The organism is Streptomyces sp. NPDC087263 (assembly GCF_044744645.1).
Classification (GTDB): domain Bacteria; phylum Actinomycetota; class Actinomycetes; order Streptomycetales; family Streptomycetaceae; genus Streptomyces.
Map to the genome: position 1 here is coordinate 1097956 of NZ_JBIUYT010000001.1, position 55811 is coordinate 1153766.

At 70.6% G+C, this 55811-nt stretch carries 51 protein-coding genes (1 of these 51 running past the window's edge); 22 read left to right on the forward strand and 29 right to left on the reverse strand.

Going from position 1 to position 55811, the window contains the following annotated elements; translation table 11 throughout:
* Positions 1-117: the start of a hypothetical protein gene (locus tag ACIPC1_RS04830; RefSeq protein WP_402513208.1), read on the reverse strand. It extends 465 nt beyond the left edge of the window; 117 of the gene's 582 nt are visible here — the first part of the coding sequence; the start codon lies at positions 115-117; its stop codon lies beyond the left edge, outside the window.
* A 127-nt stretch (positions 118-244) separates the two neighbouring features.
* Between ACIPC1_RS04830 and ACIPC1_RS04835 the strand changes: the two genes are divergently transcribed.
* The gene (locus ACIPC1_RS04835; protein ID WP_402513209.1) at positions 245-1204 is read left to right on the forward strand and encodes a D-2-hydroxyacid dehydrogenase family protein; all 960 of its coding nucleotides are present in this window, start codon (positions 245-247) and stop codon (positions 1202-1204) included.
* Between the two features lie 119 nt (positions 1205-1323).
* Here ACIPC1_RS04835 and ACIPC1_RS04840 read toward each other — a convergent pair whose 3' ends face one another.
* Positions 1324-1866: a DUF2087 domain-containing protein gene (locus ACIPC1_RS04840; RefSeq protein ID WP_402513210.1), complete on the reverse strand. Its 543-nt coding sequence runs from the start codon at positions 1864-1866 to the stop codon at positions 1324-1326.
* 184 nt (positions 1867-2050) lie between these two features.
* On the opposite strand from ACIPC1_RS04840, the gene ACIPC1_RS04845 reads away from it, so the two are divergent.
* Positions 2051-2338 (forward strand): chaplin, encoded by a 288-nt coding sequence (locus ACIPC1_RS04845; RefSeq protein WP_402513212.1) that lies wholly within the window; start codon positions 2051-2053, stop codon positions 2336-2338.
* Positions 2339-2410: 72 nt separating this feature from the next.
* Here ACIPC1_RS04845 and ACIPC1_RS04850 read toward each other — a convergent pair whose 3' ends face one another.
* The 9 genes from ACIPC1_RS04850 to chpG form a co-directional block, all read right to left on the reverse strand.
* The gene (locus ACIPC1_RS04850; RefSeq protein ID WP_402513214.1) at positions 2411-3277 is read right to left on the reverse strand and encodes a tyrosinase family protein; all 867 of its coding nucleotides are present in this window, start codon (positions 3275-3277) and stop codon (positions 2411-2413) included.
* Entirely contained in the window at positions 3261-3809 is a 549-nt protein-coding gene (locus ACIPC1_RS04855) for a tyrosinase family oxidase copper chaperone (RefSeq protein ID WP_402513216.1), read from the reverse strand. The genes ACIPC1_RS04850 and ACIPC1_RS04855 overlap by 17 nt, the downstream gene beginning before the upstream one ends.
* 191 nt (positions 3810-4000) lie before the next feature.
* Entirely contained in the window at positions 4001-4519 is a 519-nt protein-coding gene (locus ACIPC1_RS04860) for a hypothetical protein (RefSeq protein WP_402513218.1), read from the reverse strand.
* Positions 4520-4621: 102 nt separating this feature from the next.
* Positions 4622-5206, reverse strand: a complete 585-nt coding sequence (locus ACIPC1_RS04865) for a vitamin K epoxide reductase family protein (RefSeq protein WP_402513220.1) — start codon at positions 5204-5206, stop codon at positions 4622-4624.
* Entirely contained in the window at positions 5206-5703 is a 498-nt protein-coding gene (locus tag ACIPC1_RS04870; protein ID WP_402513221.1) for a DUF5949 family protein, read from the reverse strand. The genes ACIPC1_RS04865 and ACIPC1_RS04870 overlap by 1 nt, the downstream gene beginning before the upstream one ends.
* 242 nt (positions 5704-5945) lie before the next feature.
* On the reverse strand, positions 5946-6140 hold the full coding sequence (locus ACIPC1_RS04875; protein WP_384374121.1) for a chaplin: 195 nt from the start codon (positions 6138-6140) through the stop codon (positions 5946-5948).
* 140 nt (positions 6141-6280) lie between these two features.
* Positions 6281-6583, reverse strand: coding sequence for a hypothetical protein (locus ACIPC1_RS04880; protein ID WP_384373685.1), 303 nt, complete (start codon positions 6581-6583; stop codon positions 6281-6283).
* Between the two features lie 233 nt (positions 6584-6816).
* Positions 6817-7605, reverse strand: coding sequence for a hypothetical protein (locus ACIPC1_RS04885; RefSeq protein WP_402513223.1), 789 nt, complete (start codon positions 7603-7605; stop codon positions 6817-6819).
* Positions 7606-7834: 229 nt separating this feature from the next.
* A complete protein-coding gene (gene chpG, locus ACIPC1_RS04890) occupies positions 7835-8074 on the reverse strand; it encodes a chaplin ChpG (protein WP_384373680.1) in 240 nt (79 codons plus the stop codon).
* A 345-nt stretch (positions 8075-8419) separates the two neighbouring features.
* Between chpG and ACIPC1_RS04895 the strand changes: the two genes are divergently transcribed.
* From ACIPC1_RS04895 to ACIPC1_RS04935, 9 genes are read left to right on the forward strand one after another with little or no spacing between them, the layout of a single operon-like run.
* Positions 8420-9514 (forward strand): DUF3344 domain-containing protein, encoded by a 1095-nt coding sequence (locus ACIPC1_RS04895; protein WP_402513225.1) that lies wholly within the window; start codon positions 8420-8422, stop codon positions 9512-9514.
* Positions 9515-9554: 40 nt separating this feature from the next.
* The gene (locus tag ACIPC1_RS04900) at positions 9555-10751 is read left to right on the forward strand and encodes a glycosyltransferase (protein ID WP_402513227.1); all 1197 of its coding nucleotides are present in this window, start codon (positions 9555-9557) and stop codon (positions 10749-10751) included.
* A complete protein-coding gene (locus ACIPC1_RS04905) occupies positions 10748-12193 on the forward strand; it encodes an exopolysaccharide biosynthesis polyprenyl glycosylphosphotransferase (protein WP_402513228.1) in 1446 nt (481 codons plus the stop codon). The genes ACIPC1_RS04900 and ACIPC1_RS04905 overlap by 4 nt, the downstream gene beginning before the upstream one ends.
* A gap of 16 nt (positions 12194-12209) precedes the next feature.
* A complete protein-coding gene (locus tag ACIPC1_RS04910; RefSeq protein ID WP_402513420.1) occupies positions 12210-13592 on the forward strand; it encodes an O-antigen ligase family protein in 1383 nt (460 codons plus the stop codon).
* Positions 13499-15535 carry a lipid II flippase MurJ gene (locus tag ACIPC1_RS04915; RefSeq protein ID WP_402513230.1) on the forward strand — a complete coding sequence of 679 codons (2037 nt, stop codon included), beginning with the start codon at positions 13499-13501 and terminating at the stop codon, positions 15533-15535. The genes ACIPC1_RS04910 and ACIPC1_RS04915 overlap by 94 nt, the downstream gene beginning before the upstream one ends.
* On the forward strand, positions 15519-16274 hold the full coding sequence (locus ACIPC1_RS04920; RefSeq protein ID WP_402513232.1) for a polysaccharide deacetylase family protein: 756 nt from the start codon (positions 15519-15521) through the stop codon (positions 16272-16274). The genes ACIPC1_RS04915 and ACIPC1_RS04920 overlap by 17 nt, the downstream gene beginning before the upstream one ends.
* A complete protein-coding gene (locus ACIPC1_RS04925; RefSeq protein ID WP_402513233.1) occupies positions 16274-17386 on the forward strand; it encodes a glycosyltransferase in 1113 nt (370 codons plus the stop codon). Before ACIPC1_RS04920 ends, ACIPC1_RS04925 begins: the two co-directional genes overlap by 1 nt.
* A 17-nt stretch (positions 17387-17403) precedes the next feature.
* Positions 17404-18060, forward strand: coding sequence for a lipopolysaccharide biosynthesis protein (locus tag ACIPC1_RS04930; RefSeq protein WP_402513235.1), 657 nt, complete (start codon positions 17404-17406; stop codon positions 18058-18060).
* Positions 18057-19187 carry a GNAT family N-acetyltransferase gene (locus ACIPC1_RS04935; RefSeq protein ID WP_402513237.1) on the forward strand — a complete coding sequence of 377 codons (1131 nt, stop codon included), beginning with the start codon at positions 18057-18059 and terminating at the stop codon, positions 19185-19187. The genes ACIPC1_RS04930 and ACIPC1_RS04935 overlap by 4 nt, the downstream gene beginning before the upstream one ends.
* Before the next feature lie 31 nt (positions 19188-19218).
* Here the strand turns inward: ACIPC1_RS04935 and ACIPC1_RS04940 are convergent, their stop codons facing one another.
* Positions 19219-20514, reverse strand: a complete 1296-nt coding sequence (locus ACIPC1_RS04940) for a glycoside hydrolase family 26 protein (RefSeq protein WP_402513239.1) — start codon at positions 20512-20514, stop codon at positions 19219-19221.
* A 181-nt stretch (positions 20515-20695) separates the two neighbouring features.
* Between ACIPC1_RS04940 and ACIPC1_RS04945 the strand changes: the two genes are divergently transcribed.
* On the forward strand, positions 20696-21964 hold the full coding sequence (locus tag ACIPC1_RS04945) for an ATP-grasp domain-containing protein (protein WP_402513241.1): 1269 nt from the start codon (positions 20696-20698) through the stop codon (positions 21962-21964).
* Positions 21964-23211, forward strand: a complete 1248-nt coding sequence (locus ACIPC1_RS04950) for an NAD(P)/FAD-dependent oxidoreductase (RefSeq protein ID WP_402513243.1) — start codon at positions 21964-21966, stop codon at positions 23209-23211. The genes ACIPC1_RS04945 and ACIPC1_RS04950 overlap by 1 nt, the downstream gene beginning before the upstream one ends.
* Before the next feature lie 112 nt (positions 23212-23323).
* On the opposite strand, the gene ACIPC1_RS04955 is transcribed toward ACIPC1_RS04950, so the two are convergent.
* The 3 genes from ACIPC1_RS04955 to ACIPC1_RS04965 all read right to left on the reverse strand — a co-directional run bounded on the left by ACIPC1_RS04955 (position 23324) and on the right by ACIPC1_RS04965 (position 25263).
* Positions 23324-24169, reverse strand: a complete 846-nt coding sequence (locus ACIPC1_RS04955; protein ID WP_402513244.1) for a chaplin — start codon at positions 24167-24169, stop codon at positions 23324-23326.
* A gap of 129 nt (positions 24170-24298) precedes the next feature.
* Positions 24299-24490 (reverse strand): chaplin, encoded by a 192-nt coding sequence (locus ACIPC1_RS04960; protein ID WP_365436816.1) that lies wholly within the window; start codon positions 24488-24490, stop codon positions 24299-24301.
* A 356-nt stretch (positions 24491-24846) separates the two neighbouring features.
* Complete coding sequence (locus ACIPC1_RS04965) at positions 24847-25263, reverse strand: rodlin (protein ID WP_402513246.1); 417 nt, start codon at positions 25261-25263, stop codon at positions 24847-24849.
* A 255-nt stretch (positions 25264-25518) separates the two neighbouring features.
* Between ACIPC1_RS04965 and ACIPC1_RS04970 the strand changes: the two genes are divergently transcribed.
* Positions 25519-25932, forward strand: a complete 414-nt coding sequence (locus ACIPC1_RS04970; protein WP_384373646.1) for a rodlin — start codon at positions 25519-25521, stop codon at positions 25930-25932.
* A 200-nt stretch (positions 25933-26132) separates the two neighbouring features.
* Positions 26133-26543, forward strand: coding sequence for a rodlin (locus ACIPC1_RS04975; RefSeq protein ID WP_402513249.1), 411 nt, complete (start codon positions 26133-26135; stop codon positions 26541-26543).
* 71 nt (positions 26544-26614) lie between these two features.
* On the opposite strand, the gene ACIPC1_RS04980 is transcribed toward ACIPC1_RS04975, so the two are convergent.
* Together ACIPC1_RS04980 and ACIPC1_RS04985 are read right to left on the reverse strand one after the other, a co-directional pair.
* A complete protein-coding gene (locus tag ACIPC1_RS04980) occupies positions 26615-28534 on the reverse strand; it encodes an AMP-dependent synthetase/ligase (RefSeq protein ID WP_402513250.1) in 1920 nt (639 codons plus the stop codon).
* An 82-nt stretch (positions 28535-28616) separates the two neighbouring features.
* Complete coding sequence (locus ACIPC1_RS04985) at positions 28617-29438, reverse strand: SDR family NAD(P)-dependent oxidoreductase (protein ID WP_402513251.1); 822 nt, start codon at positions 29436-29438, stop codon at positions 28617-28619.
* A 176-nt stretch (positions 29439-29614) separates the two neighbouring features.
* Here ACIPC1_RS04985 and ACIPC1_RS04990 point away from each other — a divergent pair, with 176 nt between their 5' ends.
* A complete protein-coding gene (locus tag ACIPC1_RS04990; protein WP_402513253.1) occupies positions 29615-30190 on the forward strand; it encodes a TetR/AcrR family transcriptional regulator in 576 nt (191 codons plus the stop codon).
* Position 30191: 1 nt separating this feature from the next.
* Here ACIPC1_RS04990 and ACIPC1_RS04995 read toward each other — a convergent pair whose 3' ends face one another.
* The 9 genes from ACIPC1_RS04995 to iolC form a co-directional block, all read right to left on the reverse strand.
* The gene (locus ACIPC1_RS04995) at positions 30192-31769 is read right to left on the reverse strand and encodes a von Willebrand factor type A domain-containing protein (protein WP_402513255.1); all 1578 of its coding nucleotides are present in this window, start codon (positions 31767-31769) and stop codon (positions 30192-30194) included.
* Between the two features lie 153 nt (positions 31770-31922).
* Entirely contained in the window at positions 31923-32786 is an 864-nt protein-coding gene (locus ACIPC1_RS05000; protein ID WP_402513256.1) for an ABC transporter permease, read from the reverse strand.
* Entirely contained in the window at positions 32783-35440 is a 2658-nt protein-coding gene (locus ACIPC1_RS05005; RefSeq protein WP_402513258.1) for an alpha/beta fold hydrolase, read from the reverse strand. Before ACIPC1_RS05005 ends, ACIPC1_RS05000 begins: the two co-directional genes overlap by 4 nt.
* Positions 35441-35570: 130 nt before the next feature.
* Complete coding sequence (locus tag ACIPC1_RS05010) at positions 35571-36980, reverse strand: APC family permease (RefSeq protein ID WP_402513259.1); 1410 nt, start codon at positions 36978-36980, stop codon at positions 35571-35573.
* Between the two features lie 326 nt (positions 36981-37306).
* Entirely contained in the window at positions 37307-38809 is a 1503-nt protein-coding gene (mmsA, locus tag ACIPC1_RS05015) for a CoA-acylating methylmalonate-semialdehyde dehydrogenase (protein ID WP_402513260.1), read from the reverse strand.
* A 14-nt stretch (positions 38810-38823) separates the two neighbouring features.
* Positions 38824-40746, reverse strand: coding sequence for a 3D-(3,5/4)-trihydroxycyclohexane-1,2-dione acylhydrolase (decyclizing) (iolD, locus tag ACIPC1_RS05020; RefSeq protein WP_402513262.1), 1923 nt, complete (start codon positions 40744-40746; stop codon positions 38824-38826).
* Between the two features lie 8 nt (positions 40747-40754).
* Positions 40755-41570, reverse strand: coding sequence for a 5-deoxy-glucuronate isomerase (gene iolB / locus ACIPC1_RS05025; protein ID WP_402513264.1), 816 nt, complete (start codon positions 41568-41570; stop codon positions 40755-40757).
* A gap of 7 nt (positions 41571-41577) precedes the next feature.
* Positions 41578-42489 (reverse strand): deoxyribose-phosphate aldolase, encoded by a 912-nt coding sequence (locus ACIPC1_RS05030; RefSeq protein WP_402513425.1) that lies wholly within the window; start codon positions 42487-42489, stop codon positions 41578-41580.
* Between the two features lie 287 nt (positions 42490-42776).
* On the reverse strand, positions 42777-43727 hold the full coding sequence (gene iolC, locus ACIPC1_RS05035; protein WP_402513266.1) for a 5-dehydro-2-deoxygluconokinase: 951 nt from the start codon (positions 43725-43727) through the stop codon (positions 42777-42779).
* A 125-nt stretch (positions 43728-43852) separates the two neighbouring features.
* Between iolC and ACIPC1_RS05040 the strand changes: the two genes are divergently transcribed.
* Together ACIPC1_RS05040 and ACIPC1_RS05045 are read left to right on the forward strand one after the other, a co-directional pair.
* Entirely contained in the window at positions 43853-44782 is a 930-nt protein-coding gene (locus ACIPC1_RS05040) for a sugar phosphate isomerase/epimerase family protein (RefSeq protein ID WP_402513268.1), read from the forward strand.
* A 288-nt stretch (positions 44783-45070) separates the two neighbouring features.
* Entirely contained in the window at positions 45071-45271 is a 201-nt protein-coding gene (locus ACIPC1_RS05045) for a helix-turn-helix transcriptional regulator (RefSeq protein ID WP_402513269.1), read from the forward strand.
* Between the two features lie 40 nt (positions 45272-45311).
* On the opposite strand, the gene ACIPC1_RS05050 is transcribed toward ACIPC1_RS05045, so the two are convergent.
* Positions 45312-46346, reverse strand: a complete 1035-nt coding sequence (locus tag ACIPC1_RS05050; RefSeq protein WP_402513270.1) for a zinc-dependent alcohol dehydrogenase family protein — start codon at positions 46344-46346, stop codon at positions 45312-45314.
* Between the two features lie 199 nt (positions 46347-46545).
* On the opposite strand from ACIPC1_RS05050, the gene ACIPC1_RS05055 reads away from it, so the two are divergent.
* From ACIPC1_RS05055 to ACIPC1_RS05065, 3 genes are all read left to right on the forward strand, one after another.
* A complete protein-coding gene (locus ACIPC1_RS05055; protein WP_402513272.1) occupies positions 46546-47496 on the forward strand; it encodes a PrsW family intramembrane metalloprotease in 951 nt (316 codons plus the stop codon).
* Positions 47497-47594: 98 nt separating this feature from the next.
* A complete protein-coding gene (locus ACIPC1_RS05060) occupies positions 47595-47834 on the forward strand; it encodes a heavy-metal-associated domain-containing protein (RefSeq protein ID WP_402513274.1) in 240 nt (79 codons plus the stop codon).
* A gap of 96 nt (positions 47835-47930) precedes the next feature.
* Entirely contained in the window at positions 47931-50177 is a 2247-nt protein-coding gene (locus ACIPC1_RS05065; protein ID WP_402513275.1) for a heavy metal translocating P-type ATPase, read from the forward strand.
* Positions 50178-50793: 616 nt separating this feature from the next.
* Here ACIPC1_RS05065 and ACIPC1_RS05070 read toward each other — a convergent pair.
* Together ACIPC1_RS05070 and ACIPC1_RS05075 are read right to left on the reverse strand one after the other, a co-directional pair.
* Complete coding sequence (locus ACIPC1_RS05070; RefSeq protein WP_384373596.1) at positions 50794-52083, reverse strand: citrate synthase; 1290 nt, start codon at positions 52081-52083, stop codon at positions 50794-50796.
* Between the two features lie 251 nt (positions 52084-52334).
* Positions 52335-54554, reverse strand: a complete 2220-nt coding sequence (locus ACIPC1_RS05075) for an ATP-dependent RecD-like DNA helicase (protein WP_402513277.1) — start codon at positions 54552-54554, stop codon at positions 52335-52337.
* Positions 54555-54722: 168 nt separating this feature from the next.
* Between ACIPC1_RS05075 and ACIPC1_RS05080 the strand changes: the two genes are divergently transcribed.
* On the forward strand, positions 54723-55751 hold the full coding sequence (locus ACIPC1_RS05080) for a LacI family DNA-binding transcriptional regulator (RefSeq protein WP_402513279.1): 1029 nt from the start codon (positions 54723-54725) through the stop codon (positions 55749-55751).
* Positions 55752-55811 lie beyond the last annotated feature (60 nt).

Genomic DNA, 55811 nt, shown 5'->3' on the forward strand with positions numbered 1-55811 from the left:
CGCCCACAAGGGCGGCGCCTCGCCCGTCGCCAGCCCGTGCCCCCCGGCGGCCAGCAGGACGCACAGCACGGCGAACACCGCCGCGCGCAGGCTCCGTACCGCCAGGGACGCTCTCATGGGTGCACAGACTGCCATGGCGAGCGAGCAGCCGTCGCGGCTTCCGGAGGAGCCGCTTCCAGGGGTCCCGCCCCGGCGCCCTTCCCTCGCTCGGGTAGGGTCCGATTGAGCCTGGAAGGGACCTGACATGCGACTTCGCTGTGCCGTGCTGGACGACTATCAGGGCGTCGCGACCGAGGTCGCCGACTGGTCACCGGTCGCGGACGAGGTCGAGATCGTCGGTTTCGCCCGGCACTTCGCCGACGAGGACGCGCTGGCGGCCGCGCTGACGGACTTCGACATCGTCGTGACCTTGCGCGAGCGGGTGCCCTTCCCGGCGTCTCTACTGGCCCGGCTGCCCCGTCTGAAGCTGTTGGTCGCCTCCGGGATGCGCAACACGGTGATCGACTACGCGGCCGCCGAGGCGCACGGCGTGACCGTGTGCGGCACCCCGAGTTCCTCGGCTCCCCCGGTCGAGCTGACCTGGGCGCTGCTGCTCGGCCTCGCGCGGGGGCTCGTCACGGAGAACGAGGCGTTGCGTACGGGAGGCCCCTGGCAGAGCACTGTCGGCGCCGATCTGCACGGCCGTCGGCTCGGCCTGCTCGGGCTCGGGAAGATCGGCGGCAGAGTGGCGCAGGTGGGCCTCGCGTTCGGCATGCGGGTCAGCGCGTGGAGCCAGAATCTCACCAAGGAGCGCGCCGACGAGGTCGGGGTGGAGCAGGCCGCCTCCAAGGAGGAGTTGCTCGCGAGCAGCGACTTCGTCTCCGTCCACCTCGCGCTCGGCGACCGCACCCGCGGTCTGATCGGCGCCGCGGAGCTCGCCCTCCTCAAGCCGACCGCCTACCTCGTCAACACCTCACGCGCGGCGATCGTCGACCAGGACGCGCTGCTCGCCGCCCTGTACGAGGGCCGGATCGCCGGAGCGGGCGTCGACGTGTTCGACGTCGAGCCGCTCCCCGCCGACCATCCGATGCGCTCGGCCCCACGCCTGCTCGCCACCCCGCACCTCGGCTATGTGTCACGCGCCAACTACGAGGCGTACTACAGCGGGGCGGTCGAGAACATCCAAGCTTTCCTCGCGGGCACACCCGTACGCCTCTTGGGCTGAACGGCTTCGCCCGAACTCTCCTCGGGCTGAGCGGCTTCGCCCGTACCCTTCTCGGGCTGGACGGCTTCGCCCGTACCCTTCTTCCGCTGAACGGCTTCACCCGTTACGCATGCCGGGCCTCACACCTCCGCAGGCCGCCAGTAGAAGCCGCGCTGCCGCCGCAGATGATGCAGGTCCACCAGATAACGCCGGAGCGTCACATGGTCGACCGGCGCGTCCTCGCACCAGGCGCGCAGTTTCTCGTTGACGGTCCGCTCCGGGTATTCGACGCCAGGCTCGAAGGTCCGTTCGGCGATGTACCGGAGAACGACCAGCTTGCGCTGCCATTGGGCCGGCAGCCGCACCAGTCGCCCATCGCGCACGAAGGTCCGCAGGACCGCCTCGGTGCCCTCGTCCCCGGAGCCGTGATCCTCGGTGGACGGCACCTGCGCGGAGCGGGCGAGTTCCCTGAAGCGGTCGTAGGCGACGCGCAGTCCCCCGTCACCGCCCGCCTCGATCGCGCCCTGGTCCTGGAGCCGTCGCAGCGCCACGGTCGCGTCCTTCAGGGAGAGCCCCGCCTTCTCCATCACCTTCGCGGGGGTGTCCGCGCCGAGGGCCACGGCTGCGAAGGCGCGGGCCCTGGTCTCTTCGGCGAACAGGCCGATCAGTTGGTCGGTTGGCATGCCCGGCAGGCTATGTGAAGGCACACCGCGAGCCGAAGCGATTTTCTGCCCGTGCCCACCGCATGCCCTGAGGCGATCGCCTGATGAACGCCGCGACCAGCCGTGACCAGTGGTGGGTGAGCGCGTTGAAGGGGAGTGCGGTCGCGGTCGAGCGGTCGCACTCCCCGAGTCAAAGGAGAACGTGATGTCTCGCATCGCGAAGGTAGCCGGTGTCGCTCTCGGCACGGGTGCCGTGGTGCTCAGCGGAGCCGGTCTGGCCATGGCCGACGCCGGTGCTCAGGGCGAGGCCGTCGGCTCGCCCGGCGTCCTGTCGGGCAACGTCGTCCAGCTCCCGATCAACGTGCCGGTCAACGTGTGCGGGAACACCGTCAGCGTCATCGGTCTGCTGAACCCGGCCTTCGGCAACACCTGCGTGAACAACGGCGACCACGACAAGGGCGGCCACCACGGCCCCAGCGGCTACGGCAGCTGACCCGACGCACGTACGAGAAGGCCCCCGGCAGTAGTCACTGCCGGGGGCCTTCTCACACTTACCGACAGATGCTCAGGCGTACCGATAGATCCGGCTGTGGTCCTCCAGCTCGTCCGGCGTCACGTCCCACGGCGGCAGCTTCTCGTGCCGCGCGACGATCCGCTCGTACTGCTCGTCGCCCGGCCCGGGCGGCCGCGCCGGCAGATAACGCGCGCCCCGGTGCCGCTTCTGCCAGCGGGACCACTGAAGGTCCACGAAGGCGTGGTGCAGCCAGAAGACGGGGTCGTTGACCGAGGCGCCGCCGAGCATGTGCCCGCCGACCCAGCGGTGCACGCGGTTGTGGTTGCGCCAGGCCCCGGGCCCGGACCTCGACCCCCACCCTTCGAGCCGGTTACGGAACCCCTTGGAGGACGTGGAGTTCCAGGGCGCGGTGTCGTAGACGGGATCTGCCAGAGCGGAGTCCAGCTCACGCTTCGTGGGCAGCTCGATCGGCGCCTGCGGGCGGCCGAACTCGCGGGTGAGGAACTCCCCGTCGGTCACCGCCTCCCTGATCCGCCAGGTGCCGTGCGCGTAGGCGAAGGGCCCGGTCATGACCTGCCGGTCGGAGCGCCGCCCGTTGCCTCCGAGCAGGTCCGCGGTCCACGGCGCGGACGACGTCGTACGGTCCCGCGTCCAGTCCCAGTACGGCACGCTCACCCCGGAGTCCACGCGGCGCAGCGCCCGCTCCAGGTCCAGCAGGAACTGTCGGTGCCAGGGAAAGAAGGAGGGCGCCATGTGGGCCGTACGCAGCCCGCCCTCGCCGTCCGAGACGTAGTACTCGATGTGCGTGCGCACGAACTCGTCGTACTCGCCCCTGCGCTTGACCTCCAGCAGCGCGCCGACGAAGCGACGCCGCTCCGCGCGCGTCAGCGTGCTGACGTCCTTACGCGTGTACACCATGCGCGTGGCCACCCCCCTCCGCGTCGGTCCCCTCGGTGTCACTCCCCTCCGCGCCCATGCCGCGCAGTTGCTCCGAGGGGCCCAGTTCGTCGACGGCCGCGCGGGCCGCGGCCAGGGCTGTCGGATACGACCGGTAGTGGTCCACCATGCTCAGGTAGCCGCCGTCCGCGCGGCGCATCAGGTGCAGCGGCCGGCCGTCCACGGTGATCTGCCACTCACCGCCGCCGACCGCGGCGCGGCCACCCATACCGGTCTTCGCGCCAAGAAGATGGCGCCCTCGGTACATCTCGTCGAACGAGAGGTCCTCGGGGCGAGTGGGCCGAGGAGAATGCGGGGGCCGCGAGGCCGCGACGACCGGGGTCAGCGCCACGGCGACGGCCGACGCGAGCAGGCCGCGCACGACGTCCCGCCGGGTCCCGCGCCGTGAGCCCACCAGGCGGCCCGGCCGCCCCGCACTCCCCGGGACGATCGGCGCCACCGCCCTCACCGACACCGCGCTCGACACTCTGCTCGGCACTCTGTTGACGAACATGGTTCTCTCCTCGCCGGATGAGCCGGATGAGCCGGATGAGCCGAATGAGCCGAATGAGTCAGATCAGCTGGATGAGCGGATCAGCTGGACCAGCCGGGTGCGGTCGGTGTCGGTCGGAATCGGTCGCGGGGTGGCGCCGGTGCGGGGTGGCCGGCCCGGGCCGGCCACCCGGGCCTCGTCCCGTATCGCCGTTACGCCCCCGACCCCATGACCACGTTCGCGCCCGGCACCGTCTGCAGCAGCGGTGTCAGTACGGCGACCTGAGGGAGCTTCAGCTCCGGCAGGCCGAAGTTGTCGGGGTTCGGCGGCGTGAGCGGGGTGTCCAGGGACAGCCCCGGGGTCAGGGTCCGGAGGTCGGCGGCGGGCGCTCCGACTCCGAGGTGGTCGAAGCCGTCCCCGAGGACATGCGGAAGGGGCGTGTGTACGTCCGCCCCGGGCAGCCCGGCACCCACCGGCAACTGCGGCAGGGCACGCTCGGGGAGCAGCCGACCCTCGACGTACCGGGGGCCGTCGGGGCTGCCCGGCATGGGTACCGGCAGCTGCCCGGAGACCTTGGGCAGCTGCATGTTGAGGGCACTCTCCACCCCGTCCAGTGGTACAGGGACAGGTACCGTCCCGGCCGCGACGGCGGGGGTCGCGGCGGCGGCACCCACCGCTGCCGCGACGCCGGTCAGGACAGCGGCAAGAGTTCCTCGAGTGGTCGACTTCATTTCAGGTACGGTCCCTTTCAGGATTCGGGGGGGTCAGCGTCCGTACCGCGTAACGATCCTGAGATCCTCATCAGCGCAAGATTCCCCCAACGAGCCCAATAGTCAGCTCGTCCAGAAGTCCCACCATCGGGTCAGGATCAGCATTCCGATGACGCCGATGTGCAACACCGGCAGGACCCAGGTGAATTCGGCGAGGAATCCTCTCAACCAGCCCGGCGCGGGCAGGAATCCCTTCCGTACGTTGAATGACGTCACGTACCAGAACATGAGGATCGTGGCGACCCACGCCAGACAGCACCACAGGCACAGCGAGTTGATGCGGTAGAGCGACTGGAACTGCAGCCAGGTGCAGAATCCGACGCCGAACAACGTACCCGCGTCGAAGACCAGCCAGTACCAGCGCGGAAAGACCGCTCCGGCGAGCAGACCGACACCGACGCAGATGACGATGGCGTACGCCACCAGGCCCAGCATCGGGTTGGGGAACCCGAAGGCCTCGGCCTGGTCGCTCTTCATGATGTTGCCGCAGGAGACGACCGGGTTCAGGCTGCACCCGGGCACGAAGTCCGGGTTCTCCAGCAGTTTGAACTTGTCGATCGTGATGACCCAGGAGGCCAGCAGACCCGCGGCCCCCGTGATCACCAGCAGCAGGGCGAGCGCGCGGCCGCCGCCCGCGGTTCGTGTCATCAGCCGCGCAGGCGGCGCGCGGGCAGCAGGACGTGCGCGGCGCTGTTCAGGGTCTCCTCGTCACCCGCGAAGGCGGCCAGGTTCTCCGGATCGACGGGCTTGCCGGGCTCGGCGACGGGCCAGGCGCGGGTGGCGAACAGGAAGTAGGCGTAGCCGCGTTTGCCGACCGCCGCGAGCCACTCGGGGGGAACGACGCACTGGGCGTTGAGGGACGGCATCGTGACGACGGCCTGGTCGGCCTCGACAAGGAGGGTGAGCGGCAGGCTCGGGTACCGCGAACCGTCGAGGAGCGTGTCGCCGACGGGCAGACCGTTGTCGCTCAACAGCCGCTCGATGGCGGCCGAGGTGGCCTCCGGACCGCCCTCGCTGTCACCCAGGGAGTAGGCGAGGAGATACGGCATGTCGCCGTCGGGGGCGTCACCGCTGAAGGCCATCACGGCGAGCGTGCCGAGATCTGCGGCCCGGAAAGGGCGCGTTTCGCTTGAGGTTGAGGTCACCGCGGAACCTTATCGACGCACCCGAACGGGGCCGCCCCTTTGTCACCCGACCGGGCGACAACCGCCCGCCCGACCACACGAACGAGGGACGTTTTTCGAACAACCCACAGCACAAAGCCCACAGCGAAAGTCCACAGCGGGAACCCACGACTGACAACGCACAGCCGACAACGCGAAGGGCCGACTCCGCAAGGTGCGGAATCGGCCCTGGAGCCTGTGTACGACTCAGCCCGCGTACGACGTCACTTGTTGACGCAGGTGTTGCCGAACGCCGGGTTCAGCAGACCGATGACGTCGATCGTGTTCCCGCAGACATTCACCGGAACGTGCACCGGGACCTGAACGACGTTGCCCGAGAGGACACCCGGGGACTTGACCGCCGCACCCTGCGCACCGGCGTCGGCGAAGGCGCTGCCCGAAGCGGCACCAGCGGCCATTCCGGCGGTGGCGATAATCAGAGCGGCTTTCTTGGCAGTGTTCATCTTCAGACCTTTCCTTGGAGATTTACTCCAGCGTATGGAGATGTCAGCAGGCCTCGCGGAAAAGACACGCGATGAAATGAGCTGATTAGCTCCGGTCAGCCCTGGAGGGGAAGTCCGCCGAGGAGCGCCGTGGGGCCACCGGCCGAGTTGAGCGCGTCCGTCGCGCTGCTCACGGCGCCGAGCGGTGAGCTCGCGTTCTCGGTGTTGAGCGCGTCCGACTGGTGCTGTAGGGGCTGTACGTCCTCCAGGCTGAGCGAGCGCTGGCTGGTGATGGTCTCCAGGGCGCCGTTGAGGCTGGTGGGGGTGACGTCGGATGCCTCGTAGGCAAAGGCGGGCGCGGCGGCACCAGCAATGGCGATGGACCCGGCAACGACAGCGGCGGCCTTCAGGGACTTCATCGTGTTCCTTTCTTCGGCAACTCATGTCACCAGAGGGAATGTGTATACGCCCTGGCTAACGAGGACCCGACGCGACGGAAACCCTGTGTGCAGAAGTTTCCTGCACCCCACCCGAATGAACGGCGCGTCGCATTCATATAAGAGCGAATGCAAAACAGCCGCCGTGCCGACCGGAGCGGTCGGCACGACGGCGGGGGGGGCGACTGCTTCGCCTCAGGCACCGCTCCCCGTACTCAGGAGGGCAGAGGACCGCCCGCCGGGAGGGCCGGAACCGCCGGAACAGCGGGGGCCGCCGGAACCGCCGGCAGTGAGGACAGGCTCGGCAGACCGGGCAGATCCGGCACGGGCAGGCCGCCGCCGAGCACCACGGCGACGATGAGGTTGACGAGTCCCGTGACCACGGCCGTCGCCGCGGGGACCACTCCGGCGGGATCGCCGGAGGTGACCGCCGCGAGCAGCGTGTCGACCGCCTTCTGCAGGGCGGCGAGCGCGTCGGCCTTCAGGTCCGCGGGAGCCGCGGCACGGGAACCGCTCGCACCGGGAGCCTTGTCGTCGTCCTGGTCCCCGGCGTTCTTGGGCAGCGCGGGCACGGCAGGCAACGCCGGAGCGGCAGGCAGCGCGGGGACGGCCGGGGTGGCAGGCAGCGCAGGCGCCGCGGGGACGGCCGGCGCATCGGGGACCGCCACCGGGGGCGTCACCGGAACCGCCGCGGTGAGCTTGGCGATCGCGTCCTTCACGGCCTGGCCGAGTGTGGCCGCCTGGTCGGCGGAGAGCTGGCCGTTGTCCGCCTTGAGCACGGCGTCGAGCAGATCGGTGACCGGTTTCAGTACGCCGCCGATGTCGGCCAGGGACTGGACCTGCGCCAGGAGCGCGTCCGCGCCCGGGACGGGCGCCGCCGCCGCAGAGGTGCGGCCACGCGCCGAGTCGCTGTCCGCCGCCACGGCGGCCGGTGCGGCGATCCCGAGCAGAAGCGTGGCGCAGAGTGCGGAGGACGCGATGCGCCGTGCGGGCAGAGCACGCATGGATGGTTCCCTTCGATGGTTCGTTCGGACCTTGTGCTCACCGTGGAAGTGGTCATCGCCGTCTGCAACCGATCGAATGCCCTGCGTAGCGGGCCTGCGTGCTTGGCGCGGGTGTCCTCCCTGGTGAGGCGCTTACCGGGAGAAGGGACCCGCCTCCCACCATTCGGGGCAACGCGAACCGGCCGCCCTCCCGTTGGGGAGGACGGCCGGCAGAAGGTCCGCGTTGACCTCAGTCGTTGACGCAGGTGTTGCCGAACGCGGGGTTCAGCAGGCCGATGACGTTGATCGTGTTCCCGCAGACGTTGACCGGGACGTGGATCGGGACCTGCAGGACGTTGCCCGACAGGACGCCCGGGGAGTGGGCGGCCGCGCCGTGTGCGTCGCTGTCGGCGGCGGCGATGCCGGCGGTGCCCGCCACGGCGGCGGCGGCAACGGAGGTCAGGGCCAGGCCCTTCGCGATACGCGACATGGAGAAGTGCTCCTTGAAATCGACACAACATCCGGGCGGGGATGCCCGGCTCTGGAATCAACGCGCGGCACGCACGCGGGTTGTGCCTCCGAAAGAGTGATCTCCAAAACTGCCCGACTTCACCATTCCGACACACTTGTCAGCTTTCACCGATAAATACGGATAGCGGCTAGTGTTGCGTTCCTCCCGAGGCCGCGTGGCAGCAGGCCTCACAAGACGTCGCAAACAGACGGGGAGTCAACGCGCACATATGTGATCTGCAGATTTCCGTCGATCCGGAGTCCACCGAACGCTCCGGACGTCCGCTGGTCCAGAACCTTTTCCCCCGAAAGGGCACCGCCGGTCATGCGTAATTCCCCGGGTCCTCTGCTGCGCCGTGCGATGGTCGGCTGCTCTGTCCTCGCCACCCTCCTGGCACCGGGCTGCCCCGCGACGGCCGCGCCGTCTGCCGCCGAGGCGGAGAGCGTCACCTTCACCCAGCGCTACCGCGCACTGCAGCACGGCGGAATCGTCCGGGCGGCCAACTCCTCCATCAGCTGCCGCGCGACGCTCACCCGGCCGTCGCCGTCCTGCTCCGCCGCACGCGCCGGCAAAAAGGGCGTGAACAGCGACTTCGACATGTTCTACGTCGACGTAGACAAGGACCCGAACACCTACAACTCCAGCCTCGGCGAGGTCCGTCTGCCGCAGGGCGCGCGGGTCACGTACGCGCGGCTGTACTGGGGCGGCAACCTCAAGGTCGGTGAGCAGAAGCCGGCGAAGGACAACGGGCGGGTGCTGATCGCGGAGCCCGACGGCGAGTACAAGGCCGTGCTCGCGGACAGCGTGGTCGGGCACCGGGTGGCGCGCGGCGCCGACGCGTTCCAGGCCTCGGCGGACGTCACGAAGCTGGTGCGGGAGAACGGTTCGGGGCTGTACACGGTGGCCCAGGTCAATGTGGCGATGGGCCGCTCCGCCGCGGGGGCCTGGGGCGGCTGGACGCTGATGGTGGCGTACGAGAAGCAGTCGGAGCCGCTGCGGCAGCTGGCGATGTGGGACGGCTTCGACTCGCTCGGCCCGCGCGAGGACCAGGTGATCCGGCTGCGCGGGCTGCGGTTCCCCGAGGGGGCCGCGGGGCGTGCGGGGCTTGTCGCTTACAACGGCGACCGCGGGAGCCGGGGCGACTCGCTGACCGTGTCGACCGGACGCGGTGGGCCGACCGTGCTTGCCGACCGGGCCAACCCTCGTGACGACGTGCTCAATTCGACGATCAGCGAACCGGGTCCTGACGCGATCGAGCGGGTTCCGGCGTATCCGAACACGCTCGGCTACGACTCGGACGTTCTCGAACTTGGTAAGGGGATCCGCCGCGGGGGTGACCAGTTGACCTTCCGGCTCGTTTCGCAGCGGGACACGGCGTGGGTCGGGGCACTGTTCACCGCCGTCGACGCGAAGCAGTGACGCGCGCGCCCGCGCGCCGTCCGTGAGCGAGGAACCGCGCATGCAACTGTCAACCGACCCTCCGTCGCGGGTCCTGCACATCACCCAGCCGGTCGACGGCGGTGTCGCCCGGGTGGTGACGGACCTGGTGAAGGCGCAGCTCGCCGCCGGAACGCACGTCACCGTCGCATGCCCGGGCGGCAGCGACCTCGCCCGAACCCTCCGGGCGCTCGGCGGCGACGTACGCGACTGGCAGGCGACACGTGCGCCGGGGCCATCGCTGCCTCAGGAGGTACGGCGACTCGGGCGCCTCGTCGCGGAGGTGCGGCCCGATCTGGTGCACGCGCACAGCGCCAAGGCCGGGCTGGCCGCCCGGCTCGCCGTGCGCGGGCGGGTGCCGACCGTTTTCCAGCCGCACGCCTGGTCGTTCGAGGCCGTCGGCGGGGTCACCGCGGGGCTCGCGCTGAAGTGGGAGCGGTGGGGGGCGCGTTGGGCCTCCCGGGTGGTGTGTGTCAGTGAAGCGGAGCGCGATACCGGCGTACGCGCCGGAGTGCACGCTCCCTGGTGCGTGATCCCGAACGGGATCGATCCGGCACGCTTTCACCCCGCGGCCGTGGACACCGTACGAGCCGGTATTCCGCTGCTCGCCGAAGCGGGGGTCGGGCCGGCGACGCCCCTGGTGGTCTGTGTGGGGCGGCTGTGCCGGCAGAAGGGGCAGGAGGTCCTGCTTCAGGCGTGGCCCGAGGTGGTCCGGCGGGTGCCCGCGGCCCGGCTCGTGCTGGTCGGGGACGGGCCGGACGCCGAGCCACTGCGGGCCGGGGCGCCCGGCGGGGTGCTGTTCGCCGGGGCCGCCGAGGATGCCGTCCCTTGGTATCAGGCCGCCGATCTGGTGGTGCTGCCGTCCCGTTGGGAGGGCATGGCGCTGGCACCGCTGGAGGCCATGGCCTGTGGGCGCCCGGTGGTGCTCACCGACGTGGACGGCGCCCGGGAGAGCCTGCCGCCGGACCTCCGCGAGCGCTGTCTGGTGCCGTCGCAGGCGCCGGTCCCGCTCGCCCACACCATCTCCGAACTGCTGTCCGACCCGCTGTTGTGCGAGTCCCTCGGCCATCAGGGACGCCGCCACGTACTGACCACGCACGACGTGCGCCGTACGGCCGACGCGGTCGCGGACGTCTACCGCGAGCTGCTCACTCCGAGGCTCGGCGTGGACACCGCGAGCGGGGAACCCACCGAGTGCAGGGAGCCCATCCACTCGTGACTGCGGAAAGCACCGTTCCCTCCCCGGGCGGACAGCCCCGGGAGTACGGATTCTCGCCCGTCTCGGTCATCCCTCCTCGCGGGGTCGCCGACGGCTTCAGATTCCCGGCCGGACAACGGCCTTCCCTGCGGCGGGCTTCAAGGCTGCCGCTGCTCGCCGTGGACGGCGGTGCGGCGCTGCTGGCCGGCCTTGCGCTCACCCAGACCCAGCGCCAACCGCTGCTGGTCCTCGCGCTGGTGCTCGGGGTGGTCTGGCTGAACGCGCACGCGTCGCTGTACCGCGCCGAGCCCGTGCCCGCCGTACTGGACGAACTGCCCGCGGTCTGCGCGCGGATCGCGGTGGCCTGGTGCGTGCCGGCGGCCCTGCTCGCGGCGCTCTTCCCCGCCGGCGCGCTGTCCGCCCGGACCCTGGCCGTGGGCTGCGTTATGCAGTCGGCGGCGAGTTGCGCGGGCCGCGGCGCGCTGCACTGGCGGCGGCGCAGGGCCCTCGTGCTGCGCCCCGGTGCCGCCCTGGTGATCGGTCCGGCCGCGACGGCTCAGCGGGTGGCCGCGGCCTTCCTGCGCCATCCGGCCTGCGGAGTGCGGCCGGTGGGTATCGTCGCCGACCAGCCGACCGGAGGGGACGGGCTGCCGGTCCTCACCACCGGCGAGGAGGTGCAGCGGGCCCTCATCCAGAACAGTGTGCGGGTCGCGCTCGTGGTGAAGTCCGGCGGCGAACGCGGGCCGCTGCTGCGGGCGTTGGCCGAGGCGGGCTGCGTGGTGTGGGAGATCGACGCGGACTCGCCGTCGTACGACAGCGGGACGCACGGGCTGCACGGCCGGCTCGCGGGGTTCTCCTGTCGACCGCTGTCCGCCCCCGGCCGCCGTGGCAGCATCGGCAAGCGGCTGCTCGATGTCGCCGTCTCCGGGACGCTGTTGCTGCTGGTCAGCCCGCTGCTGCTGGTGTGCGCGGTCGTGCTGCGGCTGAGCGACGGGCCCGGCGTGGTCTTCCGGCAGGAGCGCATCGGCAAGGACGGGCGCCCCTTCACCCTGCTGAAGTTCCGCACCCATCGCCCGGTCGACGCGCACGAGGCCGCGACCCGCTGGAGTGTGGCGAACGAACGTGAGATGAGCCGGTTCTGCCACTTCCTGCGGCGCACCTCGCTGGACGAGCTGCTCCAACTGTGGAACGTGTTCTGGGGTGACATGAGCCTGGTCGGTCCGCGCCCCGAACGCCCTTACTTCGTGGGGAAGTTCAGCCAGACCTACCCGGGTTACGCGGCCCGCCACCGGATGCGGACCGGCATCACAGGACTGGCCCAGATCCACGGGCTGCGCGGTGACACCTCCATCGAGGACCGCTGCCGGTTCGACAACGCCTACATCGACAACTGGTCGCTGTGGCAGGACATCTGCATCCTGCTGCGCACGGCCGCCGCGCTCGTACGTCCGACGGGGAGCTGAGCCGGTGAGCCAAGTCCTGCCCCTCTCGCCCCTGGGCACCCTGACATCCGCCCTCGGGCGGGCGCTGCCCGTGCTGCCCGTCGTCGCCGTGATCGCCCTGCTCGGGCTGCCGGTCGCGCCCGGCGGCGAGGGCGGCGCGACGGTGGCCGACGCCGTCTCCGGGCTGGTCGTGCTGTGCTGCGCGGTGCGTCTCGTACGAGGCCGGCGGCGCCCCCTGTCCCGTACGGCGGCGCTGGTCATCGGGCTGCCCGTGGTCGGTATCGCGGTCGCGGCGGCCGGTGCGGCGAGCGCCGGGGCCGGGATCACCGGCCTCGCCCGCTACCTCCAGGTGTTCGTGCTGGTCCCGGCGGCGGTGCTGCTGCTGGTGCGGGACCGGCGTGACTTCCGGCTGCTGGCCTGGTCGTTCGTCGGCCTCGCGCTGTGGCAGGGGGCGATCGGGGTGCACCAGTACGTCACCGGGACCGGCGCCTCCTACCAGGGCGAGGACATCCGGGCGGTGGGGACCTTCGGGGCCACGGACATCATGGGGATGGCGACCGTGGTGGCGTTCGGGCTGGTGTGTGCGGTGGGGCTGGCGCTCGGGTCGGGCGCCGCCCGGCAGCGGACGGCCGCCGTGGTGTGCTCGCTGGTACTGCTGCTGCCGCTCGCGCTGTCCTTCAGCCGGGGCGCGTGGATCGCCACGGCGGCGGCGTGCGGTGCGCAGTTGGTGCTCGCGGGACTGCGGCGGGCGGTGAAGGTGGGCGCGGTGGTGGCCGCCGTGGTGGTGATCCTCGTGGGCGGCTTCGGCGTCGGCTCCGCGATGCTCCAGGAGCGGATCAGCAGCATCACGCAGGTCACCGACGCGCCGGACCAGTCGGTGACCGACCGGTACACGATGTGGGCGGCGGCCGCCGGCATGTGGCGTGAACACCCCCTGACCGGCGTCGGGTTGAAGGGCTTCCCCGACCACCGAGACGGCCACGCCTCCCTCGCGCTCTCCTCGGGCAGCGACACCGCAGGCGCCGGCGCCGCCTTCCGCAAGCAGCCGCTGCTCTCCCCGCACAACATGTACCTCCTCGTCCTCAGCGAACAGGGGCTCATCGGACTGCTCGCCCTCGCGGGCAGCTGGCTGGCACTCCTGGCGTGCGCGCTGCGGGGGCTCGTACGGACCCGGCGGACCGCGTCGGACATCGGCACCGCCTCGGGCCTCGACTGCGCGCTGGTCGCGTGCGGGCTGCTCGGCTGGCAGTTGATCGACTTCATGTACGCCGACATCGGCGGGCCTTCGACCGTGCTGACCGCCGTCTGCTTCGGGCTCGTGGGCTGGTGGGCGCTGATGGATCCGGCTTCCTCGGCAGCGCGGTCGCCGTCTCGGTCGGTGGCGGCTCCGGGATCACTGGAGAAGGCCTCGACGCGATGACGGTGACGCCGCCTCGGGCGGAGGCCGAGGGTGGGGCGGGTGGCGAGGTCGACGGCGCGACCGGGCCTACGGTCAGCGGTACAGGTCGCAGCGCGGTGGCGCGCCGGGCCGACGCGGGCAGGACTGCGGGCACGACCGGCGCCAGCACGGTGACGCGCGCTCCCAGCGGCGGCAAAGGCGCGGGCGCAACCAATCCCAACGCCGTGGCGCGCGCGGCCGGCGCCGGCACGGCTCCGGGTGCGGCCGGCGGCAGTAAAGCTCCGGCCGCAACCGGTTCCGGCGTCGTCGCGGGTGGCGCCGGCGGTTCCGGGGGGCAGGCGGCTTCCGTCCCTCTCCCTGCTGCTCGTACCGCGCCCCCGACCGCAGCGAAGGCCGATGACCCGCCCTCCTCCGGCAGCCGTTTCCTCGCCAAGGCCGCTCTTGTCACCGTCGCGCTGTCCATCGCGGGAGCGCTGCTCGGCCTCGGCCGGGACCAGGCGTTGGCGCATCTGTTCGGGGCCGGGTCGGAGACGGACGCGTTCCTGGTGGCGTGGACGGTGCCGGAGTTCGCCTCGACGCTGCTGATCGAGGACGGGCTGGCCTTCATCCTCATCCCGGCGTTCAGCATGGCGGTGGCCCGGCGGGCGCAGGGAGCCGCGGGCGATCCGGTCCGTGCGCTGGTCGCCAGTACCCTGCCCCGGCTGTCGCTGGCCTTCGTGGCCGCCTGTGCGCTGCTGATCGTCGGGGCGCCCCACCTGGTCGAGGCACTCGCACCCGGTCTGCCCGATCCCCAACTGGCCGTGGACTGCACCCGGTTGACAGCGACCTGCGTCCTGGGCTTCGGCTTCGCCGGGTACTGCAGCGCGGTGCTGCGGGCGCACCGGCGTTTCGTCGCGCCCGCGGTGATCTACGTGGCGTACAACACCGGGATCATCACGGCGATGTTCGTCCTTGGCGACCACTGGGGCGTGCGCTCGGCGGCCCTCGGGGTCGCGGTGGGCAGCGGGCTGATGGTGGCGGCGCAGGCGCCCTCGCTGTGGCGGCAGCTCCGGCGCAAGCAGGTGGTGGCAGAAGGCCCGGGCACCGCCGAGGAGGCGCGCCCGATGGACCTGAGCCTGGTCACCACGGTGCTGCTCTTCGCCCTGTGCCGCCAGTCCCAGATCCTCATCGAACGCTTCCTGGCCTCCTCGCTGCCCGCCGGCGCCATCTCGCATCTGAACTACGCCCAGAAAGTGGCCCAGATGCCGATGGTGCTCTCGCTGATGCTGTGCACCGTCACCTTCCCGGTGGTCGCGCAGGCGATCGCCGAGGGTGACACAGAGCGCGCCCGCAACCGCGTGGAGCGCGATCTCGTGCTGGTCTCCTGCACGGTGCTCCTGGGCGCGGCGGTGGTCGTCGCGTGTGCGCCCCAGATGATCCAACTGCTGTTCCAGCGGGGCGCGTTCACCGCGCAGGACACGGCGGTCACCGCTTCCGTCATGCGCGTGTACGCCCTCGGGCTGCTCGGCCACACGCTGGTCGGCGCGCTCGTCCGCTCGTACTTCTCGGGCGGTCGGCCCACCTGGTACCCGCTGTTCGCGATGACCGTGGGGATCATCGCGACCTCCTGGATCGGCGCGCTGACCGTCGGCTCCTGGGGGGTGCTCGGGATCGCCGCCGCCAACGCCCTCGGCATCACCATCAGCGCCGTATTCCTGCTGTACGGCATGGGCCCGCGCAGTGTGCCGATCCGTACCCGCCAGGTGCTCGCCGAGATCAGCAAACCGGTGCGCGCAGCGGTGGTCGCCGCCTTGGTGGGCGGTCTCTGCGCGAGCCGTGTGGACTCCCCCCTGCTCGCTCTTGTCACCGGCGGCACAGTCGTGACCGTCGTCTTCGCCCTGCTCGCCCGGGCCCTGGGGGTCCAGGGCTTCGCACCCGCCCTCCGTTCGCTCACACAAAGGCTCCCGCATGCCCGTTTCCGCTGACACACCCGCCACCAGACGCCTCGACACGACGGCTCCGTGGGTGGCCATGTACCACTCGGTGGGCGACCCCTCCGAGGACCCGTACCGCATCACGGTCTCCCCGGACCGCCTCGACCAGCAGCTGACCTGGCTGCGGCGGCGCGGCCTGCGGGGCGTGAGCATGAGCGACCTGCTCGCGGCCCGCGCCCGGGGCAAGGGGCGCGACCTCGTCGGTCTCACCTTCGACGACGGGTACGCCGACTTCGTCGACAACGCCCTGCCGCTCCTACAGCGCCACGACTGCGGCGCCACCCTCTTCGTCCTGCCCGGCCGGCTGAGCGGTGACAACGCCTGGGATCCGCTCGGCCCCCGCAAACCGCTGCTGAGCAAGCAGGGCATCCGGCTCGCCGCCGCCTCCGTGGGCATCGAGATCGGCTCGCACGGGCTCACCCACGTCGACCTCACCCAGGCCGACGACGCCCTCGTGTACGCCGAGGTCGCCGAAAGCAGAGCAGTGCTCTCGGATTTGATCGGTGCTCACGTCGAGGGCTTCTGCTATCCGTACGGGACGATCGACCAGCGGGTCGTGGACGCCGTACGGAACGCCGGATACACGTACGCCTGCGCGATCGACCCCGGCCCGCTGACCGGCCCGCTCGCCCTCCCCCGCGTCCACATCGGCGAGAACGACACCGCCGTACGCCTGCTGCTGAAGCTCAAGCTGCACCGCCTGCGCCGGCGTCCGGCCGAGGGGGTCTGATGAAGGCCCTGCACATCATCACGGGCCTCGGTGTCGGCGGCGCCGAGCAGCAACTCAGGCTGCTCCTGCGCCATCTGCCGGTCGACTGTGATGTCGTCACCCTCACCAACCCGGGCGCCGTCGCCGACGGGCTCACCGACGACGGTGTGCGCGTCACGCACCTCGGCATGGCGGGCAACCGCGACCTCGCCGCGCTCCCCCGCCTGGTGAAGCTGATCCGCGCGGGCCGGTACGACCTCGTGCACACCCACCTCTACCGGGCCTGCGTGTACGGCCGGCTCGCCGCCCGGCTGGCGGGAGTCCGGGCCGTCGTCGCCACCGAACACTCACTCGGCGACTCCCAGATGGAGGGGCGCAGGCTGAGCGCGGGGGTGCGGGCGCTGTACCTGGCCAGCGAGCGGCTCGGCCGGTCAACCGTCGCCGTCTCGCCGACCGTCGCCGACCGGCTGCGCCGCTGGGGCGTGCCCGCACCACGCATCGAGGTCGTCCCGAACGGTATCGACCTGGCCCGCTTCCGCTTCGCCCCGGAGCTGCGCGAGCGTACCCGGCGCCGGCTCGGGCTGCCGGAGGGCGCGTATGTCGTCGGCGGGGTCGGCAGGCTCACGGCGGGCAAGCGGTTCGACGTACTCCTCCGCGCGCTGGCCGAACTGTCCAGCGATTACTGGCTGTTGCTCGTCGGCGGCGGCGCGGAGGAGAACGTGCTGCGGCGGACGGCGCACGAGGCCGGGGTCGCGGACCGGGTGCTGTTCACCGGCGAGCGCCCCACCGGCGGCCTGCCCGGGGCGGATCTGCCGTCGCTGATAGCGGCCATGGACGTCCTCGCCTCGCCCTGCGCCGAGGAGGCGTTCGGCCTGGCCGTCGTCGAGGCGATGGCGGCCGGACTGCCCGTGCTGTACGTGTCCTGCCCGGCCGTCGAGGACCTGCCGGTACAAGCAGGCCTCGGTGCCCGTCGGGTCCAGGGCGGCTCGGACTCGTTCGCCCGCGCCCTGAGAAAGGTCCGCGAGGAGGGTCCCGCGCCTCGCTCGGTACCGGACGCCGCCCACCACTACTGCATCACCCGCAGCGCCGCACAGCTCATGGACGTGTACGCGGCCGCTGTGACCCGCACCTGACTGGGAGTGAGTTCCTGATGATCGAAAACCCCACCAGAGGCCTCCGACCGAACGCAGCGGCCATCGCCCGCGCGAAGACCATGCCCCCCTGGTCCTTGCTCGCCGCCGGCGCCGTGCTCGGCGGGCTGCTCGGCGGCGCGTACGGGGTCGTGAAGACGCCGACGTACACGGCCACGAGTTACGTCGTCGCCGTACCGACCGAGAAGTCGGACCCGGCGGCCGCCCTCGGTTTCGCCCAGGCCTACGGCCGGGTCGCCACCCAGCTCGCCGTGCTCGGCGACGCGCAGGTGTGGGCCGGGGTGCCGGTGAAGACCCTCCAGGAGAGCGTGCAGACCGCGACCTCTCCGGACGCCCCGATGGTCTCCGTCTCGGCGACGTCCTCGCGCCCCGACCTCGCCGCCGACATGGCCAACGCCGTCTCGCGCGCGCTGACCCGGCACGCGAACGACGCCAAGGCCGAGACGAACGTCGAACTCCAGCAGTTCGCCCGCGCCACGAAGCCCACCGAGGCGTCCTCGGCCTCGCCGGGCGTGACCGCTCTGGTGGGCGCCAGCGCGGGCGGCCTGCTCGGCGGTCTGGTGCTGCTGGTCCGTCCCCGGCGCACCGTGGACGCCGCCCGCCCGGCCTCCGTGCCGAGCCCCGCCACGGCCGCCGATGTGCGCGGGCAGATGTGAGCGGCACGCTGCAGACCGCCGCCGCCGGGACGCTGGTGGCCGAACTCGTCACCGACGAGCGCGAGTTCGCGGAACTGGGCCCGGCCTGGGGCCGCCTGTACCGGAGTTGCGCCACGGCCACCCCGTTCCAGAGTCACGCCTGGCTGCACTCCTGGTGGCTCTCCTACGGCACCCCCGGCCGACTGCGGCTGGTGCTCGTGCGTGATGACAGCGGCGAACTGCGTGCGGTGGCACCGCTGATGCGGGTACGCCGTCCGCTGCCCGCGCTCGTACCGCTCGGCGGGGCGATCTCCGACTACGGGGACGTCCTCATCGACGACGAGCACGCCGACCGGGCGGCGGCCACGCTCACCGAGGGGCTGTCGGCGGCCGCCCGCACCGCGCTCATCGACTTCCGCGAGGTGCGGCCCGGTGGCGCGGTGGAGCGGATCTTCGAGCGCTGGCGCGGGCCGCGCAGCCGGGTACGCGACTCGCTCTGCCTGGAGCTGCCGGGCACCTCGATGGACGAACTGGTCGGCCGGCTCCCCTCCTCGAAGGCCCAGCGGGTGCGGGCCAAGCTGCGCAAGCTCAGCGCGCTCGGGGTCGAGCAGCGTGTCGTAGGCCATGACGAGGTGGACGCGGCGCTGCGACGGCTGCTCGAACTGCATCAACTGCAGTGGCAGGGACGGAAGGTGACGTCGGAACACCTTCAGGAGCGGTTCTCCGAGCATCTGGTCCGGTCGGTCGGTCCGATGGTGCGCTCGGGGGACGCGGTGGTCACCGAGTTCCGGCTCGACGACACCGTGATGGCCGTGGACCTCACGCTGCTCTCGCGGCGCCTGGCGGGCGGCTATCTGTACGGCGCCCATCCGCAACTGCGCGAACGGAAGGCGGATGTCGCGGTGATACTGCTCAACGCCTGCGCCCAGCACACCGAGGCGGGCGGACGCGCGGCGCTGAGCCTGCTGCGCGGTGACGAGCCCTACAAGCACCACTGGCGCCCGGAACCCGTCGTCAACCAGCGCCTGCTGCTGGCCCGGCGGCGAACGGCGCCGCTGATGTCGGCGGTCGTCTGCGACGTCGCCGCGCGCAGCCGGGGCAAGGAACTCCTGCGTCGCTGGAGGGAGCGCGGTGGCGGCAGGCCGTGAACGACCCGCCGCCACCGCCCTCATGACCGCGTCACCTGTCGCGCGACCACCAGTCGAAGCGGAGGCAGAGCTTCCCGCCGATCCAGTACTCGACCCAGTCGCTCAGGTCCACCGGCGAGCAGTTGGGCGGGCTCACCGGGTTGGGCGGCGGAGTCGGTTCGGGTGTCGGTGGTGTGGGTGGTGTGGGAACGGGCGTGGGATCCGTATGGCCGGACAGCGCCGAGCGGTAGATCTCGGACGCCTTCGGGTTGTCCGCGCACTGCCACACACCGTGCGGGCAGTAGTCGGTGACCGTGTTGTACAGCGGCTTGTGCTCGTCCATCCACGCGAGCATGCGCTTCATGTAGGCCGCATTGTCACCGTTGCGGAAGAGTCCCCATTCAGGATAGGAAATGGGCTTGCCATGGGATTTGGCAAAGTCCACGTGCTCCTGAAGGCCGTACGGCTCTTTCACCTGCTCGTCGAATGACAGTCCCGACGGCTGGTCGTACGAATCCATACCGATGATGTCGACCGTGTCGTCCCCCGGATAGCACTGCGTCCAGGGGATGGCGTCCCGGCCGCGATTCGGGGTGAAGTCGAACCGGAATTTCTGTCCCGGCACCGCCCGCATGGTGGTGACGATTCTGTTCCAGTACTTCTTCCAGGCCTCCGGGTCGGGACCGCAGCGATGGGTGTACGTAATGCCGTTCATTTCCCAGCCGAGCACGATGACGGTGTCCGGCACCTTCAGTTCGACAAGGCGCTCGGCCAGTGCGCGGAAGTGTTTGTCGAACGCTCCTGAGGCGGCCTGGCGCAGCAGCACCTTGACCTCGGCGTCGGAGACGCGCTCCTCGTTGCGCTCCATCATCGGCACGTTGAGGACGAGCATCCGGTCGTCCTGTTCGCGCCGCCAGTCCGCCCAGACGTCGAGGAAGCCGGGGGCGCCCTCGATGTTGCTCCAGCGGTCGCCGGGCAGATACGTGTGCCCGACGCGGAGTTCGGTGCCGCCCAGCCACTTGCTGAGCTCGGCGATCCGGGCGACACCGCGGGCGCCGTAGTCCAGGTAGGCGCCGAACGCGGGTGCCTTGTCGGCGGGCTTCGGTTCGGTCGTGTCCGTGGGAGTCACGGGCACCGTAGGTGACGCGGGTGGCGTGAGTGGTGCGGGCGTCACAGGTGTCGTCGCCGGGGTCACCGACGCCGGTGTCGGCGCCGGCGGATCGTCGACTCCCACCACCCCGGCGCCCACGGCGTATCCCGGACCCGACGCCAGGGCGACCGACGCGACGATGCCGGCCGCGACGCACGCCAGCCGTCTGCTCCGGAGCCGTTGCTGCTGAGGGGCCATGCCTGCTCCTCTCTCCACTCTGCTGTTCCGACGGCACATTCCGTCTTCCGGTACTCGATCTGCCTTCTGGCTACTTCTGCCTACTGACACTCAGTCATATGAATACCCATTCCGCCAACCGAGGCTCCGGCCTTTGTGTGCGCCGATCACCCGCACGGGTGACCGACCCGAAGGAAATTCCGTGCCGCTTCTCGACACCCGCGTCCCCGCCGTGCTTCTACGGATCGACCGAAACCCCTTTCACCACGGAACGCTGGGGGCCGCACGCTCGCTCGGCAGAGCGGGCGTGGAGGTGCATGTCGTCGCCGATTCAACGGGAAGTCCCGTCCGCAGGTCGCGTTTTGTCAGCGAGATGCATCCCCCGCCACCGCCCGGCGCATCCACCGGAGAAATCGTCACCGCATTGCGCCGAGTGGCCGCGCGCGTATCCCGTCCCGCCGTACTCATCCCGATGGATGACGTGAGCGCCGTCGCGGTCGGCCGGTGCCGTGAACACCTCGCCCCCTCCTATCTGCTGCCGCAGCAGCCTGACGCGCTCGCCGAACGCGTGGCGGACAAGGCGGAACTGGCCGCCGTGTGCGAGAGCGCGGGCATTCCGCACCCGGTGACGCTGATTCCGGACAGTCCGGCGCAGGCGGTCGCGGCGGCCTGGCAGTTGGGGCTGCCGGTGGTGGCGAAGTGGAGCCGCCCCTGGCTGGTGCCCGCCGGGTCGGGGCTGCGCAGCACGGTGGTGGTGCGCTCGCCGCAGGAGGCGCAGGCGCTGTATCTGCGCGCCGAGGAGGCGGGCAGCCGACTGCTGTTGCAGGCCTTCCTGCCGCCGGGCCCCGACCGCGACTGGTTCTTCCACGGGTACGCCGACCGGTCCGGGGCGGTGCACGGAGGCGGCCCCGGCCGCAAGCAGCGCGCCTGGCCGCGCGGTGCCGGGCTGACCGCGGTCGGCCGCTGGACCCCCAACCCGCAGCTCCAGTCGCTCGTCGAACAGCTCATCGGGGCGCTGGGCTACCGCGGCGTCTTCGACCTCGACTTCCGCCGGGACGGCGCGAGCGGCCGCTACCACCTGCTCGACTTCAACCCCCGCCCCGGCGCCCAGTTCCGGCTCTTCGCCGACGGGGCGGGCCTGGATGTCGTACGCGCCCTGCACCTGGACCTGACGCACCGTCCGCTGCCGGACCCCGCGCCGCTTCCCGGCCGCGCGTTCGTGGTGGAGAACTACGCCCCGCTCAGCGCGCTGCTCCCCCGGCCTGACGGGTGCGAGCTCGCCTGGCACGCACGGGACGATCTCGCGCCCGGGTTCACGATGTGGGCCCTGTGGGGCCGCCATGTGATCCGGCGCCTGCTGGACCGCGTACGGCGTACGGCGCCTGTCGCCGATCGGGCGCGGGTCGCACGACAGCCGGGCACCCCGACCCCGGCTCCCCTGACCGACGACGAGAAAGCGAGTAGCTGCTGATGTACGACCTCCTGGTGGTGGGAGCCGGCCCGTACGGCCTGTCCGTCGCCTCCCACGCCGCCGCGACCGGGCTGAGCCTGCGCGTCCTCGGCCGGCCCATGGCGTCCTGGCGTGACCACATGCCCCGCGGCATGTTCCTGAAGTCGGAGCCGTGGGCGTCGAACCTCTCCGACCCCGCGGGCCGCTGGCGCCTCGACACCTACTGCGCCGGTCAGGGCGTCCAGGCCCGGCACGGCGAGCCCATCCCGGTCGAGATGTTCGCCTCGTACGGGCTGTGGTTCGCCCGCAACGCGGTGCCCGAGGTCGACGAGCGAACGGTGGTCCGGGTGAGCTCCGTCACCGGCGGCTTCGAGGCGGTCCTGGACGACGGCGAGATCCTGCACGCCCGCACGGTCGTCCTCGCCATCGGCGTCCTGCCCTTCGTCGAGGTACCGGCCGCCCTGCGTGAGCTCGGTCCCTCGTACGTCTCGCACAGCAGTCACCACGGCGACCTCGACCGTTTCCGCGGCCAGGACGTCACCGTGCTCGGCGGTGGTCAGGCAGCGCTGGAGACGGCGGCCATCCTCGCCGAACAGGGCACCCGTGTCCGGGTCCTGGCCCGCGCCGACCAACTGAACTGGAACGACGTGCCGCCCGCCTGGGAGCGCCCGTGGTGGGAGTCGGCCCGCACCCCGCACAGCGGCCTGGGCCCCGGCTGGCGCAACTGGTTCTACGCCGAGCGCCCCGGTCTCTTCCACCGGCTCCCGGAGACCACCCGCGCCCGGATCGCGGCCACGGCCCTGGGCCCGGCGGGCGCCTGGTGGGTACGCGACCGCGTCGAGCCGGCCGTCGAACTGCTCCTTGGCCACCAGGTCGCGGCGGCCTACCCGACCGGCGGCGGCGTACGCCTGGAGACGGTGGGCGGCGGCGGTGAGCTGACCTCCCTGGAGACCGAACACGTCATCGCCGCCACGGGGTTCAGGGCGACCCGCGAACGGCTCGGCCTGCTCTCCGACGAGTTGCGCGGGGACCTGGCCGCGGTGGCCGACGGTTCCCCCGAGGTCGGCCGGGACTTCGAGTCCTCGGTGCCCGGCCTCTTCATGGCGGGCCTGGTGACGGCGGCCGGCTTCGGCCCCGCGATGCGCTTCGTGCACGGCGCCGCGTTCACGGCCGAGACACTCGTACGAGGGGTACGGCGGCGGCTGCGCACGATGCCTGTGCCGGTACCCCAGCGGCGGCGCGAGGCACCGGACCCGGCTCGGCGGTGACGCGCGCCCGGGTGCCGGGCGCGTGACGCGTCCGGCACCCGAGGGGCGTGCTGGACCCTGTCGTCACATTCCCGTCTGCCTCCGGGCGACGACGGGAATGTGACGACAGAACCTAGCGACGGGACGCGGCTCGGCCTCGTCGGTACAGGACGGTTCCGCCCGCGAGGAGGGCGGCGCTGGCGGCCGAGGTCGCGAGCAGTCCCTCACTGCCGGTGTGCGGCAGGGCGGGCGGGGGCCCGGAGGGAGTTCCAGGCGGGGTGCCGGGAACGGTAGGGGGAACGGTAGGGGGAGGGGCCGTGGGCGGGGTGGTGGGGGGTGTCGTCGGCGGCGTCGTGGGAGGCGTCGTCGGCGGCTTGGTGGGTGGGAGGGTCGGCGGCGTCCTGGGGGGCGTCGTCGGGGGTGTCGTGGGCGGGGTGGTGGGAGGCGTCGTCGGGGGCGTGGTCGGCGGGGTGTCGCCGTAGCCCGCGGGGCCGTTGCCGCAGTCGTTGCCGAAGGCGGGGTTGCCCACACCGACCACGTCCACCGTGTTGCCGCACGCGTTCACCGGCACGTCCACCGGGGCCTGGACGCTGTTGCCCGACAGGACGCCGGGCGAACCGTGCGTCTCGCCGTAAGCAGCGGAGCCGGAGCCACCACCCTGGTCACCGCCATAGCCGCCCGAGTGGCCGGAACCGTAGCCCGACGAGTCGTCACGGCCGGAGGAGCCGTGGGAACCGTGGGAACCGTGGGAACCCGAACCGGAGCCGTTGGCACAGGAGTTCCCGAACGCCGGGTTGAGCGCGCCGATCACGTCGACGGTGTTGCCACAGGCGTTCACCGGTACGTTCACCGGAAGCTGGAGGTTGTTGCCCGACCCTGCGCCGGGCGAGTCCTGGGCGCTTCCGTTCGCGTGCGAGTCGGCGAAGGCGGGGGTGCCGTACAGGGACAGGATGCCCGTCGTGGCCGCGGCCACGACCATTCCCCTACTCAGGGTCTGTCGCAATCTCTTGCCTTCCTGCTCGATGAAGTGAGGAAAGCCGGCCCTGGAACCGAAAGGCGTTCCAAGGCCGGCTGTGACCCAGCCGATGTGGCTGCTGCGCTGTCTGCGTCAGTCGTTGACGCAGGTGTTGCCGAACGCGGGGTTCAGCAGGCCGATGACGTCGATCGAATTGCCGCACACGTTGACAGGAACGTGGACGGGAACCTGGACCACGTTGCCCGAAAGGACACCCGGCGAACCGACGGCCGCACCCTCGGCTCCGGCGTCCGCGAACGCGGGGGAGGCGAGTCCCAGGGCCATGATCGCGCCCGCGACGATGGCAGCGCTCTTCTTGAGCTTCACGTGCTTTCCCTTCTCTACGGTCATGCCCCTATGACGGCCGAAACCGAGCGAGCACAGCATGAACGGCTCGCACCATGACCTACAGGCTGTAAACGAGGGAAAGACGGCCGAAGAAACTACGCGAAGTAAGCCGTTTGGGAATTCACTCGAATCGCCCTGTGTCGCGTCAATACGGAAGCTTCACAAGGGAAGAGGCACTTCGACAAAAGACTTCGGCCGAACACTTCACTCAACGGAAAGAATTACGGAAGAGCCCGGGCGGCCCGCGCGTGAACACGACGGGCGGCCCAAGCCACTACGGGGGGGGCGACGGATCAGCTGTGGCTGGCGCCGTTGCCGGACAGGACCGGGATGTTGTCCAGGATGTGCGAGAGCGGCTCGTCGCCCTTGGCCTGGGTGGAGTTCTCGGTGCACTGCTGGTTCTGCGGGGCCGAGAGGATCGGCACGTCCTGGAGGACGGTGACCGGCACCAGGACGCCGACGATCGAGGCCAGGTTGGCCTTGACCGGCAGGCCGACGCAGAGCTTGTTCAGGGAGCCCTGTGCCAGTGAGAGGTGGGGGCTCTTCTCTCCCTTCGTCTTGGCGTTGCCGTAAGACTGCTCGGCGCCGTTGCCGTTCATGGTGGTGACGCCCTCGTCGTTCCCGATGGCAAGCGCCTGGGGGGCGGAAGCCGCCGAGACACCGACGACTGAAACGGCGACCGCAGCCGTGGCCATTGCCTTCTTGAACATTTCTCCGGTTTCCTTTCGTGGCCGAGACACACATGTGCCTGCTCCGCCTCAACTGTGGGCTGGGCGAATGGTTTCTCAAGGTCACCCGATTGGCCCGTTCAGCTCCCCGGAATTCACGGAAAAGCTCGCGCGCGTGCTCCGTACCAACGGCTTTCGCAAATGGGCCATTGGGGTGAATCGCAGCAACTATGCGGCCCGGGCGCAGTTGTCCAGAGCGCTCCGGTGGACGGGGTTACTCCAGAAGGGACCATGCAAGTGATCAAGAAGGTTATGGCTGCCGCGGCGGTCGCCGCTTCCGTCGCCGGTATCTCGGCTGCCGCCGCGCCCCAGGCGCTGGCGATCGGCAACGACGAGGGTGTCACCACCACCAACGGCAACGCTGCCCAGCAGATCTACGGCAACCAGGAGACCTACGGGAAGATGAGCCCGCAGATGGCGCTCGTCCAGGGCTCCCTGAACAAGCCCTGCATCGGCCTGCCGGTCAAGGCCAACCTGGCCTCGCTCGTCGGCCTGGTGCCGGTCACCGTCCTCCAGGACGTGCCGATCCTCTCGGCCCCGCAGAACCAGCAGTGCACCGAGAACTCCACCCAGGCCAAGGGCGACGAGCCGCTCTCGCACATCCTGGACAACATCCCGGTCCTGTCCGGCAACGGCGCCGACCGCAGCTGATCACTCAGCATCGCGGGCCGCGGGACGCTCTTCGAGCGGCCCGCGGCTCCTCTCACCATCAACGGCGACGCGTCAGCTCCGGTCCTGCGGAACCCCTGTGGGCCAAATGGGGCACACCGCGCAACCACGCCGTCCACCGCACTGTTGATCACCACGCGGCTCCACAAACGGAGTCCACTCTCCGAAGGGAACGAACGAACATGAAGAAGCTGTGGGCAACCGCCGCCATCGCCGCCTCCGTCGCCGGAATCTCGGCCACCGCCGCGCCCCAGGCCCTCGCCATCGGCAACGACGAGGGTGTCACCACCACCAACGGCAACGCTGCCGTCCAGAGTTACGGCAACCAGTCCACGCACGGCGACATGAGCCCCCAGCTCGCGCTCGTGCAGGGCTCCCTGAACAAGCCGTGTGTCGGCCTGCCGGCCAAGGCCAACCTGGCCTCGCTCGTCGGCCTGGTGCCGGTCACCGTCCTCCAGGACGTGCCGATCCTCTCGGCCCCGCAGAACCAGCAGTGCACCGAGAACTCCACCCAGGCCAAGGGCGACGAGCCGCTCTCGCACATCCTGGACAACATCCCGGTCCTGTCCGGCAACGGCGCCAGCCACAGCTGATCACTCTCGGCACCATGGACAGCGGGTCACTCTTCGGAGTGGCCCGCTGTTCTCATGCCCGCCGGAGGGTCTCAGGTCCGGTAGAGCGCCTCGATCTCGTCCGCGTAAGCCGCCGTCACCGCGTGGCGCCTGACCTTCAGGGACGGGGTGAGCAGTCCGTTGTCCTCGGTGAACTCGCCTGCCACCAGGGTGAAGCGGCGGATGGACTCGGCGCGCGAGACCGCCTGGTTCGCGTGGTCGACTGCCTTCTGGACGTCGGCGCGCATCCGGGGGTCGGCCGCGAGCTCGGACAGCGGGGTGTCGGCGGGCAGGTCACGTACGGCGAGCCAGTGGGTGACGGACTCGGGGTCCAGGGTGATCAGGGCGGCGACGTAGGGGCGGTTGTCGCCGACGACGACGCACTGGCCGACGGGCGAGCGGCTGCGCAGCCGGTCCTCCAGGACGGCGGGTGAGACGTTCTTGCCGCCGGAGGTGACGAGGAGGTCCTTCTTGCGGCCGGTGAGGGTGAGGTAGCCGTCGTCGTCGAGGGCGCCGAGGTCGCCGGTGGCGAACCAGTCGTCCCGCAGGACCGCGTCCGTGGCCACCGGGTTGTTCCAGTAGGCGCCGAAGACGACGCCGCCCCTGACGAGGACCTCGCCGTCGTCGGCGATGCGGACGGCGGTGCCGGGGACCGGGAGGCCGACGGTGCCCGGGCGGGGGCGCAGCGGCGGGACGATCGTCGCCGCGGCCGTGGTCTCGGTGAGGCCGTAGCCCTCGTAGACGATGATTCCGGCGGCGAGGAAGAAGAGGTTGAGGTCGCGATCGAGCGGGGAACCGCCGCTGATGGCGTAGCGGGCCCGGCCGCCGAGTTCCTTGCGGATGCGGCGGTAGACCAGCAGGTCGTAGAGCGCCCAGGCGGCGTACAGGCCAGGGCCTGGTCCCTTGCCGGTCCCCAGGAACTTGTTCAGGTACGCCTCGCCGAAGCGGACGCCGATGCGGTCGGCGCGGTCGAAGGAGGCGCCGCGGCCGATCTTCTCGGCGGTCGCGCGGCCGGTGTGGTGGATCTTCTCGAAGAGGTAGGGGACGCCGACCAGGAAGGTCGGCCTGAACTCCCTTAGGGCGGGGCGGAGTTCGGCGGGCTTGATGCTCGGGCAGTGGCCCACCTCGATGCGGGCCATCAGGCAGGCGATCTGAAGGGTGCGGCCCATGATGTGGGCGAGTGGGAGGAAGAGCAGGGTCGAGGCGGTCTGCCCGGTGACCTCCTCGAAGACGGGGTGCAGCAGCTCGACCGTGTTGGCGGCCTCGGCGTGCAGGTTGGCGTGGGTGAGGACGCAGCCCTTGGGCCGGCCGGTGGTTCCGGAGGTGTAGCAGAGGGTGGCGATGGTGTCCGGGGTGAGGGCGGCGCGGCGCTTGTCCACCTCCGCGTCGGTGATGTCCTGGCCCAGGGTGGCGAGTTCGGCCATGGCGTGCGCGTCCAGCTGCCAGACGCGCGGGGGTTCGGGGTGCCGGGTCGTGGCGGTGGCCACGGTGTCCGCGTTCTCCGGGGTCTCGACGATCACGAAACGGGCGCCCGAGTCCCTGACGATCCACTCCACTTGCTCGGCGGACGAGGTCGCGTAGACGGGGACGCTCTGGCCGCCCGCCGCCCAGATGGCGAAGTCGAGGACCGTCCACTCGTGGCGCGTACGGGACATCAGCGCGACCCGGCCGCCCGGTTCGAGCCCGGCAGCGATCAACCCCTTTGCGGTGGCGGTGACTTCGCGGGCGAAGGACGCCGCGGTGACCGGCTGCCAGGTGCCGTGTTCCTGGCGGCGCAGGACGACGGCTCCCGGGAACTCGGCCGCGTTGGTGAAGGGCAGGTCGGCGGTGCTGCCGGTGGTGGGGGCCGGGGCCAGGCGTGGGGTGCGGGCCTCCCGGACGGTGCCGGTCGAGTCCCTGGTCAGCTCCACCTCGGTGCGGGACGCGGGACCGGTGTGCTTCCTCGCCCGCTTCAGGTCCTTGCGTACGCCCATCACGGCTCCCGGTCGCAGGGTGCTGAACGGGGGTCAACTTACCCAGGCGTAACGGAAATTCAACGGATTGTGCTTGGCCGGTTCAGGTGGTCGCGGGTCCGGAGGACTCCGGCTCCAGCACCTTGCGGGTGATGCGCTCACCGATCGCCGCCACCAGGGTGCGTGGGCGGCGCGGGTTCAGGTGGGCGCCGAGTGCGTTGCCCAGCCCCGGGGTGACGTAGGCGCGGTCGCGGTCGAGGGCGCGCAGGGCGGCGCGGACGACCGGTTCCGAGGTGGTGAACGAGCCCGACACTGCGGCCTTGCGGGTGCCGATCGCCTCGAAGAAGTTCGTCTCGACCGGGCCCGGGCACAGGGCTGTGACCCGGATGCCGCGGCCCCGGTACTCCTGGCGCAGCGCCAGCGAGAAGTTGAGGACGAAGGTCTTGGTGGCGCTGTAGACCGTGAAGTACGCGGACGGCTGATAGCCCGCCGTGGAGCCGACGTTGAGGACGGCTCCGGAGCCGCGCTCCAGCATGCCGGGGAGCACGGCGTGGGTGAGGTCGACGAGGGCGACGACGTTGACCATGATCTCGTCGTGCTCGCGTCGCGGGTCGATCTCCTCGAAGCGGCCGCAGGTGCCGAAGCCGGCGTTGTTGACCAGCAGGTCGACGGTGAGACCGCGGGCGGCGAGGGCCTCGGCGACGCGGTCGGCGGCGTCGGGTTCGGCGAGGTCCTGGGGCAGGACGTGCGCCTGGACGCCGTACGCCGTACGCAGCCGGTCGGCCAGTTCTTCGAGGCGGTCCCGGGAGCGGGCGACGAGGATCACGTCGTGGCCGCGGGCGGCGAGCTGGGTGGCGAACTCGGCGCCCAGCCCGGAGGAGGCACCGGTGATGAGGGCAGTGGGTCCGGTGGATGTGCTGGTCATGGCTGTTCCCCTTCAGAAGGGCGGGGTGAAGACGAGTCGAACTTCTAACTAAGACACCACTGTAGCTTTTATTCTGTTAATTGCAACAAGACTGACGCAGATACCTGAGGAACAGCGACTCAGGCGTACCATCTACGTCGAGTGGGGGTACAGGAGCCGACCGAGTGGAGGAGCCCATGGGCCGAGCGCTACGGGCCGATGCCGAGCGCAGTGTGCGCGCGATTCTGGAGGCGGCCGAGCGGGTGCTCGCCGCCGATCCGGGCGCGTCCATGGAGCAGGTCGCCGAGGCCGCCGGGGTGGCCAGGACGACGGTCCACCGGCGCTTCGCCAGCCGGCAGGCGCTGATCGAGGCGCTCGCCGAGTCAGCCGTACGGCAGCTCGGGCAGGCCATCGAGGACGCGCGGCCCGACACGGCGCCGCCGCTGGTCGCGCTGCATCGCGTGACCGCCAACGTGCTGCGGATCAAGGGGGCTTGGAGCTATGCCCTGGGGCGGCCGGCCGACGAGGGCGGCGCCGCCGCGGCGGGCTGGGACCAGGTCGGGGCGCGCTGCGTCGAACTCCTGGGACGAGCCAGGGACGAGGGTCTGCTCGACCCGGCCGCGGATCTGGAGTGGGTCCGCCGCGTGTACTACGCCCTGATCGGCGAGGCCCTGCACGGCGACGAGCGGCCTGACCCCGATCCCGACGCCCTGGCGACGCTCGTCGTCGACACGCTGCTGTACGGCGCCGGGCGGCGGCCCGGCGCCGTCTGACTCAGCTCCTCATGCCGGTCGCTGTTTCGATGGCGTCGGCGAGTTCGCGTACCGCCTTGTCCTCTGTGCTGTGCGCCAACTCGTCGGCGCGGGAGCCGAGTTCGCTCAGGGGGAGGCTGCCCGGGAGTCGTGTCCAGCGCTCGTCCCCCTGGCGGAGGGCGTCGGCGAAGTACGCGGCGACCGCGGCGACCTGGAGGCCGTCGGAGGAGGTCCAGAGCCTGTCGTCGAGGGCCCCGGCCTCCAGTTGGCCGGACTCCTCGTGCGGGGAGCGGGTTTCGGGGTCGAGCCAGCGGACGCTCGCCGTGGCGAGGTGGCCGGAGGTGCCGGGCTTGGTGCGGACCGCGTAGAGGGCGGTCACCGTGTGGCCGGGGCCCACCTCGCCGCCGTCCACGCGGTCGTCGCGGAAGTCCTCGTCGGCGACCTGGCGGTTGTCGTAGCCGATGAGCCGGAACTGCTCGACCGTCTCCGGGTCGAAGGCGACCTGTGCCTTGGCGTCGCGGGCGGTGAGGTCGATGTTCTGCGGGAGTTCCTCGCAGAAGACCTCGCGGGCGTCCTCGGTGTCGGAGACGTACGTCGTGTGGCCGTCGCCCTTGTCGGCGAGTTGTTCCATCAGCTCGTCGCCGTAGTCGCTGCCCACGCCGACGCCGAAGAGGGTGATGCCGTGCTCGCGGCGGTTGTCCGCGATGCGCTCCAGGATCGTGTCGGCGTCGGTGTCACCGGTGTTGGCGAGGGCGTCGGAGACGAGGACGACCCGGTTGGTGGCGCCCTCACGCAGGCCCTCGGTGGCGGTGGCGTAGCCGGTTTCGACGCCGGCGCCGAGGTTGGTCGAGGACTGGGGTTCCAGGCGGTCGACGGCGTCGTGGACGCGGCCCCGGTGGTCGCCGAGCCGGGTCATCGGGAGGACGGTCTCGGCCTCGTCGCTGAAGGTGACCAGGGCGACCGAGTCGTCGTCGCGGAGACGGTCCGTCATCACGGCGAGGGAGTCCTTGGCCAGGTCGAGGCGGCCCGGTTCGTCCATGGAGCCGGACACGTCGATGACGAACGTGAGGGCGGCGGGCGGGCGTTCGTCGTCCCCTTCCTCCGCGCGGGTGGCGAGGCCGACCCGGACGAGCGACCAGTCCTCGTCGTCGGTGCGGGCGCCGTCGACGGTGACCGAGAAGCCGTTGCCGTCGGGGCGTTCGTAGTTCTGCCGGAAGCTGTTGACGAACTCCTCGGGGCGGATCGTCGACGGGTCGGGCATCCTGCCGTCCGCGAGGGTGCGGCGGGCGTAGCCGTACGAGGCGGTGTCGACGTCCAGGGCGAAGGTGGAGAGGTAGTCGGGGGACGGGGCGAACTCGCGGCCCTCGTCGCCCTGTTGCTCACCGCTCTGTTCGCCCTGCGCGGTACCCGACGGGTAGGCGGGGGCGGGCAGTGGGGCCGTGCCGTCGTTCCGGTCCGATGAGTAGCCGTGGTCGCTGCCGCCCGCGCCGCTGCATCCGGTGAGCAGCAGGGCGCCCGCGGTGGTCAGGGCGAGCAGTGTGCCGTGCAGTCGACGGCTGCGGGTGGTGACAGCCCTCGCCCGTATGTGGTCGTTCCCCATCTGTGCCCCCTCGGTGAGCGGCCTGTATATGGGCCTACGTCTGTGACTGTGACGTCCGAGGGGGCCGAGCTGTGCGTGACGGAGCGTTGCGGATGGATCTCGAAGCGGCCACGGCGGGCGGCCGTCGAGACCGGTAGGTGATCCTCCGGAGACCTAGGACACGATGTCCTTGCGCCGGAAACCCCGGAAGGCCAGGGCAAACAGGACGAGCGCGTACGTTACCGAAATCGCGGCGCCCTGGATCATGCCGGACCACTCCAGTTGTGGCTGGACGGCGTCCGCCCAGGCGAACTGCCAGTGTGCGGGCAGGAAGTCGCGCCAGTGGCCGAGGGCGGTGACGGCGTCCAGCACGTTCCCCACGATCGTCAGGCCGACCGCTCCGCCGACCGCGCCGAGGGGGGCGTCCGTCTTGGTCGACAGCCAGAACGCGAGCCCCGCGGTGACCAGTTGGGAGACGAAGATGTACGCCACCACGACCAGCAGGCGCTGTGCGGCGGTGCCCGCGGAGAGCTCACCGCCGGTGGGGATCTCCAGGGGGCCCCAGCCGTAGGCCGCGGTGCCGACCACCAGGGCGACGATCGGCAGCAACAGCATCGCGGCGAGGCTGAGGCCCAGCGCGACGGTCAGCTTGGACCACAGCAGGCGGGCCCGGGGCACGGGCGCCGCCAGCAGGTAGCGCAGCGAGGACCAGCTCGCCTCCGAGGCGATGGTGTCTCCGCAGAACAGCGCGACGGGGATCACCAGCAGGAAGCCCGCGGAGACGAAGAGGTTCACCGCGGCGAAGTTCGCTCCCGACGCGGTGGCCGTGTCCATCAGCGTGATCTGGTTGCCCCGCCCGTCCGGCGTACCGCCGATCGCGAAGGCCGCGACCAGCACGAAGGGCAGCACCGCGAGGATCGCCCCCATCACGAGGGTGCGACGCCGCTTCAGCTGCCGGAGCAGCTCCACACGCAGCGGCAGTGTCCGCCGTGCCCGGTATCCGTCGGCCGTCTCGGCCCGCTCGACGAGGGTGCTCATGCGTTGCCCCCGATCAGGGTGAGGAAGGCGTCTTCGAGTCGGCGGTGCGGGCCCACCGATTCCACGGGTACTTCGAGCCGTACGAGCTCCACGACCAGGCGCTGTGCGCTTGCGCCGGTTTCGAGCCGGACCAGGATCCCGTCGTCCGTGACGACGGCCGAGGCCACGTCCGGCAGCGCGCCGATCTTCTCGGCGACCGGTTCGTCCACAGGGGACCCGGTGCCGATGAGGAGAGTGTCGCCGGAGCCGATGATCTCGGAGACCGGGCCCGCCTGCATCAGCCGTCCGCGGTCCATGACCACCAGGTGGGTGCAGGTCTGCTCGACCTCGGCCAGCAGGTGGCTGGAGACGATGACCGTGCGGCCTGCGGCGGCGTAGCGGATCATCACCTCGCGCATCTCACGGATCTGCGGCGGGTCGAGGCCGTTGGTGGGCTCGTCGAGGATCAGCAGGTCCGGGAGGCCGAGCATGGCCTGGGCGATGGCCAGGCGCTGGCGCATGCCCTGGGAGTAGGTGCGGACCGCGCGGGCCAGCGCGTCGCCGAGGCCCGCGATCTCCAGGGCCTCCTCCAGGTGGGCGTCCTCGGCCGGACGGCCGGTGGCCTGCCAGTACAGCTCCAGGTTGTCGCGGCCCGAGAGGTGCGGGAGGAAGCCCGCGCCCTCGACGAAGGCGCCGACCCGGGAGAGGACCGGCGCGCCCGGCTGGATCTCGTGGCCGAAGACGCGGATCTCGCCGCCGTCCGGCTTGATCAGGCCCATCAGCATGCGCAGGGTGGTCGTCTTGCCCGCGCCGTTCGGCCCGAGGAGACCCAGGACCTGGCCCTTCTCCACGCGGAACGACAGCTCCCGTACCGCGTACCGGTCCGCCGACTTCGCGTACCGCTTGCTCAAGTCGGTGATCTGGAGCGGGACTTCGGCCAGCTCGGGGTCGGGCGGCGCGGCGGTCGTCCGGCGGCGGCCGGTCAGCAGCAGGGCGAGCGCGACCAGTGCTCCGGCGAGCGGCAGCCACCACACCCAGGAGGGGAGCGCCGCGGCGGCCGTCGTCACGGCGGGGGCGGTGGGGACCTTGAGGTCGCCCTTCAGGGAGACCGTGTACGTCGCCGGGGCCGACGGCGATGCGTAGCCGAGGTCCGTCGAGGCCAGGACCAGGCGCAGCCGGTGGCCCTCCTGCACCTCGTAGTCGATGGCCGGCAGGGTGATGGTGACGTCCTTGCCCGCCTTGGCTCCCTCGACCCGGATGGGGGTCACCAGCTGGGACGGGAGCACCTGTTGTCCGCCGCCGGGGCCGACGTCGTACACCTTCGCGAAGAGGACCGCCTCATCGGTGCTGGACGTGACGTGCACGGTCACCGTGGGCGATCCGGTGATCCGCAGGTCGCTGCCGAGGGAGGCGGACACGAACTGCGCGTACTGGCCCGGGAAGTCGAGCGACACCCCGACGCCCAGGGAGGAGAGCTGGGACAGGCCGCCCGCGCCGCCGAGGCCGGGGAGGGCCGAGATGGCGGGCGGGTTCGCGCCCGCCGGGTTCTCGAAGCTCTGCTCGCGGCCGGCCAGCGCCACGGCGTGCTCGCCGCTCTCCAGACCGGGGTAGGTGTCGCCGCTCGCGCCCCGGAGCAGGGCGGCGCCGTCGGTGGAGTCGACGCCTCCGGTGCGGGTGACGCGGAACGCGGGGCCGGTGTCGACGCCCGTCTCGTCCTTCAGATACCGGTCGAACCAGGAGCCGACCCGGGCCTGGACGCGGTCCGCCTCCAGGTCGCCGCCGTCATGGCCGCCGGAGATCCAGTCGACGTCCACGGGTGCGCCGTTGGCGCGGATCCGCTGGGCCATGGCGTCGGCCTGGCCGAGCGGGAAGAGGGAGTCGGTCTGGCCCTGCACGATGAGGGTGGGCACCTTGATGCGGTCGCCGACCGCGGAGGGGCTGCGTGCCTCGAGGAGTTTGGTGGCCGCCGCGTCCGGCTGTCCGGACTCCGCGACACGGTTGTACATCTCGCACAGCTGGGGCTCGAACTTGTCGCAGCCGCCGCCGGAGTTGATGAAGATGCCGGCCCAGAGCTTCTTGAAGACGCCGTTCGGGAAGAGCGCGTCCGACAGGTTCCAGTAGCTGATCTCCGGGGCGATCGCGTCCACCCGCTGGTCGTAGGCGGCGGCTTCAAGAGCGATCGCCCCGCCGTACGAGGCGCCGGTGACGCCCACGCGCGGGTCACCGGTCTTGTCGAGCTGGACCTCCGGGCGCTTCGCCAGCCAGTCGATGAGCTTGGAGACGTCGGCGACCTCGCCCTTCGGGTCGTTCAGCCCGATCTTGCCCGTGGACTTGCCGAAGCCGCGCGCCGACCAGGTCAGCACCGCGTATCCGTCCCGCGCGAGCTGCTCGGCCTGCGCCCGCACGTCGTCCTTGCTGCCGCCGAAGCCGTGCCCGAGGAGTACGGCGGGGCGGCGGTCCGCGCTCGGTCCCGCGGTGAAGTACGAGGTGTCGATGTTCACCCCGTCGCCCATGTCCATGAGGCGGTCGGCGCGCTGTACGGACGGGGCGTCGTCGGAGGCGACAGCCGTCCACGTCCCGGCGCCGGCGAGCACCACGACGGCGGCCGCGGCGGCGATCCACCGTCGCGGCCTCCGCAGTACGGGCACCCGGGGTCGGGGCAGTCGAAGATCCATGCGTCAACGGTAAGGCCCACCGCTGTCAACCGATGCCGCCGCCGGTCTGAACCCCCGCCCCTCCCACGGGAGTACGGGACCGGCCCGGCATACCGCGACCGTGGTACGAGCTGCCTGCCCGACTGTCCGGTTATGCCCGGGCGTCCTCCGGGATCGACACCAGCCACCGGGTCTCGCGGCGCGGCCGCAGGTAGAAGGCCCAGTACAGGGTGGCGACGGCCACGATGCCGCCGGTCCACAGGAGGTACTCGGCCTCCTGCATGCTGAGGATGTAGGCAAGGACGGCGATCAGCAGGACCGGTACGGCGGGCCACAGGGGCATGCGCCAGGCAGGTGTGTGGGTGTGCGGGCCGCGCCGGGCGAACAGTGCGGCGACCGCGACGAGCAGGTACATGCCGGTCACCGAGACGCCCGTGACGCCGTACAGGGTGTCCAGGTTGACGAAGCAGAGGGCCGCGCCGGGGACGCCCACCAGGAGGGTGGCGACCCACGGGGAGCCGTAGCGGCCGAGCCTGGACAGGACGCCGTTGACCGGCTCGGGCCAGGCCTTGTCGCGGGCCGAGGCGAACAGGACGCGGGAGTTCTGGATGACCATGACGATGCCGGCGTTGATGATCGCGAGGGCCACACAGAGGCTGACGAAAGTGCCGACGGCGGAGTTCGACCAGGCGGTGACCATGGTGCTGATGTCGCCGCCGGTGAGGGCGGCGAGGTCGGGGGCGCCCATGGTGATCGCGACGACCGGGACCAGGATGATCACCGTCGAGATGGCGAGGGTGGCCAGGACGGTGCGGGCGACGTTGCGGCGCGGGTTCTCCAGCTCCTCGGAGAGGTAGACCGCGGTCGAGAAGCCCTGGGTGATGAAGAGCGCGATCGCGAGTCCGGAGACCACCAGCATGGCGGTCACCGTGTCCGTATGGCCTCCGGATCCGGCCACCTGCATCGAGGTGAGGCTGCCGAGGCCGCGCTCGCTGTGCGAGAAGCCGAGGACCGCCACGACGGCCGCCGCGATGACTTCGAGGACCAGGAAGACGCCGGTGATCCAGGCGTTGGCCCGCAGGTCGAGCAGGCCCGCGAGGGTGGCGAGCAGCATCACGCCGGCGCCCGCCATCGAGGGGTTCAGATGCACGATCGGTGCCAGGTAGTCCGCGGTGCCCATGGCGATCACCGGCGGCACGATCATGACGACCAGAAGGGAGAGGACGAAGACCAGCCAGCCCGCGAGCCGGCCGGCCATCGTCGAGACCATGGCGTACTCGCCGCCCGCGCTGGGGATGAGGGTGCCCAGCTCCGAGTAGCAGAACGCCACGGCGATACAGAGCAGGGAGCCGATCGCGATGGTGAGCGCGGTCGCCGTGCCGAGGGACGAGAAGAGGTCGGGCACGACCACGAAGAGCGTGGAGGCCGGGGTCACGCAGGAGAGCGTCAGCAGGGTGCCGCCGACGATGCCGATGGAGCGCTTGAGCTTGCGGGGGCCGTCGGACGCCGTGGGGGCGGTGTCCGGGACGGCGGTCTCGACAGGGCGGAGCGTGTCGGTCATGCGGCGGTTCCGATCGACTCGTGTCGTGCGTCAGATGGCTCGGGCGGGAGCGTTATCGCCTCCGGCGGCTCGTGTCGTTCATCTCTTTGTCCGCTCCCGGCGTTGATGGAACCTTGACGGAAACCGTGCGTCAATGGCTGTTCACCTACGGAATCCGCACCCAGAAGGCCTCCCGAATGCCCATCAGGGCACAACAGGTCAAGCGCAGGGGTTTCTTGCCTCCCTACGGGAACCGCAGCGCGGGCGAAGAAAAAAGTGAGGCCGTCCGCGATACGGACGGCCTCACAAGCCCTGCCGGAGGGTCTCAGTAGCCCTGCCGGAGGGTCTCAGTGGTTGCGCGGGAACCCGAGGTCGACGCCCGTGGGGGCGTCGGCCGGGTCGGGCCAGCGGGTGGTGACGACCTTGCCGCGGGTGTAGAAGTGCGTGCCGTCGTTGCCGTAGATGTGGTGGTCGCCGAAGAGGGAGTCCTTCCAGCCACCGAAGGAGTGGTAGCCGACGGGGACCGGGATCGGCACGTTCACGCCGACCATGCCCGCCTCGATCTCCAGCTGGAAGCGACGGGCCGCGCCACCGTCCCGCGTGAAGATCGCGGTGCCGTTGCCGAACGGCGAGCCGTTGATGAGGGCCACGCCCTCCTCGTACGTCTCCACGCGCAGCACGCACAGCACCGGGCCGAAGATCTCGTCCCGGTACGCGTCCGAGGTGACCGGCACCCGGTCGAGCAGCGAGAGGCCGATCCAGTGGCCGTCCTCGAAGCCCTCCACCGTGTGGCCGGTGCCGTCGAGGACGACCTCGGAGCCCTGCGCCGCCGCGCCCGTCACATACGAGGCGACCTTGTCGCGGTGGGCGGCGGTGATCAGCGGGCCCATCTCGGAGGCCGGGTCGTTGCCGGGGCCGATCTTGATCTTCTCGGCGCGCTCGCGGATCTTCTCCACCAGCTCGTCGCCGATCGCGCCGACCGCGACCACGGCCGAGATCGCCATGCAGCGCTCGCCCGCCGAACCGTAGGCCGCGGACACGGCCGCGTCGGCCGCCGCGTCCAGGTCGGCGTCCGGGAGGACCAGCATGTGGTTCTTGGCGCCGCCCAGGGCCTGGACGCGCTTGTGGTTCGCGGCTGCGGTGGTGTGGATGTAGCGGGCGATCGGGGTCGAGCCGACGAAGGAGACCGCCTTGACGTCCGGGTGCTCCAGGAGGCGGTCGACGGCCACCTTGTCGCCGTGCACGACGTTGAAGACGCCGTCCGGCAGACCGGCCTCCGCGAGCAGCTCGGCGATCTTCATCGCGGGCGACGGGTCCTTCTCCGACGGCTTCAGGATGAAGGTGTTGCCGCACGCGATGGCCAGCGGGAACATCCACATCGGCACCATGGCCGGGAAGTTGAACGGCGTGATACCCGCGACGACCCCGAGCGGCTGCCGGATCGAGGCCACGTCGACGCGGGACGCCACCTCGGTCGACAGCTCGCCCTTCAGCTGCACGGTGATCCCGCAGGCCAGGTCGACGATCTCCAGGCCGCGCGCCACCTCGCCGAGCGCGTCCGAGTGGACCTTGCCGTGCTCGGCGGTGATCAGCTCGGCGATCGCGTCACGGTTGGCATCCAGCAGCGCGCGGAACTTGAACAGGATCGTGGTCCGTTTGGCCAGCGAGGCCTGGCCCCAGGTCGCGTACGCGTCCTTCGCGGCGGCGACCGCGGCGTCCACCTCGTCGACGGTCGCGAAGGCGACCCGCGTGGTCACGGCGCCGGTCGCCGGGTCGGTGACCGGCCCGTACGTACCCGACGCACCCTCGACAGCCTTGCCACCGATCCAGTGGTCGACAGTCTTCGTCATGGCCAAGAACTCCTTCACAGATGGCGGCGTCGGGCGGCGACGTGCCTTTCGTACTCCTCGCGCGCCTTGACCGCCGACGAACGGGTCGCGGTCTCGGCCACAGGTACATCCCACCAGGCTTGGGCCGGAGGCGCGCCCGACACTGTGTCTGCCGTTTCGGTCTCCACGTAGACACAAGTGGGAGTGTCCGCGCTCCGTGCCTCGGCGAGGGCCGCACGCAGGTCACGGACGGTCTTCGCGCGTAGGACGCGCATCCCCAGACTGGCCGCGTTGGCGGCGAGATCCACCGGCAGCGGCGCCCCCGCGTACGTACCGTCCTCGGCCCGGAAGCGGTACGCGGTGCCGTAGCGTTCGCCGCCCACCGACTCGGAGAGGCCGCCGATGGAGGCGTACCCGTGGTTCTGCAGGATGAGGACCTTGATCGCGATGCCCTCCTGCACGGCCGTGACGATCTCGGTCGGCATCATCAGATACGTGCCGTCGCCGACCAGCGCCCAGACGGGACGGTCGGGCGCCGCCATCCGTACGCCGATCGCGGCCGGGATCTCGTAGCCCATGCACGAGTAGCCGTACTCGACGTGGTACTGGTCCCGCGACCGTGCCCGCCACAGCTTGTGCAGGTCGCCGGGGAGTGAGCCGGCCGCGTTGATCAGGATGTCGTCCTCCGTGACCAACTCGTCCAGGACGCCGAGGACTTGGGGCTGGGTGGGCCGGATGTCGAGGTCCTCGGCCTCGTAGGCCGCGTCGACCCGGTACTCCCAGCGCTCCTTGTCGTCGCTGTACTCGGTGGCGTACGCCGGTTCGGTGCGGTGCTTGTGCAGCAGCAAGGCCTCGGTGAGGGCTTCGAGTCCGGCGCGCGCGTCGGCGATCAGCGGGATCCCCGAGAGCTTGTGACCGTCGTACGGCGCGATGTTGAGGTTCAGGAAGCGGACGCCCGAGCCGGCGAAGAGGGTGCCGGAGGCGGTGGTGAAGTCGGTGTAGCGGGTACCCACGCCGATCACCAGGTCGGCGGTGCGGGCGAGTTCGCAGGCCGTCGCCGTGCCGGTGTGGCCGATGCCGCCGACGTCCTGCGGGTGGTCGAAGCGCAGCGAGCCCTTGCCGGCCTGCGTGGAGGCGACGGGAATGCGGGTGGCAGCGGCGAGTTCGGCGAGCGCGTCCTCGGCGCGGCTGTGGTGGACGCCGCCGCCCGCGACGATGAGGGGGCGACGGGCCTCGCGGATCGCCCTTACGGCGGCGGTCAGTTCGGACACGTCGGCCGCCGGGCGGCGCACGGTCCAGGTCCGCTCCGCGAAGAACTCGTCCGGCCAGTCGTACGCCTCCGCCTGCACGTCCTGCGGCAGCGCGAGCGTGACCGCGCCCGTCTCGACCGGATCGGTGAGCACCCGCATCGCCTGGAGGGCGGCGGGGATCAGAGCCTCGGGGCGGGTGATCCGGTCGAAGTACCTCGACACCGGGCGCAGGCAGTCGTTGACCGACACATCGCCCGCGTACGGGACTTCGAGCTGCTGGAGGACCGGATCGGCGGGGCGGGTCGCGAAGGTGTCGCCGGGGAGGAGCAGGACGGGGATGTGGTTGATCGTCGCGAGCGCGGCGCCGGTCACCAGGTTCGTGGCGCCGGGGCCGATGGACGTGGTGACGGCGTGCGTGGCGAGCCGGTTGGACTGACGCGCGAAGCCAACTGCCGCGTGCACCATGGACTGTTCGTTACGGCCCTGGTGGTACGGCATCTCGTCCGCGTACTCGACGAGCGCCTGGCCGAGCCCGGCGACGTTGCCGTGGCCGAAGATCCCCCAGGTGGCGCCGATCAACCGCCGCCGCTCGCCGTCCCGTTCCGTGTACTGCGCGGCCAGGAACCGCACCAGCGCCTGGGCGACCGTCAGCCTGGTCGTCGCGTCCGGCGTCCTCGACACCTTCGTCGCCCTTGGCACCGTTGCCATCGGATCCGTCATTGGTACCCCTCGGTGTGCTCTGGGTGGAAGCAGATCCGCCACTCCCGCCCCTCCCCCGGTCCCGCCATCACGTTCAGGTAGTACATCGCGTGGCCGGGCTGGGCGATGGACGGGCCGTGCCATCCGTCGGGAACGAGGACGGCATCGCCGGTACGGACCTCGGTGAGGACGTCGGATCCGCCCTCGTGCGAAGGGAATACGCGCTGATAGCCGAATCCGTTCGGGCCGTCGATCTCGAAGTAGTAGATCTCCTCGAGTTCCGACTCCAGGCCCGGCCGGTGTTCGTCGTGCTTGTGGGGCGGATACGAGGACCAGTTGCCGCCGGGTGTGATGACCTCGACGGCAATCAGCCGGTCGCACTCGAAGGCGTCGGCGGAGGCGAAATTGCGCACCTGGCGGGCGCAGTTGCCGCTGCCGCGGTCTTCGACGGGTACCTCCGGCGCGGGGCCGTAGCGGGCGGGGAGTAGGCGCTCGCACTTCGCTCCTGCCAGGGCGAAGCGGCCTCCCGCGCCGGAGGCGATCTGTGCCCGGGCGTCGCGGGGCAGGTACGCGAAGTCGGTGACCCCGCTGAACACACTGTCCCTGCCCAGGATTTGGAAGTGTTCGCCCTCTATGTCCACCGTACAGCCGCCGCTGAGCGGCAGCACGATCCACTCGCTGTCGCCGGTGGTGAAGGTGTGCGTGCCGCCGGGGGCGAGTTCGACGACGCGCAGGCTGCTGTGGGTCCAGCCGGCCCGCTTGGGGTCGATGTCGAGGACGTACCGCGCGTTGGCAGCGCTCCCCTTCGGGACGTACAGGCCGTTGCTGGTCATCCGGTCCTCACAGCAGTCCGACGGCGGTGTCCACGGCCGCGGTCACATCGCCGTCCGCCGGGTAGAGCAGCGAACGGCCGACCACCAGGCCCTGGACGGTGGGGAGTTGAAGCGCGCCGCGCCACTTCTCGTACGCGCCCTCCTGGTCCTCGCCGACATCGCCGCCGAGGAGTACGGCGGGCAGCGTGGACGTCTCCATGACGCGGGCCATGTCGTCGGGGTTCTCGGTGACGGGGACCTTCAGCCAGGTGTACGCCGAACTGCCGCCGAGGCCGCTCGCGATGGCGATGGACTTGGTGACGGCCTCGGCGCTGAGATCGTTTCGGAGGGTGCCGTCCTCGCGGCGACGGCAGAGGAACGGCTCGACGAACACCGGGAGTTGCCGCTGCGCCATCTCGTCGATGACACGGGCGGTGGACTCCAGGGTGCGCAGCGATCCCGGGTCGTCGTAGTCGATGCGCAGCAGCAGCTTGCCCGCGTCGAAGCCGAGCCGCTCGATGTCCTGCGGGCGGTGCCCGGTGAACCGGTCGTCCAACTCGAAGGAGGCGCCCGCGAGTCCGCCCCGGTTCATCGACCCGAGCACGACCTTGTGGTCGAGCGCGCCGAGCAGCAGCAGGTCGTCGAGGATGTCTGCGGTGGCGAGGACCCCGTCGACTCCCGGGCGGGACAGCGCGATGCAGAGCCGCTCCAGCAGATCGGCGCGGCTCGCCATCGCGAACTTGCGGTCACCGACGGAGAGGGATCCGCGGGCCGGGTGGTCCGCGGCGACGATCATCAGACGGCCGCTGTCGTTGACGAGGGGGCGGCGGAGGCGACGGGCCGCGGCCTCGGCGATGGCTTCGGGGTGGTGGGTGCGGGTGCGGACGAGGTCGGCTACGTCGACTCGCCCGTACGGCGCCGGATGGCCGCCTTTGCGCACGGTTGTACCGGCGTCTTTGCGCGACGCCGGGTCGCCGCCCTCGCGCACAGCCGAGCCACGGCCTTTGCGCGGCGCCGGATCGGCGCCCTCGCGTGCAGCCGTGCCGCCATCCTTGCGCAGTACCGGATCGGCGCCCTCGCGTGCAGCCGAGCCACCGCGTTCGCGAGCGCCAGCGTCACCGCCTTCATACGTCGCGGGAGCGCCGCCTTCGCGCGCGGCCGAGCCTCCGCCCTCGTGAGGCGCCGGATCGCCGCCCTCGTGTCTCGCGCCCCCGACCTGGCCCGCCCTCACAGCACCGCTCCTGCGGTGAGTGCGTCCTCGACCTCGGCCGGGGTCGGCATCGCGGAGGAGCACTCCAGGCGGGAGGCGACGATGGCGCCCGCGGCGTTGGCGTACCGCATGATCCGCTCCAGGTCCCAGCCGGCGAGCAGGCCGTGGCAGAGGGAGCCGCCGAAGGCGTCGCCGGCGCCGAGGCCGTTCAGGACGGTCACCGGGAGGGGCGGGACCTCGGCGGAGGTGCCGTCGCGGTGGACGGCGAGGACGCCCTTGGGGCCCTGCTTGACGACGGCGAGCTCGACGCCGGCGTCCAGCAGGGCGCGGGCGGCGGCATGCGGTTCGCGTTCGCCGGTGGCGATCTCGACCTCGTCGATGTTGCCGACGGCGACGGTGGTGTGGCGCAGGGCCTCGGCGTAGAAGGGGCGGGCGGAGTCGGGGTCCGTCCAGAACATGGGGCGCCAGTCGAGGTCGAAGACCGTCGTACCGGACCTGGCACGGTGGGCCAGCGCCGCGAGCGTCGCCGTGCGGCTGGGCTCCTCGCTCAGGCCGGTGCCCGTCATCCAGAAGATGCGGGCCTCGTGGACGGCGTCGAGGTCGAGCTCGTGGGCGTCGATCTCCAGGTCGGGGGCCTTGGGCTGCCGGTAGAAGTACAGCGGGAAGTCGTCCGGCGGGAAGATCTCACAGAACGTGACCGGGGTGGGCAGGCCGGGGACCGGGGTGACCCAGCGGTCGTCGACGCCGAAGTCGCGCAGCGCCTCGTGGAGGTAGCTGCCGAAGGGGTCGTCACCGGTGCGCGTGATCACCGCCGTACGCCGTCCGAGCCGGGCCGCGGCCACCGCGACGTTCGTCGCCGAGCCGCCGAGGAACTTCCCGAACGTGGTCACCCGCGCCAGCGGAACCCCCGTCTGCAACGGGTAGAGGTCCACGCCGATCCGCCCCATGGTGATCAGGTCGTACGCCATCGAGTTCCCTTCGCTTCGGCTGCACCCAAAGGTCTAGTCGGGTCCGGGGAGCCCTGTCAACGTTTTGTCCAGACATTCGGACGAGGTATTGACACGTCCTTGGAGGCCGCCGGAAGCTGACGCCCATGACGTCGTTGTCACCGGAGGCATCGCCTCCGTCCTCACTGTCCCGTATCCGGATCGGTTCGGCTCCCGACTCCTGGGGCGTCTGGTTCCCGGACGACCCTCAGCAGGTCCCCTGGCAGCGCTTCCTCGACGAGGTCTCCGGGTCCGGCTACGAGTGGATCGAGCTGGGCCCGTACGGCTATCTCCCCAGCGATCCAGCCGTCCTGAAGGCCGAGACCGCCAAGCGCGGGCTCACCGTCTCCGCCGGCACGGTCTTCACCGGGCTGCACCATGGCCCCGAGGTGTGGGAGTCCACCTGGGCGCACGTCTCGGACATCGCGGCGCTCACCCAGGCGATGGGCGCCGAGCATCTGGTGGTCATCCCCGCGTTCTGGCGGGACGACAAGACGGGCGAGGTGCTGGAGGACAGCACGCTGACGCCCGCACAATGGCGCAATCTCACCGCTCAGACCGAGCGGCTGGCGCACGAGGTGCGCGAGCGGTACGGGCTGAAGATCGTCGTCCACCCGCATGCCGACACGCACATCGACAGCGAGGAGAACGTCACGCGTTTCCTCGACGCGACGGATTCCTCGCTGGTGTCGCTGTGCCTGGACACCGGGCACTACGCGTACTGCGGCGGCGACAGCGTCAAGCTCATCGAGACGTACGGGGAACGCATCGGGTACCTGCATCTCAAGCAGGTGGATCCGGCGGTGCTGGCCGAGGTGCGGGCGGACGAGGTGCCGTTCGGTCCGGCCGTGGCGCGTGGCGTGATGTGCGAACCGCCGACGGGCGTACCTGATCTGGAGCCCGTCCTGGCCGCCGCACAGAAGCTGGACGTCGAGCTCTTCGCGATCGTCGAGCAGGACATGTACCCGTGTCCGCCGGACAAGCCGCTGCCGATCGCGGAGCGCACGCGGGCGTTCCTGAGGTCCTGCGGGGCGTAGTACGGGGGCGCTGTGGGATGGGCCCGCCGAGTGCTCGGGGCTCGGCGGGCCCACCCGGCCTACTGGTGACCGTCTGCCAATTGCATCGCTCCTGTCACAAATGACCCCTTCCCGTCACACATGTCGCGTGTACGCGGGTCTTGGGTCACACCCGGACCACAGGCACTTCCCGGCGCTCACTCTGTGTCGTTCACGGGGCACAGGGTTTGTTGATCACCAGCGCAGTGCCCGGCTCCCCCGACGGCCGCCCCCGGCCGCCGCCGCGGTACGCGCAGGGAGGTGCCACTCATGACCGACCGCAGGCTTTGGTCGTACAAGGAGATCGCGGCGCACATCAAGGTGCAGCCGGACACCGTGAGGTCGTACCGCAAGCACGGAATGCTCCCCCCGCCCGACCACGTGGAGAGCGGCAAGCCCTACTGGTACGCGGACACCGTCCGGGCCTGGGTCGCCGCCCGGCCGGGAAACCGCGGTCGCAGAGAGGCCTGACCCCTTCCTCCCCTGTGCCCCGCCCGTGCGCGGGGCACAGTCACGTCCACGGCTCGATGACCGTCACGCCGGCTCCTGGCGCCGTCCCCATCGCCGCCAGCGCGGCCGGTGCCGCGTCCAGCGGGATGGTGGCGGTGACCAGGAGATCGGGGCGGAGTACGCCGGCCCGCACCAGCTCCAGCATCCGGGGGTAGGCGTGCGCCGCCATCCCGTGGCTGCCGAGGAGTTCGAGTTCGAGGCCGATCACCCGGGACATGGGGATCTCGGGAGCCACGGGCAGCAGCCCGACCTGGACGTGGCGGCCCCGGCGGCGCAAGCCGTTCACCGAGGCCGCGCAGGTGACCGGCGATCCGAGGGCGTCCAGTGACAAGTGGGCGCCGCCGCCGGTCAGTTCGCGTACCGCCTCCGCCGTGTCCACCGCCCCCGACGCGTCCACGGTTTCCGCCGCCCCGAACTTGCGGGCCAGGTCCAGCGCCTGGGGCGACACGTCGACGGCGACGACCCGTGCCCCGGCGGCCGCCGCGATCATCACGGCGGACAGACCGACGCCACCGCAGCCGTGTACGGCGACCCACTCCCCCGCGGCCACCCGGCCCTGCGCGACCACCGCACGGTAGGCCGTGGCGAACCGGCAGCCCAGCGAGGCCGCCGTCGCGTACGACAGCTCCTCCGGCACCGCGACCAGGTTCACGTCGGCGTGCTCCAGGGCCACGTACTGCGCGAAGGAGCCCCAGTGGGTGAACCCCGGCTGGGTCTGGCGCTCGCACACCTGCTGGTCTCCCGCGGCGCACGAGGGACAGCTTCCGCAGGCGCACACGAACGGCACGGTGACCCGGTCCCCGGGGTGCCAACCGGACACCCGGGAGCCCACCGCCTCGACGACCCCGGCGAGTTCGTGACCCGGCACGTGCGGCAGCGCGATGTCCGGGTCATGGCCCATCCAGCCGTGCCAGTCGCTCCGGCACAGCCCGGTGGCCTCGACCCGCACCACGACACCGTGCTCCGCGGGCGCCGGATCGGCCACCTCACGCACCTCGGCCGGCTCCCCGTACCGCTCGAACACCACTGCCCGCATCCGTCTCACCCCTCGCTTCGTCCGTCACCCGTCGCCTTCGGTGCGCAGATCACCGTTCCTGGAGACCAGTTTTCCCGAACTGCGGCGCCGGACTGTTCGCCATAGGGTTCTACAAATCCGTCCCGGTCGGACAGCCGACGCCCCCGTGGACAGCCTCCGCCCGAATGGACAGCCTCTGTCCGAGCCCGAGGGATGAGCCGTGACCCAGAATCAGCCGCCCGGTGCACCTCAAGCCCGTATCCCCGCACCCCAGCAGCCCCCGTCGTCGTACCTGCCGATCCGTGCCGGACTCTGGAAGCACTGCCTGTGGGGCGGACTCGCGCTCTGGGTGCTGACCGCGATCGTCACGTACGCGACCAAGAACACCACCCTGCTGCCGACCCTGATCCTGCTCGGCAGCTTCCTGGTCCCCGTCACCTTCGTGCTCTGGGCGTACGAGCGGCACGGCCGCGACCTGGGCGTGAACCTGATCCTCGGCTGCTTCCTGACCGGCGGCACCCTCGGCGTGCTGGGCGCGTCGGTCATGGAGTACTACCTGCTGCACCCCTCCTTGTGGATGTACGTCGGCGTCGGGCTGATCGAGGAGGCGGTGAAGCTCGCGGCGTTGATGTTCATGCTGCGCCGGCATCCCCGGATCCACGGACTGCGGTCCGGGCTCGTGCTCGGCGCGACCGTCGGGTTCGGTTTCGCGGCCCTGGAGAGCGCGGGGTACGCGTTCAACGCCGCCGTCTCGCTCAAGGGCGTCGACCTGCGCGCACTCCTGGAGACCGAGATCCTGCGCGGGGTGCTCGCCCCCTTCGGGCACGGCCTGTGGACGGCGATCGCGGGCGCGGTGCTGCTCGCGTACCGCCATCCGAGCGGGCGCTTCCAGTTCAACCGGCCCGTGCTCGGCACCTATCTCGGCGTCTCACTGCTGCACGCCCTGTGGGACTCGACGCACGGCATCGCACTCTGGCTGGTGGCGCGGCTGACCGACACGGGCCTCGACAAGGCGCTGTTCGCGCAGGGCTACATCCCGCAGCCCACCGGCGAGCAGAAGCATCTGTTCACGCTGTTCTCGATCGGCGCCATGGTCATCGTCTCGCTCGCCGGCATCGGCTGGGTGCGCTCGCTGGCCCGTCGGGACCCCACTTGGAGAAGTACCCCCTAGGGGTATAGCCTGCGTAGCAGGAGGAAACCCTGGAGCCACAGGACTCCTCCCCCGCTCTACGTACGCACGCCCGACCTGCCTCAATGAGGAGTAACGCCATGACCGCGCAGACCGACACCCAGGGTTCCGTCACGACCGTCTACCAGGTGAGCGGAATGAGCTGCGGGCACTGTGAAGGCTCCGTCTCCGGCGAGCTCTCCGGGATCGCCGGCGTCAGCTCGGTGAAGGCGGTGTCCTCCACCGGTGAGGTCACCGTGGTCTCCGCCACCGCGCTGGACGAGGACGTGGTGCGCGCCGCGGTCGACGAGGCGGGCTTCGAGCTTGTCGGCAAGGCCTGAGCGGACCTCCGCGTATCACCTAGCTCTCCCCACCGGGCCGTACCGACCAGCTGATACTGGCTCCGTACGGCCCGGTTCTTTCCTTGGAGCCGGACCATGACCATCGCAGCACCCGAGACATCCATAACGGAGACCGCCGGCACGTCGGAGGTCGAGCTCGCCATCGGGGGCATGACCTGTGCCTCCTGCGCGGCCCGCGTCGAGAAGAAGCTCAACCGCATGGACGGCGTCACCGCCACCGTCAACTACGCGACGGAGAAGGCGAAGGTCGCGTACCCGGTGGGGGTGCGGGTCGCCGATCTGATCGCCACCGTGGTGAAGACCGGGTACACGGCCGAGGAGCCCGCGCCGCCGGAGCCCGCGAAGGAGACCGTCGGCGAGCGCGACCCCGAACTGGCCGCCCTGCGCGAGCGGCTTGTCGTCTCCGTCCTCCTCGCCCTCCCCGTGGTCCTCCTGTCGATGATCCCTGCGCTCCAGTTCGACAACTGGCAGTGGCTGGCGCTGACGCTCGCCGCGCCCGTCGTCGTGTGGGGCGGACTCCCGTTCCACAGGGCCGCGTTCACCAATGCGCGGCACGGCGCGGCCACCATGGACACCCTCATCTCGATCGGCACGCTGGCCGCGTTCGGCTGGTCCCTGTGGGCGCTGTTCTTCGGGGACGCGGGGATGGAGGGCATGCAGGAGAGCTTCTCGTTCACCGTCTCCCGTACGGAGGGGACCTCGGCGATCTATCTCGAAGTCGCCGCCGGTGTCGTCGCGTTCATCCTGCTCGGCCGCTATCTGGAGGCCCGCTCCAAGCGGCAGGCGGGGGCCGCGCTGCGAGCCTTGATGGAGCTGGGCGCGAAGGACGTGTCCGTGCTGCGGGACGGCCGTGAAGTACGTGTCCCGGTGGACCTGTTGGCCGTCGGGGACCGTTTCGTCGTACGGCCCGGCGAGAAGATCGCCACGGACGGCACCGTCGTCGAGGGCGTCTCGGCCGTCGACGCCTCGATGCTGACCGGCGAGTCGGTGCCGGTCGACGTGGCGGCCGGTGACGCGGTGACCGGCGCGACCGTGAACGCCGGGGGGCGGCTGGTCGTCGAGGCGAGCCGGGTCGGCGCGGACACCCAACTCGCGCGGATGGCGCGGCTCGTGGAGGACGCGCAGAACGGCAAGGCCGAGGTGCAGCGGCTCGCCGACCGGATCTCCGGGATCTTCGTTCCGGCGGTGCTGCTGATCGCGCTCGGCACCTTCGGTGTCTGGCTGGCGGTCACCGGTGACACGGTCGCCGCCTTCACCGCCGCCGTCGCGGTACTGATCATCGCCTGCCCGTGCGCGCTGGGGCTCGCCACGCCGACCGCCCTGATGGTCGGCACGGGACGCGGCGCGCAGCTCGGCATCCTCATCAAGGGACCCGAGGTCCTGGAGTCCACGCGCCGCGTCGACACCGTCGTCCTGGACAAGACCGGGACGGTGACGACCGGACGGATGAAACTTCAAGAGCTCTACGTCGCCGAGGGCACCGCCGAGAACGAGGTTCTGCGGCTCGCAGGCGCCCTGGAGGGCGCCTCGGAGCATCCGATTGCCCAGGCGGTCGCCGCGGGCGCTCAGGAGCGCGTTGGCGCGTTTTCGCCGCCGGAGCACTTCGTGAACGTTCCGGGGCGGGGTGTGCGCGGGCGCGTGGAGGGTCACGAGGTCACGGTGGGCCGGTTCGAGGACGTACTCCCCGCCGAGTTGGCGCGGGCCAAGTCGACGGCCGAGGCGGAAGGACGTACGGCCGTCGTGGTCACCCGGGACGGTGCGGCGATCGGCGTGCTGACCGTCGCCGACGCGGTCAAGGAGACCAGCGCCGAGGCCGTACGCGCACTGCGCGCCCTCGGGCTCACGCCGATGCTGCTGACCGGCGACAACCGGGCGGTCGCCGAGTCCGTGGCGCGTGCCGTCGGGATCGACGCCGGGGACGTGATCGCCGAGGTGCTGCCCGAGGACAAGGTCGACGTCGTCAAGCGGCTCCAGGGTCAGGGGCGGAGCGTCGCGATGGTGGGGGACGGGGTGAATGACGCGGCAGCCCTTGCCACCGCCGACCTGGGTCTGGCGATGGGCACCGGCACGGACGCGGCGATCGAGGCGAGCGATCTCACGCTCGTACGCGGGGATCTACGGGTGGCCGCGGACGCGATCCGGCTGTCGCGCCGGACCCTCGCCATCATCAAGGGGAATCTCGTCTGGGCGTTCGGATACAACGTGGCGGCGCTGCCGCTGGCGGCGATGGGGCTGCTCAACCCCATGATCGCGGGGGCGGCGATGGCCTTCTCGTCGGTGTTCGTGGTGACGAACAGCCTCCGGCTCAAAGCATTCTCATGATGTTCGAGTGAGAGCCCCCCTAGAGTCCGGAGAGAGCCTCACATAAGCTCTTCACAAGGCTCGCGCATCTTCCTTACGCTTGGGCTCCGATTCGCATATGGGTCTCTTGCCTATCTTCAGGACATATGCAAGAGACGCAGGTCACAGTGATGTGAACGTAACCATCGAAGGGGTTCGTGAGTCTAAGTTGGCGATGTCAGAAGCGTCTTGGGGGGCGTGACTGACATCTGGGGATGTCTTGGGGGACGTTCCTGGAACTGCGTTGCCGGGGCACGTACACCGGGGAGCTTTGAGCGGCCCTCCCGGAGGTACGCGTCCCGGCCAACCGCACCGGCGTGACCGAAGTTTTGCTCGTTTTGCTCGCAACCAGTTCGCAATCAGCCCGTAGCAAGATCACAGCGATTCAGGCGCTGTCCACAGACGCCCGGCCGGATCCCGTGGGGGGAATCCGCACCGGGACAAGGAAAGCGCCCTGACTGCCGGCCCGTGGGGGGACCGGTAGCAGGGCGCTTTCCGTATTTTTGTGGCTCGTGCAGCCATTTTTCTGTGGCTCGTGCAGCCATGCGACTCGCGTGGCTGCGTTCGCCTCAGAGCACCGTGAGTGACCCGGGCCTGGTTAGCGGCTCTCGACCGGGACGAAGTCGCGCAGGACCTCGCCCGTGTAGATCTGGCGGGGGCGGCCGATGCGGGAGCCGGGCTCCTTGATCATCTCGTGCCACTGGGCGATCCAGCCCGGGAGGCGGCCCAGGGCGAAGAGGACCGTGAACATCTCGGTCGGGAAGCCCATGGCGCGGTAGATCAGGCCGGTGTAGAAGTCCACGTTCGGGTAGAGGTTGCGCGAGACGAAGTACTCGTCGGAGAGCGCGTGCTCTTCCAGCTTGAGGGCGATGTCCAGCAGCTCGTCGGACTTGCCGAGGGCCGAGAGGACGTCGTGCGCGGCGGCCTTGATGATCTTCGCGCGCGGGTCGAAGGACTTGTACACCCGGTGGCCGAAGCCCATCAGGCGGACGCCGTCCTCCTTGTTCTTCACCTTGCGGATGAAGGAGTCGACGTCGCCGCCGTTGGCCTGGATGCCTTCCAGCATCTCCAGGACGGACGCGTTGGCGCCACCGTGCAGCGGGCCCCAGAGGGCGGAGATGCCGGCCGAGATCGAGGCGAACATGTTCGCCTGCGAGGAGCCGACCAGGCGGACCGTGGAGGTCGAACAGTTCTGCTCGTGATCCGCGTGCAGGATGAGCAGCTTCTCCAGCGCGGAGACGACGACCGGGTCGGGCTCGTACTCCTGCGCCGGGACCGAGAACGTCATGCGGAGGAAGTTCTCGACGTACCCGAGGTCGTTGCGCGGGTAGACGAAGGGGTGGCCGATCGACTTCTTGTACGCGTACGCCGCGATCGTCGGAAGCTTGGCGAGAAGGCGGATCGTCGAGAGGTGCCGCTGCTTCTCGTCGAACGGGTTGTGACTGTCCTGGTAGAACGTCGACAGGGCGCTGACCACCGACGACAGCATCGCCATCGGGTGGGCGTCGCGCGGGAAGCCCTGGAAGAAACGCTTGACGTCCTCGTGCAGCAGGGTGTGCTGCGTGATCTCGTTCTTGAAGGTGGAGAGCTCGTCCACGTTCGGCAGTTCGCCGTTGATCAGCAGCGAGGCCACCTCAAGGAAGGTGGACTGCTCGGCGAGCTGCTCGATCGGGTACCCGCGGTACCGGAGGATGCCCTGCTCACCGTCGAGATAGGTGATCGCGGATTTATAGGCGGCGGTGTTCCCGTATCCGCTGTCCAGCGTCACCAGACCCGTCTGTGCGCGCAGCTTCCCGATGTCGAAGCCCTTGTCGCCGACGGTGCTGTCGATCACCGGGTAGGTGTACTCGCCATCGCCGTAACGCACTACTACAGAGTTGTCGCTCACGTCATCCCTCACCGACGTTGTCCCTCTTCTTCGAGGTGCCCTGACTGTCTCTACCATCCCCCATTTGGCCCTGGAGAGTGCACTCGGGGTCGACCATTGGGCCTATTGGCGGCACTGAGTGCCGCCAACTTACTCATCCTGCCCCCCTTCGCCCTGGTTCCGGAAGTGCTGTGTGACCTTTGCGACTCGTTTGATCGATCATTTTTCACGAGGGGCCGTACGAGGGCTCCCACGAGGCTCCCCGGGAGCCATCAGGCCTGCGCCAGGCGGAAGTCCAGGGCCGTGCACCGCCGTCCGGCGGACACCGTACGGACCGCCTGGCCTATCGCCTTGCGGGAGCCGACGAGGACGACCAGCTTCTTGGCGCGGGTGACGGCCGTGTAGAGGAGGTTGCGCTGGAGCATCATCCACGCGCTCGTGGTCACCGGGATCACCACCGCCGGGTACTCGCTGCCCTGCGAGCGGTGGATGGTCATCGCGTACGCATGCGCCAGCTCGTCGAGTTCGTCGAAGTCGTACGGCACCTCCTCGTCCTCGTCCGTCAGCACCGTCAGACGCTGCTCCTCCACGTCGAGGGAGGTGACGACTCCGACCGTGCCGTTGAAGACGCCGTTCTCGCCCTTCTCGTAGTTGTTGCGGATCTGGGTGACCTTGTCGCCGACGCGGAAGACCCGGCCGCCGAAGCGCTTTTCGGGGAGGTCGGGGCGGGCGGGTGTGATGGCCTGCTGGAGAAGGCCGTTCAGAACTCCCGCTCCTGCCGGGCCCCGGTGCATCGGCGCGAGGACCTGCACATCGCGGCGCGGGTCGAGCCCGAACTTGGCCGGAATCCGCCGCGCCGCCACGTCCACCGCGAGCCGGCCCGCCTCCTCGGTCTCGTCCTCGACGAAGAGGAAGAAGTCCTTCATGTTCTCCGTGTGCGGGTGCTGCCCGGAGTTGATCCGGTGCGCGTTCGTCACCACCCCGGACTGCTGGGCCTGGCGGAAGACCCGGGTGAGGCGGACCGCCGGGACCGGGCCGCCGTCGGCGAGCAGATCGCGCAGCACCTCGCCGGCGCCGACGCTGGGAAGCTGGTCGACGTCTCCCACGAAGAGGAGGTGCGCGCCCGGAGGCACCGCTTTGACCAGCTTGTTGGCGAGGAGGAGGTCGAGCATCGAGGCCTCGTCCACCACCACCAGGTCGGCGTCCAGCGGCCGGTCCTTGTCGTAGGCCGCGTCGCCGCCCGGCTTCAGCTCCAGGAGCCGGTGCACGGTGGAGGCGTCGGCGCCGGTCAGCTCGGCGAGACGCTTGGCGGCGCGGCCCGTGGGGGCGGCCAGGACGACCTTCGCCTGCTTGGCGCGCGCCAGTTCCACGATCGAGCGGACCGTGAACGACTTGCCGCAGCCGGGGCCGCCGGTGAGCACGGCGACCTTCTTGGTGAGCGCGAGCCGGACCGCGTCCTCCTGCTCGGGCGCCAACTCCGTGCCCGTACGCCCCTTCAGCCAGGCCAGTGCCTTGTCCCACACCACGTCATGGAAACCGGGCATCCGGTCCTGGTCGGTGCGCAGGAGGCGCAACAGCTGGGCCGAGAGGGAGAGTTCGGCGCGGTGGAAGGGCACCAGGTAGATGGCCGTCACCGGGACGCCGTCCGGGCCCGGCACCTTCTCCCGGACGACACCGGGGTCCTCGCCCTCCTCGGAAGGTGCCGCCAGCTCCGCGAGGCACTCGATGACAAGGCCCGTGTCCACCTGGAGCAGCTTCACCGCGTCCGCGATCAGCCGCTCCTCGGGGAGGTAGCAGTGGCCCTGGTCGGTGGACTGCGAAAGGGCGTACTGAAGACCGGCCTTGACGCGCTCCGGACTGTCGTGCGGGATGCCGACGGACTGGGCGATCTTGTCGGCGGTGAGGAAACCGATGCCCCAGACGTCCGACGCGAGCCGGTAGGGCTGGTTCTTGACCACGGAGATCGACGCGTCGCCGTACTTCTTGTAGATGCGGACCGCGATGGACGTGGACACCTCGACGGTCTGGAGGAAGAGCATGACCTCCTTGATCGCCTTCTGCTCCTCCCAGGCGTCGGCGATCTTCTTGGTGCGCTTGGGGCCGAGACCGGGGACCTCGATGAGCCGCTTCGGCTCCTCCTCGATGATCTGGAGGGTGTCCAGGCCGAAGTGCTGGGTGATGCGGTCGGCGAAGACCGGGCCGATGCCCTTGACCAGGCCCGAGCCGAGATAGCGGCGGATGCCCTGGATGGTGGCTGGGAGAACGGTTGTGTAGTTCTCCACCGTGAACTGCTTGCCGAACTGGGGATGGGAACCCCAGCGGCCTTCCATGCGGAGCAACTCCCCCGCCTGCGCACCGAGCAGCGAGCCCACGACGGTGAGCAGGTCGCCGCCGCCGCGGCCGGTGTCGACCCGCGCGACGGTGTATCCGTTCTCCTCGTTGGCGTACGTGATCCGTTCGAGCACGCCCTCCAGGACAGCCAGCTGAGACATGATCCGACGCTACCGCCCAGGTCTGACAGCCCGGGACGCCTGTGAACAATTCCGCCGCCGCGCTCCGTCGGCTCGCTTCATCACGATCCGGTCTCAGGGTCTTGTCATCGCCGGTGGAATCGATTCCAATCCTCCGTGTAATCGATTCCACAAGGAGGTGGAGCGGCGATGGCGAGCATCAAGGACGTTGCCGCCGAGGCCGGCGTATCCGTCGCCACGGTCTCGCGGGTCCTGAACGACCATCCGTCGGTCAGCGTGGACGCACGCGTGCGTGTGCTGACCGCCGTGGAGATTCTGGGCTACCGCCCGAACGCCGTCGCCCGCTCCCTGCGCACCGACCGGACCCGCACCCTCGGCCTGGTCATCAGCGACGTGATGAACCCGTACTTCACCGAACTGGCCCGCTCCGTCGAGGAGGCGGCCCGCACCCTCGGCTACAGCGTGATCATCGGAAACGCCGACGAACGTCCCGACCTTCAGGATCACCACGTACGGACCCTGCTGGACCGGCGCATCGACGGCCTCCTGGTCTCCCCCACCGACGGCGGCTCCCCCGGAATGCTGGACGTCGCGCGCGCGGGGACCCCGATGGTCTTCGTGGACCGCTGGATCCCGGGCCTGGACGTGCCCGTCGTACGGGCGGACGGGCGTGCGGCGGTACGCGATCTCGTCGCCCATCTGCACGGGCTCGGGCACCGCAGGCTCGCCATCATCACGGGCCCGGCGGCCACCACGACCGGCAGCGAGCGGGTCGAGGCCTTCAGGGAGGCCCTGGCCGAGTACGGGCTTCCGCTCCCCGACGCCTACATGGGGCAGGGCGATTTCCAGGCCGAGAGCGGGCGCCGGGCCACCGAGCGGTTCCTCGAACTCCCCGAGCCGCCCGAAGTCGTCTTCGCCGCCGACAACCTGATGGCGCTCGGCGCGCTGGACGCGGTCCGCGCGCGCGGGATGCGGATTCCTCACGACATCGCACTCGCCGCGTTCGACGACATCCCCTGGTTCGTGCACACCGATCCGCCGATCACCGCGATCGCCCAGCCGACGGGCGAACTGGGCCGGACCGCCGTACGCGCCCTGATCGACCGCATCGAGGGGCGGCCCCCGCAGTCGGTCACCCTCCCCGCCCGTCTCGTCGTACGCCGCTCGTGCGGCGAGGCCCCTGTCACAGAACCCGTCACAGAGAGGAGCAACCCGTGAGCCGCCGCCCAGACGAGTTGCCCGGTAGCGACTCGGACGAGCCACCTCGCACCGATGCGA

What these genes read in the sequence shown, in the direction of transcription:
- ACIPC1_RS04965 (WP_402513246.1), bottom strand. Translation starts at nt 25,263, where the DNA reads ATGTTCAAGAAGGCAATGGCCACGGCTGCGGTCGCCGTTTCAGTCGTC.
- ACIPC1_RS05065 (WP_402513275.1), top strand. Translation starts at nt 47,931, where the DNA reads ATGACCATCGCAGCACCCGAGACATCCATAACGGAGACCGCCGGCACG.
- mmsA (WP_402513260.1), bottom strand. Translation starts at nt 38,809, where the DNA reads ATGACGAAGACTGTCGACCACTGGATCGGTGGCAAGGCTGTCGAGGGT.
- ACIPC1_RS04895 (WP_402513225.1), top strand. Translation starts at nt 8,420, where the DNA reads ATGCGTAATTCCCCGGGTCCTCTGCTGCGCCGTGCGATGGTCGGCTGC.
- ACIPC1_RS04955 (WP_402513244.1), bottom strand. Translation starts at nt 24,169, where the DNA reads ATGGTCGTGGCCGCGGCCACGACGGGCATCCTGTCCCTGTACGGCACC.
- ACIPC1_RS04960 (WP_365436816.1), bottom strand. Translation starts at nt 24,490, where the DNA reads ATGGCCCTGGGACTCGCCTCCCCCGCGTTCGCGGACGCCGGAGCCGAG.
- ACIPC1_RS04925 (WP_402513233.1), top strand. Translation starts at nt 16,274, where the DNA reads ATGAAGGCCCTGCACATCATCACGGGCCTCGGTGTCGGCGGCGCCGAG.
- ACIPC1_RS04995 (WP_402513255.1), bottom strand. Translation starts at nt 31,769, where the DNA reads ATGGGGAACGACCACATACGGGCGAGGGCTGTCACCACCCGCAGCCGT.
- ACIPC1_RS04990 (WP_402513253.1), top strand. Translation starts at nt 29,615, where the DNA reads ATGGGCCGAGCGCTACGGGCCGATGCCGAGCGCAGTGTGCGCGCGATT.
- ACIPC1_RS04950 (WP_402513243.1), top strand. Translation starts at nt 21,964, where the DNA reads ATGTACGACCTCCTGGTGGTGGGAGCCGGCCCGTACGGCCTGTCCGTC.
- ACIPC1_RS04975 (WP_402513249.1), top strand. Translation starts at nt 26,133, where the DNA reads ATGAAGAAGCTGTGGGCAACCGCCGCCATCGCCGCCTCCGTCGCCGGA.
- ACIPC1_RS05040 (WP_402513268.1), top strand. Translation starts at nt 43,853, where the DNA reads ATGACGTCGTTGTCACCGGAGGCATCGCCTCCGTCCTCACTGTCCCGT.
- ACIPC1_RS04850 (WP_402513214.1), bottom strand. Translation starts at nt 3,277, where the DNA reads ATGGTGTACACGCGTAAGGACGTCAGCACGCTGACGCGCGCGGAGCGG.
- ACIPC1_RS04930 (WP_402513235.1), top strand. Translation starts at nt 17,404, where the DNA reads ATGATCGAAAACCCCACCAGAGGCCTCCGACCGAACGCAGCGGCCATC.
- ACIPC1_RS04920 (WP_402513232.1), top strand. Translation starts at nt 15,519, where the DNA reads ATGCCCGTTTCCGCTGACACACCCGCCACCAGACGCCTCGACACGACG.
- iolB (WP_402513264.1), bottom strand. Translation starts at nt 41,570, where the DNA reads ATGACCAGCAACGGCCTGTACGTCCCGAAGGGGAGCGCTGCCAACGCG.
- ACIPC1_RS05075 (WP_402513277.1), bottom strand. Translation starts at nt 54,554, where the DNA reads ATGTCTCAGCTGGCTGTCCTGGAGGGCGTGCTCGAACGGATCACGTAC.
- ACIPC1_RS04875 (WP_384374121.1), bottom strand. Translation starts at nt 6,140, where the DNA reads ATGGCCGCTGGTGCCGCTTCGGGCAGCGCCTTCGCCGACGCCGGTGCG.
- ACIPC1_RS04900 (WP_402513227.1), top strand. Translation starts at nt 9,555, where the DNA reads ATGCAACTGTCAACCGACCCTCCGTCGCGGGTCCTGCACATCACCCAG.
- ACIPC1_RS04880 (WP_384373685.1), bottom strand. Translation starts at nt 6,583, where the DNA reads ATGAAGTCCCTGAAGGCCGCCGCTGTCGTTGCCGGGTCCATCGCCATT.
- ACIPC1_RS04885 (WP_402513223.1), bottom strand. Translation starts at nt 7,605, where the DNA reads ATGCGTGCTCTGCCCGCACGGCGCATCGCGTCCTCCGCACTCTGCGCC.
- ACIPC1_RS05000 (WP_402513256.1), bottom strand. Translation starts at nt 32,786, where the DNA reads ATGAGCACCCTCGTCGAGCGGGCCGAGACGGCCGACGGATACCGGGCA.
- ACIPC1_RS04985 (WP_402513251.1), bottom strand. Translation starts at nt 29,438, where the DNA reads ATGACCAGCACATCCACCGGACCCACTGCCCTCATCACCGGTGCCTCC.
- ACIPC1_RS05045 (WP_402513269.1), top strand. Translation starts at nt 45,071, where the DNA reads ATGACCGACCGCAGGCTTTGGTCGTACAAGGAGATCGCGGCGCACATC.
- ACIPC1_RS04840 (WP_402513210.1), bottom strand. Translation starts at nt 1,866, where the DNA reads ATGCCAACCGACCAACTGATCGGCCTGTTCGCCGAAGAGACCAGGGCC.
- ACIPC1_RS04835 (WP_402513209.1), top strand. Translation starts at nt 245, where the DNA reads ATGCGACTTCGCTGTGCCGTGCTGGACGACTATCAGGGCGTCGCGACC.
- ACIPC1_RS04845 (WP_402513212.1), top strand. Translation starts at nt 2,051, where the DNA reads ATGTCTCGCATCGCGAAGGTAGCCGGTGTCGCTCTCGGCACGGGTGCC.
- ACIPC1_RS05060 (WP_402513274.1), top strand. Translation starts at nt 47,595, where the DNA reads ATGACCGCGCAGACCGACACCCAGGGTTCCGTCACGACCGTCTACCAG.
- ACIPC1_RS05050 (WP_402513270.1), bottom strand. Translation starts at nt 46,346, where the DNA reads ATGCGGGCAGTGGTGTTCGAGCGGTACGGGGAGCCGGCCGAGGTGCGT.
- ACIPC1_RS05080 (WP_402513279.1), top strand. Translation starts at nt 54,723, where the DNA reads ATGGCGAGCATCAAGGACGTTGCCGCCGAGGCCGGCGTATCCGTCGCC.
- ACIPC1_RS04940 (WP_402513239.1), bottom strand. Translation starts at nt 20,514, where the DNA reads ATGGCCCCTCAGCAGCAACGGCTCCGGAGCAGACGGCTGGCGTGCGTC.
- ACIPC1_RS04860 (WP_402513218.1), bottom strand. Translation starts at nt 4,519, where the DNA reads ATGAAGTCGACCACTCGAGGAACTCTTGCCGCTGTCCTGACCGGCGTC.
- ACIPC1_RS05005 (WP_402513258.1), bottom strand. Translation starts at nt 35,440, where the DNA reads ATGGATCTTCGACTGCCCCGACCCCGGGTGCCCGTACTGCGGAGGCCG.
- ACIPC1_RS04980 (WP_402513250.1), bottom strand. Translation starts at nt 28,534, where the DNA reads ATGGGCGTACGCAAGGACCTGAAGCGGGCGAGGAAGCACACCGGTCCC.
- iolC (WP_402513266.1), bottom strand. Translation starts at nt 43,727, where the DNA reads ATGGCGTACGACCTGATCACCATGGGGCGGATCGGCGTGGACCTCTAC.
- iolD (WP_402513262.1), bottom strand. Translation starts at nt 40,746, where the DNA reads ATGGCAACGGTGCCAAGGGCGACGAAGGTGTCGAGGACGCCGGACGCG.
- ACIPC1_RS04855 (WP_402513216.1), bottom strand. Translation starts at nt 3,809, where the DNA reads ATGTTCGTCAACAGAGTGCCGAGCAGAGTGTCGAGCGCGGTGTCGGTG.
- ACIPC1_RS05010 (WP_402513259.1), bottom strand. Translation starts at nt 36,980, where the DNA reads ATGACCGACACGCTCCGCCCTGTCGAGACCGCCGTCCCGGACACCGCC.
- chpG (WP_384373680.1), bottom strand. Translation starts at nt 8,074, where the DNA reads ATGTCGCGTATCGCGAAGGGCCTGGCCCTGACCTCCGTTGCCGCCGCC.
- ACIPC1_RS04865 (WP_402513220.1), bottom strand. Translation starts at nt 5,206, where the DNA reads ATGACACGAACCGCGGGCGGCGGCCGCGCGCTCGCCCTGCTGCTGGTG.